The 57,671-nt window shown below is 38.7% G+C and carries 46 protein-coding genes and 1 pseudogene (1 of these 47 only partly in view); 21 read left to right on the top strand and 26 right to left on the bottom strand.

Going from position 1 to position 57,671, the window contains the following annotated elements; genetic code table 11:
• A protein-coding gene (locus GWI58_RS07705; RefSeq protein ID WP_049198917.1) for an anion permease crosses the window boundary here: on the bottom strand, positions 1-1,419 show its 5' portion. It extends 54 nt beyond the left edge of the window; the window shows 1,419 of its 1,473 coding nt (coding positions 1-1,419); it begins with the start codon at positions 1,417-1,419; its stop codon lies beyond the left edge, outside the window.
• Positions 1,420-1,929: 510 nt separating this feature from the next.
• On the opposite strand from GWI58_RS07705, the gene GWI58_RS07710 reads away from it, so the two are divergent.
• Entirely contained in the window at positions 1,930-2,835 is a 906-nt protein-coding gene (locus GWI58_RS07710; RefSeq protein WP_004248666.1) for a LysR substrate-binding domain-containing protein, read from the top strand.
• 73 nt (positions 2,836-2,908) lie between these two features.
• Here the strand turns inward: GWI58_RS07710 and GWI58_RS07715 are convergent, their stop codons facing one another.
• Complete coding sequence (locus tag GWI58_RS07715) at positions 2,909-3,784, bottom strand: pirin family protein (RefSeq protein ID WP_004244304.1); 876 nt, start codon at positions 3,782-3,784, stop codon at positions 2,909-2,911.
• A 279-nt stretch (positions 3,785-4,063) separates the two neighbouring features.
• Between GWI58_RS07715 and GWI58_RS07720 the strand changes: the two genes are divergently transcribed.
• From GWI58_RS07720 to GWI58_RS07745, 6 genes are all read left to right on the top strand, one after another.
• Positions 4,064-4,741 (top strand): hydrolase, encoded by a 678-nt coding sequence (locus GWI58_RS07720; protein WP_161769056.1) that lies wholly within the window; start codon positions 4,064-4,066, stop codon positions 4,739-4,741.
• Between the two features lie 597 nt (positions 4,742-5,338).
• The gene (locus GWI58_RS07725; RefSeq protein WP_012368281.1) at positions 5,339-7,006 is read left to right on the top strand and encodes an acyl-CoA synthetase FdrA; all 1,668 of its coding nucleotides are present in this window, start codon (positions 5,339-5,341) and stop codon (positions 7,004-7,006) included.
• A 12-nt stretch (positions 7,007-7,018) separates the two neighbouring features.
• Positions 7,019-8,284: a DUF1116 domain-containing protein gene (locus tag GWI58_RS07730; protein ID WP_004244300.1), complete on the top strand. Its 1,266-nt coding sequence runs from the start codon at positions 7,019-7,021 to the stop codon at positions 8,282-8,284.
• A 36-nt stretch (positions 8,285-8,320) separates the two neighbouring features.
• Entirely contained in the window at positions 8,321-9,145 is an 825-nt protein-coding gene (locus GWI58_RS07735) for a DUF2877 domain-containing protein (RefSeq protein WP_094959899.1), read from the top strand.
• Positions 9,146-9,191: 46 nt separating this feature from the next.
• Positions 9,192-10,097, top strand: a complete 906-nt coding sequence (locus GWI58_RS07740) for a carbamate kinase (protein ID WP_036905094.1) — start codon at positions 9,192-9,194, stop codon at positions 10,095-10,097.
• A 24-nt stretch (positions 10,098-10,121) separates the two neighbouring features.
• Entirely contained in the window at positions 10,122-11,366 is a 1,245-nt protein-coding gene (locus GWI58_RS07745; protein WP_004250283.1) for an MFS transporter, read from the top strand.
• 49 nt (positions 11,367-11,415) lie between these two features.
• On the opposite strand, the gene allS is transcribed toward GWI58_RS07745, so the two are convergent.
• The 6 genes from allS to GWI58_RS07775 form a co-directional block, all read right to left on the bottom strand.
• Positions 11,416-12,330 carry an HTH-type transcriptional activator AllS gene (gene allS, locus GWI58_RS07750; RefSeq protein WP_004244295.1) on the bottom strand — a complete coding sequence of 305 codons (915 nt, stop codon included), beginning with the start codon at positions 12,328-12,330 and terminating at the stop codon, positions 11,416-11,418.
• A 357-nt stretch (positions 12,331-12,687) separates the two neighbouring features.
• Positions 12,688-13,509 carry a CPBP family intramembrane glutamic endopeptidase gene (locus GWI58_RS07755; protein ID WP_161769057.1) on the bottom strand — a complete coding sequence of 274 codons (822 nt, stop codon included), beginning with the start codon at positions 13,507-13,509 and terminating at the stop codon, positions 12,688-12,690.
• A 272-nt stretch (positions 13,510-13,781) separates the two neighbouring features.
• The gene (locus GWI58_RS07760) at positions 13,782-14,717 is read right to left on the bottom strand and encodes a phosphatidate cytidylyltransferase (protein ID WP_004244293.1); all 936 of its coding nucleotides are present in this window, start codon (positions 14,715-14,717) and stop codon (positions 13,782-13,784) included.
• A complete protein-coding gene (locus tag GWI58_RS07765; RefSeq protein WP_161769058.1) occupies positions 14,710-15,390 on the bottom strand; it encodes a lysophospholipid acyltransferase family protein in 681 nt (226 codons plus the stop codon). Before GWI58_RS07765 ends, GWI58_RS07760 begins: the two co-directional genes overlap by 8 nt.
• Positions 15,387-16,055 carry a CDP-alcohol phosphatidyltransferase family protein gene (locus GWI58_RS07770; RefSeq protein WP_004244291.1) on the bottom strand — a complete coding sequence of 223 codons (669 nt, stop codon included), beginning with the start codon at positions 16,053-16,055 and terminating at the stop codon, positions 15,387-15,389. The genes GWI58_RS07765 and GWI58_RS07770 overlap by 4 nt, the downstream gene beginning before the upstream one ends.
• 951 nt (positions 16,056-17,006) lie before the next feature.
• Entirely contained in the window at positions 17,007-17,642 is a 636-nt protein-coding gene (locus GWI58_RS07775) for a response regulator transcription factor (protein ID WP_094959895.1), read from the bottom strand.
• A 473-nt stretch (positions 17,643-18,115) separates the two neighbouring features.
• On the opposite strand from GWI58_RS07775, the gene GWI58_RS07780 reads away from it, so the two are divergent.
• Positions 18,116-19,111, top strand: a complete 996-nt coding sequence (locus GWI58_RS07780) for a LacI family DNA-binding transcriptional regulator (RefSeq protein WP_046334471.1) — start codon at positions 18,116-18,118, stop codon at positions 19,109-19,111.
• 44 nt (positions 19,112-19,155) lie between these two features.
• On the opposite strand, the gene GWI58_RS07785 is transcribed toward GWI58_RS07780, so the two are convergent.
• On the bottom strand, positions 19,156-20,622 hold the full coding sequence (locus tag GWI58_RS07785) for a glycoside hydrolase family 32 protein (RefSeq protein WP_161769059.1): 1,467 nt from the start codon (positions 20,620-20,622) through the stop codon (positions 19,156-19,158).
• A 229-nt stretch (positions 20,623-20,851) separates the two neighbouring features.
• Here GWI58_RS07785 and GWI58_RS07790 point away from each other — a divergent pair, with 229 nt between their 5' ends.
• The 8 genes and pseudogenes from GWI58_RS07790 to GWI58_RS07825 all read left to right on the top strand — a co-directional run bounded on the left by GWI58_RS07790 (position 20,852) and on the right by GWI58_RS07825 (position 30,982).
• Positions 20,852-21,799, top strand: coding sequence for an aminoimidazole riboside kinase (locus GWI58_RS07790; RefSeq protein WP_004244286.1), 948 nt, complete (start codon positions 20,852-20,854; stop codon positions 21,797-21,799).
• Positions 21,800-22,039: 240 nt separating this feature from the next.
• Positions 22,040-22,951 (top strand): EamA family transporter RarD, encoded by a 912-nt coding sequence (gene rarD, locus GWI58_RS07795; protein WP_049219564.1) that lies wholly within the window; start codon positions 22,040-22,042, stop codon positions 22,949-22,951.
• Between the two features lie 111 nt (positions 22,952-23,062).
• Positions 23,063-24,245, top strand: a pseudogene (gene purT, locus GWI58_RS07800) (formate-dependent phosphoribosylglycinamide formyltransferase).
• Between the two features lie 203 nt (positions 24,246-24,448).
• Positions 24,449-26,332, top strand: a complete 1,884-nt coding sequence (gene htpG / locus GWI58_RS07805) for a molecular chaperone HtpG (protein WP_004244279.1) — start codon at positions 24,449-24,451, stop codon at positions 26,330-26,332.
• Between the two features lie 182 nt (positions 26,333-26,514).
• The gene (adk, locus tag GWI58_RS07810) at positions 26,515-27,159 is read left to right on the top strand and encodes an adenylate kinase (protein ID WP_036895518.1); all 645 of its coding nucleotides are present in this window, start codon (positions 26,515-26,517) and stop codon (positions 27,157-27,159) included.
• Positions 27,160-27,318: 159 nt separating this feature from the next.
• On the top strand, positions 27,319-28,287 hold the full coding sequence (gene hemH / locus GWI58_RS07815) for a ferrochelatase (protein WP_004244277.1): 969 nt from the start codon (positions 27,319-27,321) through the stop codon (positions 28,285-28,287).
• A 163-nt stretch (positions 28,288-28,450) separates the two neighbouring features.
• Positions 28,451-29,569 carry an LPS O-antigen length regulator Wzz(fepE) gene (gene wzz(fepE), locus GWI58_RS07820; protein WP_004248652.1) on the top strand — a complete coding sequence of 373 codons (1,119 nt, stop codon included), beginning with the start codon at positions 28,451-28,453 and terminating at the stop codon, positions 29,567-29,569.
• A 102-nt stretch (positions 29,570-29,671) separates the two neighbouring features.
• Entirely contained in the window at positions 29,672-30,982 is a 1,311-nt protein-coding gene (locus GWI58_RS07825) for an inosine/guanosine kinase (protein WP_094959891.1), read from the top strand.
• Positions 30,983-31,092: 110 nt separating this feature from the next.
• Here GWI58_RS07825 and ybaL read toward each other — a convergent pair whose 3' ends face one another.
• Positions 31,093-32,853, bottom strand: a complete 1,761-nt coding sequence (gene ybaL, locus GWI58_RS07830) for a YbaL family putative K(+) efflux transporter (RefSeq protein ID WP_161769060.1) — start codon at positions 32,851-32,853, stop codon at positions 31,093-31,095.
• An 888-nt stretch (positions 32,854-33,741) separates the two neighbouring features.
• Here ybaL and ushA point away from each other — a divergent pair.
• On the top strand, positions 33,742-35,406 hold the full coding sequence (ushA, locus tag GWI58_RS07835; RefSeq protein ID WP_036895513.1) for a bifunctional UDP-sugar hydrolase/5'-nucleotidase UshA: 1,665 nt from the start codon (positions 33,742-33,744) through the stop codon (positions 35,404-35,406).
• Between the two features lie 121 nt (positions 35,407-35,527).
• Here ushA and ybaK read toward each other — a convergent pair whose 3' ends face one another.
• The 4 genes from ybaK to copA form a co-directional block, all read right to left on the bottom strand.
• Positions 35,528-36,007, bottom strand: coding sequence for a Cys-tRNA(Pro)/Cys-tRNA(Cys) deacylase YbaK (gene ybaK, locus GWI58_RS07840; RefSeq protein ID WP_036895511.1), 480 nt, complete (start codon positions 36,005-36,007; stop codon positions 35,528-35,530).
• 47 nt (positions 36,008-36,054) lie between these two features.
• Positions 36,055-36,864, bottom strand: a complete 810-nt coding sequence (locus GWI58_RS07845) for a TraB/GumN family protein (RefSeq protein ID WP_036895510.1) — start codon at positions 36,862-36,864, stop codon at positions 36,055-36,057.
• 125 nt (positions 36,865-36,989) lie between these two features.
• Complete coding sequence (locus GWI58_RS17830) at positions 36,990-38,258, bottom strand: YadA C-terminal domain-containing protein (protein WP_237611673.1); 1,269 nt, start codon at positions 38,256-38,258, stop codon at positions 36,990-36,992.
• 335 nt (positions 38,259-38,593) lie between these two features.
• A complete protein-coding gene (gene copA, locus GWI58_RS07855; protein WP_161769061.1) occupies positions 38,594-41,548 on the bottom strand; it encodes a copper-exporting P-type ATPase CopA in 2,955 nt (984 codons plus the stop codon).
• Between the two features lie 134 nt (positions 41,549-41,682).
• On the opposite strand from copA, the gene cueR reads away from it, so the two are divergent.
• On the top strand, positions 41,683-42,084 hold the full coding sequence (cueR, locus tag GWI58_RS07860; protein ID WP_004244266.1) for a Cu(I)-responsive transcriptional regulator: 402 nt from the start codon (positions 41,683-41,685) through the stop codon (positions 42,082-42,084).
• On the opposite strand, the gene GWI58_RS07865 is transcribed toward cueR, so the two are convergent.
• The 5 genes from GWI58_RS07865 to tesA all read right to left on the bottom strand — a co-directional run bounded on the left by GWI58_RS07865 (position 42,050) and on the right by tesA (position 45,945).
• Positions 42,050-42,571, bottom strand: a complete 522-nt coding sequence (locus GWI58_RS07865) for an NfeD family protein (RefSeq protein ID WP_004250295.1) — start codon at positions 42,569-42,571, stop codon at positions 42,050-42,052. The genes cueR and GWI58_RS07865 overlap by 35 nt on opposite strands.
• Positions 42,572-42,573: 2 nt before the next feature.
• Positions 42,574-43,497 (bottom strand): SPFH domain-containing protein, encoded by a 924-nt coding sequence (locus tag GWI58_RS07870; protein WP_004244263.1) that lies wholly within the window; start codon positions 43,495-43,497, stop codon positions 42,574-42,576.
• A gap of 39 nt (positions 43,498-43,536) precedes the next feature.
• A complete protein-coding gene (locus GWI58_RS07875; RefSeq protein WP_161769062.1) occupies positions 43,537-44,394 on the bottom strand; it encodes a co-chaperone YbbN in 858 nt (285 codons plus the stop codon).
• Between the two features lie 85 nt (positions 44,395-44,479).
• The gene (locus GWI58_RS07880; RefSeq protein WP_161769063.1) at positions 44,480-45,265 is read right to left on the bottom strand and encodes an SDR family oxidoreductase; all 786 of its coding nucleotides are present in this window, start codon (positions 45,263-45,265) and stop codon (positions 44,480-44,482) included.
• 50 nt (positions 45,266-45,315) lie between these two features.
• Positions 45,316-45,945, bottom strand: a complete 630-nt coding sequence (tesA, locus tag GWI58_RS07885) for a multifunctional acyl-CoA thioesterase I/protease I/lysophospholipase L1 (protein WP_012368271.1) — start codon at positions 45,943-45,945, stop codon at positions 45,316-45,318.
• Here tesA and ybbA point away from each other — a divergent pair.
• The gene (ybbA, locus tag GWI58_RS07890; RefSeq protein WP_004250296.1) at positions 45,916-46,602 is read left to right on the top strand and encodes a putative ABC transporter ATP-binding protein YbbA; all 687 of its coding nucleotides are present in this window, start codon (positions 45,916-45,918) and stop codon (positions 46,600-46,602) included. The two genes, tesA and ybbA, sit on opposite strands and share 30 nt — an antisense overlap.
• Positions 46,599-49,040 carry a putative ABC transporter permease subunit YbbP gene (gene ybbP, locus GWI58_RS07895; RefSeq protein ID WP_012368270.1) on the top strand — a complete coding sequence of 814 codons (2,442 nt, stop codon included), beginning with the start codon at positions 46,599-46,601 and terminating at the stop codon, positions 49,038-49,040. Before ybbA ends, ybbP begins: the two co-directional genes overlap by 4 nt.
• Positions 49,041-49,140: 100 nt before the next feature.
• On the opposite strand, the gene GWI58_RS07900 is transcribed toward ybbP, so the two are convergent.
• The 6 genes from GWI58_RS07900 to ppiB form a co-directional block, all read right to left on the bottom strand.
• The gene (locus tag GWI58_RS07900) at positions 49,141-50,166 is read right to left on the bottom strand and encodes a mechanosensitive ion channel family protein (protein WP_004244256.1); all 1,026 of its coding nucleotides are present in this window, start codon (positions 50,164-50,166) and stop codon (positions 49,141-49,143) included.
• Between the two features lie 77 nt (positions 50,167-50,243).
• Positions 50,244-51,512 (bottom strand): MFS transporter, encoded by a 1,269-nt coding sequence (locus GWI58_RS07905; RefSeq protein WP_004250299.1) that lies wholly within the window; start codon positions 51,510-51,512, stop codon positions 50,244-50,246.
• A 123-nt stretch (positions 51,513-51,635) separates the two neighbouring features.
• Entirely contained in the window at positions 51,636-52,703 is a 1,068-nt protein-coding gene (gene purK, locus GWI58_RS07910; RefSeq protein ID WP_161769064.1) for a 5-(carboxyamino)imidazole ribonucleotide synthase, read from the bottom strand.
• Positions 52,700-53,221: a 5-(carboxyamino)imidazole ribonucleotide mutase gene (purE, locus tag GWI58_RS07915; RefSeq protein WP_012368268.1), complete on the bottom strand. Its 522-nt coding sequence runs from the start codon at positions 53,219-53,221 to the stop codon at positions 52,700-52,702. Before purE ends, purK begins: the two co-directional genes overlap by 4 nt.
• Positions 53,222-53,353: 132 nt before the next feature.
• The gene (locus tag GWI58_RS07920; RefSeq protein ID WP_004244250.1) at positions 53,354-54,076 is read right to left on the bottom strand and encodes a UDP-2,3-diacylglucosamine diphosphatase; all 723 of its coding nucleotides are present in this window, start codon (positions 54,074-54,076) and stop codon (positions 53,354-53,356) included.
• A gap of 12 nt (positions 54,077-54,088) precedes the next feature.
• Positions 54,089-54,583, bottom strand: a complete 495-nt coding sequence (gene ppiB / locus GWI58_RS07925; protein ID WP_004244249.1) for a peptidylprolyl isomerase B — start codon at positions 54,581-54,583, stop codon at positions 54,089-54,091.
• A gap of 391 nt (positions 54,584-54,974) precedes the next feature.
• Between ppiB and cysS the strand changes: the two genes are divergently transcribed.
• Positions 54,975-56,366, top strand: coding sequence for a cysteine--tRNA ligase (gene cysS / locus GWI58_RS07930; RefSeq protein WP_004244247.1), 1,392 nt, complete (start codon positions 54,975-54,977; stop codon positions 56,364-56,366).
• A gap of 65 nt (positions 56,367-56,431) precedes the next feature.
• Here cysS and fruK read toward each other — a convergent pair whose 3' ends face one another.
• Positions 56,432-57,373: a 1-phosphofructokinase gene (fruK, locus tag GWI58_RS07935; RefSeq protein ID WP_161769065.1), complete on the bottom strand. Its 942-nt coding sequence runs from the start codon at positions 57,371-57,373 to the stop codon at positions 56,432-56,434.
• Positions 57,374-57,671 lie beyond the last annotated feature (298 nt).

The raw sequence follows: 57,671 nt of genomic DNA on the forward strand, positions 1-57,671 counted from the left end.
GAGGTTAACAATGCTCATAACAAAACCTGCTTTCCACCACTCACCTAAGGTCGCATAGCCTGAGCCGAAAATAATCGGTGCAGTACCTGTGCCGTAATGAGTTAAAGACATCATTAATGAAGAAGAGAAAGCTAAAATAAGTCCTAATAACATTGGTGGCGCGCCAAGAGCTAAACCTGCGGCATAGAATGCAGCAAACATGGCGGTAATATGAGCTGTGGTGCTAGCAAAGAAATAGTGAGAATAGACATAAATAAGCACAAGTAATATCATACCACTTACCCAGCTTATCCCCATACTATCAATACCGGCACCAACACTTAATGAGAGCCATTTAATTAGACCTAATTTTCCTAAAAAAGAGGCCATCATTACTAATGCGGAAAACCAAACCACGGTATCCCATGCACCTTTGTTTTTTAAAATATCATCCCAATTTAATACGCCAGTACATAATAAGATTGATAAACCAATAAAAGCCGCAGTAGTCGCATTAATACTAAAAGCATCACCAAATAATAGTGCGGGTATTCCTGCCCACATAATTAATAACAGTGCAAATACTCCCAAAGTGATTTTTTCTGGTAATGAAATAGGGCCTAATTGAGCTAAACGCTCTTTGGCAAAGTGGGGAGCATTCGGCGTATGGGTTATCTCTGGTTTATATAAAAAGTAGATCACAATCGGCATTAAAAATAATGAAACAATGGCGGGAACAAAAGCCGCTATTGCCCACATTGACCAAGTTAACTCATTTTCAGGCCCTGTTTCACCGATAATCAAGCTTACAATAAGAGGATTAGGCGCGGTTGCGGTAATAAACATCGCTGAGGTGATAGGATTGATATTATAATTGACTAGCGATAAATAACGACCAATCTTACCACTAGTACCCTCTTCGGGTTTTGAATTAAAGCTATCGGCAATAGATCGCATTATTGGGTGAATAATCCCGCCACCTCGAGCTGTATTACTTGGCGTAACAGGGGCGAGGATCGTTTCTGCAATAGCTAGGGAATAAGCGATACCAATGGTTTTTTTACCAAATAACGAAATAAAATAGTAGCCAATTCTAGCACCTAATCCGGTTTTATTAAGACTCATTGAAACCATAATAGAAATACCGATTAACCAGATAAGATTGTTGGAAAAGCCACTTAATGCATCATTAATCGCGCCTTTAGTTGAGTCTGGGTTAGTGACGCCTGTTGCGGCAACAAGCGCAATAGCAATAATGGATACTGCCCCTATAGGTAAGGCTTTGCCGATAATAGCCGCAATAGTACCAACAAACAGCGCTAACAAGTGCCAAGCATTGGGATCTACCCCTTGAGGAACAGGGATAACAAACCAAATGATAAGGGTAATAACAACAGCAATTAAGGTAGGTATAGGTCGTAATGGAGTTAATTTATTCATCAGGTTATTCCATTAAAAACAGGTGTAAGAAATAATTGTAAGTGACAGATTATGTAAATAAGTATTTTTATTAATTATAATCTTATTAACATATTTTTAAATATACATTGATTAATATCATAAAAATAAAATTAAATCTTAACATCTTGGTTTGTAATTAAGTTTTTAAGTAACTATTTGTTTTATAGTCATTATTGTTTAGGTGATTTATTGTTTACTCAGACTAGTTGTTTTGTGTTAAATTAATTTAAATAGTAATAATCTTTTTAATTACCCCTGTTTTTTTATTCTTTATTGTGTTATGTAATTAAAAATAAGCATCACAGAATTAAAATAATTTCCATTTTTATTTATATTATATTGCTATAATTAATGGTTATTTTTATTTTACTAAAATATCAGCCTATAATATATTATTAGCGTGAAAATAGATCATAATATATGTATCATAATTTCCGAAGCTGAAACAATTCAGTTTTTATATAATGACAATTAAATAGGTAATAGGCGATGAAGTATGATCTAAATGACCTCTATTATTTTGTTAAAGTGGTGGAGTTTGGCGGTTTTTCACAAGCGGCCGAAACGTTAGGTATTCCTAAATCAAAACTTAGTCGTCGTATTGCTGATTTAGAAGAGAGACTAAAGGTCTCGCTGATCTATCGTTCAACTCGTCAATTTCATGTCACTAAGATAGGGCAAACTTTTTACCAACAGTGTAAAAATGTCGTTGAACAAGCGGAGATTGCTCAAGAGGTTATTTGTTCAGCACAAGGGCACCCTCACGGCACGATCAAACTCTCTTGCCCAGTTGCATTACTGCAAATTTATATTCAAGATATTTTGGTGGATTTTATGGCAAAATATCCTGATATCAATATACAAATTTTAGCGATTAACCGCCCTGTGGATGTGATCAGTGAAGGTCTTGACTTAGCTTTACGAGTTAGAGCATTACCTTTGGATGATTCTGGCTTAACGATGAAAATATTAGGTTATTCTCGCCGTGTTTTAGTGGCTAATCCGCTATTATTTGCAACCAACAGTGCGCCTGATTCTCCAGAGCAACTTGCTGATTATCCTATTTTAGCTAATAGCGAACATTCGCAGCAGTATACGCTAACGCTTACCCATAATGATGGTACCGTTTCAACGCAACATGTTACACCTAAATTAGCGACAACGGATGTGATGACCTTATATAAAGCAACATTAAAGGGACTTGGGATCACGCGTTTACCATTGAGTGTCGTAGAGAAAGAGTTAGCAGATGGCTCTTTGGTGGAAGTCTTACCACAGTGGCGTTTTCCTAAAGATGTTATTCATGCCGTGTATCCGTCACGAAAAGGTTTATTACCCGCTATTCAAGTGTTATTAGATTATTTAGCGCAGAATATGGCTCCATATAAAGAGTAAAAAATAGATACAAACGACTGCTCTAAGTGAGCAGCCGTTTGTTATAAAAGTTATAGAGCAAGGAGAGTATTAATCATATTTCGTTTGGGATACGACCAAATTTACCTTGGTTAAAGTCATCAATAGCTTGCCTAATTTCATCTTTGCTGTTCATCACAAATGGACCATAACCAACTACAGGCTCATTAATTGGCTCTCCGCTAAGATATAACACAACCGCATCTTCAATGGCTTCAAGATTAATTGAGCCACCTTGATTATCTAAAATAACCAAATCGCCCGTATTTAATTGAGTTTGGCTATCAAGATAGGCGCTACCATGGAGTATCACTAATCCCACATAGCGATCTTTTTTACTTGGTAAGGTCGTAGATTTACCACTTTTCAATTGAATATCCCAAACGTCAACAGGTGAAAAGGTTTTTGCCGCCCCTTGAGTTTGATGATATTCCCCCGCAATCACGCGCAGTTGTCCGGCATCATTCGCTAATGGAAGCACTGGAATAGCACTCTCTTTGAGTAACTGATAGCCAGCAGGCGCTGATTTAGCATGAGATGGGAGGTTTACCCATAACTGCACCATATCAAGTATGCCTCCCGCTTGGTTAAAGGCATCAGAGTGATACTCTTGATGTAATATACCTGATGCTGCGGTCATCCATTGTACATCTCCAGGGCCAATCACTCCTCCTTCACCTGTAGAATCGTGATGTGCCACTTCCCCTTTATAGACAATAGTCACAGTCTCAAACCCACGGTGAGGGTGTTCGCCTACACCACGGTTATGGCCTTGAGAGGCTGGAAAATCAGTCGGGCCAGCTCTGTCTAATAATAAAAATGGATTTAAATATTTACCATGATCACCATAACTAAATAGTGAGCGTACATGGAAGCCATCACCGACCCAATGTTGACGAGGCGCTTTATAAACACCAATAACTTTTTTCATAATGATATTCCTATAAAATTTCTATAGGTGGTATTCTAATGAGCTATATTGATTTGAGTAGAGGGGAAAATAGGTTTCATTATTCTAAAAATAGAACAATGACAAAAGTGTTTCAGTGTTCTATTTTTAGAATAGTGTTTATCATTATTGCTACTACCGACTTTTTAATTAATTGACTATTGTTAATTATATCGAGAGCGAGGAGATAATTAACGCTATTTCCTTATATCTTCTTCATATTGTTAATAATCGTTTTTGTTAATTAGAAGGAATAAATAAATGAGTACTCCTGCAAATTTCAATGGTCAACGTCCAGTTATTAATCCAGATGATGCTGTTATGTTATTGATCGATCACCAAAGTGGTTTATTCCAAACCGTTGGTGATATGCCAATGACGGAATTACGCGCTCGTGCTGCAGTATTAGCAAAAATGGCAACATTAGCGAAGATACCAGTTATTACAACGGCTTCTGTCCCTCAAGGTCCTAATGGCCCATTAATTCCAGAAATTCATCAAAATGCACCACATGCTAAATATGTTGCCCGTAAAGGTGAAATTAACGCATGGGATAACCCTGAGTTTGTTGAAGCAGTGAAAGCAACGGGTAAAAAGCAATTAATTATTGCTGGTACTATTACGAGTGTTTGCATGGCGTTCCCAGCAATTAGTGCTGTTGCAGAAGGTTATCAAGTTTTTGCTGTGATTGATGCATCAGGAACGTATAGCAAAATGGCAGAAGAAATTACCTTAGCACGTATTGTTCAAGCCGGTGTTGTGCCTATGGATACGGCAGCAGTGGCTTCTGAAATGCAAAAAACTTGGAACCGTGCAGATGCCGCTGAATGGGCTCAAGCTTATACCCAAATATTCCCTGCTTATCAGTTATTAATTGAAAGTTATAGTAAAGCTCAAGATGTTATAAAGAATAATGAAACTTTAGATTCACAACGTTAATTTGTTCTTGAATTTATTTAAAACTTATTAATTTAAAAATGCCTATAAATATTATTTTTATAGGCATTATTTTTGCTTTTTTTCAATAATATTATTTTTAGCAAGGGTGTAAAAGTAAAGTGTAGACTTATGTTTATTTATATGAAAATTATTTAAGGTACTTTATTTATTAATAAAGTGCTTTTTATTTGTTGATAATATCGGCTAACTGCGTTATGTTACTTGTTTGTTAAATTCCTTATAAATCCCTTGATTTGTCATACCATTTGGTATGGATAATTATATGATTAATTTATTTTATATAAATTAATTTACTCAATATGGTGTTTTTATTTTTACTCATTCCACTCATTATAATTTATTTAATAAATAGCGACTGATTAAATAAAAATTTTTTACAATAAATAACTGTGACTTTAATCACTCTACTTTTTGATATTTATTCAGTATGTTTGTATACAGAGTTTCAAACATGTCTATCTCGAATTTTATTTATATTACTTAAGCTATTAAGTAAATAGGCTTCTTATTATCAAAAAAACGAAATGCAACTAGATATGTGCAGTTACATATATTAAATGCGTTAAGGATATTATAATGATCCATGCTTTTATTAAAAAAGGGAGCTTTCAGGATTCCGTCAGCCTGATGATAATTTCCCGAAAATTAAGTGAAGCCCCTGAGGTGGAAGAAATTTCCGTCATGATGGGAACACCAGCGAATAAATCTCTCCTTGATGTCACCGGTTTTTGGCATGACATTTTTAACGAAGCGACACCGAATGATATCTGTGTTTCGATTAAAGCTGAATCAGACGATCCCGCTATTATCGAGACTATCTCCAGTGCGTTAGAAGAAGCCTTAGCTGATATTGCTAATGGTCAAAAAAGTGGTAATAAATTAACCACTGTACGTAGCTGGCGTACGGCTAAACAAAAAAGTCCTAACGCTAATATGTTGCTTATTTCTATTGCCGGTGAGTATGCGGCAGAATTAGCTGATACGGGATTAGAAGATGGCTGTAATGTGATGCTATTTTCCGATAACGTCTCTATTGCTGATGAAAAAGCATTAAAAGAAAAAGCCGCCGCTAACGGATTGATAGTCATGGGGCCTGACTGTGGTACGGCAAATATTGCTGGCGCACCTTTAGCCTTTGCTAACATTGCACCGAAAGGCTCTATTGGTATCGTTGGTGCATCAGGGACAGGAATTCAAGAGATCACCTCACAAATTGTATTACAACGCCAAGGGGTTTCTCATGCAATAGGCCTAGGGGGACGAGATCTCAGCGAGCAAATTGGTGGTATTAGTGCTATCACGGCTATCAATATGCTGGCGGCAGATCCTCAAACCCGTGTGATTGCTTTTGTTTCTAAACCTCCCGCCCCGGCAGTACGTGAAAAAATTATTGCAGAAATGAAGCGTCATAATAAACCGATAGTGGCGCAATTCTTAGGAACAACACCAGAGAAATATCAAGACGATAATATCTATTTTACTCGCACCTTAGACGAAACGGCGCGTATTGCGGCTACGTTAGCACGTGTTGAAGATAGTGCTGCTCAGTTACCCAAAGTGGCAGGTAAAAAGATTATTGGATTATATGCGGGTGGAACATTAGCGGCAGAATGCGCGATGTTGTTATCTGAGCAACTCAATGTGGCGGTAGATAACGAACATAAGCAAGGTACGATGCTCGATGCACAAGGGCATAAAATTATTGATATGGGCGATGATTTTTATACCCAAGGCAAACCCCATCCAATGATAGATCCTTCTACTCGCAATAAATTTATTAGTGAATTAAGTAATAAGCATGATATTGGCGTATTACTGGTCGACTTTGTGATTGGTTATGGTGCAACGTCAGATCCAGCAGGCGCATTAATTCAAGAAATTAAAAAACTAAATGAAAAACGTGGTGAAGCTAATCCACTGATCACTATCGCCACTATTACCGGTACGCAGGAAGATCCTCAAAACCGTAGTGAGCAACAAAAACAGCTACAAGATGCAGGTATTATTGTGATGGATACCTTGCCAGAAGTCGTACTGTTAGCCAAAGAATTAATCCAGCCACATCCAGTAGAAGCCGCTGCTGAAATTTCACCACTTTTAAATGGGATCTCCGTGATCAACGCCGGATTACGCAGTTTTGCTGACGATCTGCAATCCAGTGGTACGCCTGTTGTTCATTATCAATGGGCACCTGTCGCAGGTGGTAATAAAAAACTGGCTGAAATATTAAAGAAATTGAAATAAGGAATTGCAGATATGTACTCAACTATCGAACAAGCGAATGAAGCAGTTATCGAACGTATCCGTGAAGCCCGTCCTCACTGGTGTGATGTGAGTTTAGCAAAAGAAGTAGTGCCAACTTTAGCAACAGGAAAAAAATTACTGCATGCAGGACCTCCTGTAACTTGGCAAGAAATGAGTGGCCCTGTCCGTGGCGCCTGTATTGGTGCTAGCTTATTTGAAGGTTGGGCTGAAAATGAAGCGCAAGCCTTGGCTATGTTAGAGGCGGGAGAGATTGAGTTTATTCCTTGCCATAATGTCAATGCCGTAGGGCCGATGGGCGGTATTACTTCTGCTCATATGCCAATGCTAGTGATTAAAAACCATGTTCACGGTAACTATGCTTACTGCAATATGAACGAAGGTATTGGTAAAGTGATGCGTTTTGGTGCTTATGGTCCTGATGTACAAGAACGTTTGCATTGGATGCGTAATAGCTTAGCTCCAGTATTAAAAGCAGCTTTAGCCACCATTGAGAATGGGATAGACCTTACGGCAATTATGGGTCAAGCCATTACGATGGGGGATGAATTCCACCAACGTAATATTGCAGCTTCTGCACTATTGTTACGAGAGCTGGCGCCAATTCTTAGCACATTGGATTTAGATGCGGCTGAGATAACCAAAGTGACCAAATTCCTCAGTATTACTGACCAATTCTTCCTTAATTTAGCCATGGCTTATTGTAAAGCTGCGATGGACGCAGGAGCACAAATTAAGCAAGGTACGATTGTGACGGTAATGACGCGTAATGGTAGTAATTTTGGCATCAAAATAAGTGGTATGGGTGATCAATGGTTTACAGCACCTGTTAATACGCCACAAGGATTATTCTTCTCTGGTTTTAGCCAAGCAGATGCCAACCCTGATATTGGTGATAGTGCTATTACTGAAACTTTCGGTATTGGTGGTGCGGCAATGGTTGCAGCTCCGGGAGTAACCCGCTTTGTCGGGGCATCGGGTGGTATGGATGCAGCACGTGAAGTGACAGAAGAGATGGCTGAAATCTACCTTGCTCGTAATATGATGCTACAAATACCGACTTGGGATTTCCAAGGTGCGTGTTTAGGTTTAGATGCTCGTCGAGTTGTTGAAACGGGTATTACACCGCTAATTAATACGGGTATTGCTCATAAAGAGCCGGGGGTTGGGCAAATTGGCGCAGGAACGGTACGTGCACCTTTAGGCTGTTTTGAAAAAGCGATAGTGGCACTGGCAGAAGAATTAGGCATTGAAGCTTAATCACGTTTTGTAATAACACGGTCGTCAGGGGGCAATATGCAAATTCAAGCACTTCAAACCAGTCAGCATATCTTTGCTTTTGAAGGTGAGTTTAAATGTGTCGGCATTTATGAACATGCTTTGAATTTTATTTGCCCTCAGCAACGCTTAATCACTTTTCATCGTCAAGGAAGAGGATTAAGCCCGATGGGGTGGCTACTGAAACAAGCCGATTTTGATTCTCTGGCTAAGCAGTGTCATCCCACTTTGAAAATGCGGATGAAAAACAATCAAATCGCAATCGCAGATAATATGACATTGATTGCCGGTGATAGTGAAAATTTGCGTTTACAAGATAAAGCGACATTAGATTTACGATGGTTAGAGAGTTTTTTTTCTCTATTATCTCCGGTGATAGCGACTGGACTCTATGGGCCATTAAAAAACTATCGTCAAATCGCCCGACTTGATGAAATTAAGTTATTAACAAAGTTATTTTATCATCAATTGTCTGGAAAAGCGGTTAATTGGGCGATGTTTATTGGTAAAGGTCCAGGGTTAACACCGAGTTCAGATGATATGCTGGTGGGAATGTTATTTGCGCATTATTTAGCACAGCCAGAAAAATCGATTGAACATTTTTTTAATGAAACACCACCATTATCGTCATTAACTACGATCGTGAGTCAACATTATTTGGAATACGCCACACGGGGAATATTTTCTACCTATCTTATTCAACTAGGTAAAAAAATAAAAAATAAAGAGATTATTTTTAAAGATATGTTGGAAATACTCTCTATCGGTCATCATTCCGGTGCAGATACTTTACTGGGATTATGGATTGGTTATCAAATTAAACAACAACAGCGTATAGATTAATCTTTTTTATTAAAAAGAAATTATAAACGTTCGGAAACGGATAATTATGAAAACAATTGTTATTGCTTTAGGCGGAAATGCATTATTACAGCGTGGCGAAATTTTATCTGCTGAAAATCAATATAAAAATATTGAATTAATGTCAGAGACAATTAATAAATTAGCGCAAGAGTACCGTGTTGTTTTAGTACATGGTAATGGGCCTCAGGTTGGGTTGTTAGCATTACAAAATCTTGCTTATCAAGCGGTTCCAGCCTATCCGTTGGATATCTTGGTCGCTGAAAGCCAGGGGATGATTGGTTATATGATGATGCAGAAAATCAACCAAAATAATCCTACGCAAGCAATTACTACAGTAATGACTCGTGTTTCTGTTGATATTAATGATGAGGCTTTTAGAGAACCGAGTAAATTTATTGGCCCTATTTATGAGGAAGCAGAAAAAGAAGAATTAATAAATAAATATCAATGGACATTTAAAAAAGATGGGCAATATTATCGCCGTGTCGTACCTTCACCAGCACCTCAAAAAATAATTGATATAGAGGCAGTAAAGCTTTTATTAGATAAAGGTCATATTGTTATTTGTGGCGGTGGAGGAGGTATTCCAGTTAATAATATAAATAATGAATTTATTGGTAGTGAAGCCGTTATAGATAAAGATTTAACAGCAGCTTTAATTTCTCGTGAGTTAAATGCAGAGCACTTTGTTATTTTAACAGAGGCTGATGCCATTTATAAAAATTGGGGAACACCAGAACAAGCTGCTATTCGTGAAGCAACACCAGAAGAACTTGCACCAATGGCAGTCGCTGATGGCGCAATGGGACCAAAAATCATGGCTGTCAGTGATTTTGTAAATGCCACAGGACAACAAGCTCATATTGGCGCATTACAAAACATTCAACAGGTTATTGAAGGTCAGTCTGGCACTTTAATTTATAAGTCTTAATAACATTCTGTCAGGAGCGTCATTATGAACGATGCACAAGTGAATGAGAGTAAAGGCAAAGTCCCTTATTGGGTCAAGCTGACGATTATTTTCTTTTTTGGTTGGATTGCACTGTATGGTAGCCGTGCCATTGTCGGTCCTTTAATGGTGAATATTGGTGCTGAGTTTGATCTTACCAAAGCGCAACTTGGCTCAATTATGAGTATTTTCTTTATTGGTTATACAGCACTGAACATTCCATCAGGCATAATTGGTGACTATTTAGGTAAGAAAAAAGTCTTAGTCACGGGGGTTGTGCTCTTTGGTGGATTTACCATTATCGCAGGGATGATGCCAACTTATGTCACCTTTATGTTTGCATGGGTGATGGTCGGGGTATTCCAAGGATTCTATTATGGTCCACAATATGGTTTATCTTCAGAAGCTATTCCAAAACATCGTATTACGCTAGGTAGTGCCATTATCAATAGTGGTATGGCGTTTGGTTTATCCATCGGTTACTACATCTCTAGTATTTCTGTCGGTGAGATGGGGATGAGCTGGCGTGCACCATTCTATATTATTGGGGTGCCTATTATTATCATTGGTTTGATGATGTTATGGATAATAAAAGATAAACCTAAAACGAAAGCTACGGATACGGCTCCTGATGCACCAAAACAGAAAACAAAACTGACATTTAAAGATTTATTTGGTAACCGTAATATTAACCTTGCTTATATTACTATCTTCTGTTCAATCTATGGGTTCTTTGTTTTAGTCACTTGGTTACCCTATTATCTTGAAACCGAGCGTGGTATTACAGGAACACAGATTTCTACCATTGCATCACTCATGCCTTGGTTTGCTATTCCTGGCTCACTCTTATTTAGCTGGTTCTCTGATAAATTAGGCCGTCGTAAGCCTGTGCTATTAATTATGTTACCGTTATCTTTAGTGGCTATTCTTGCTGTACCTATGTCAGATTCTATGCCGGTACTGATTGGTGCACTGATCTTATACGGGATCGTAGGGAAAATTAGTACTAATCCAGTATTAGTGGCGGTAGTGGCAGATAATTCACCACGCCATGCATTAGGGACATCTTTTGGTGTGTATAACTGTATTGGTATGCTAGGTTCAGTATTTGCCCCTACATTAACGGGTTTTTTATCAGATAAAACAGGAAGTATGGATTCCGGCTTCTATTTTGCTGCTATCCTGATTTGCATAGGTATTGTGGCAAGCTTATTTATTAAAGAAAATCCTGACGCCACAGCGACCAACTAACGCATTAAGTTTAATGTTATCAACAAGGGCAAACTTCGGTTTGCCTTTTTTAGTTAAGGGGATCGTAAAAAGATTGCACACTGGGATGCCCTTGTCGGAACAAATCAACCAGATAGCTGACAACGGCACCTTTTTTATCTTCGCACCAAGCTAGTGATAGAGGAGAATTATGGCGACGATTTTTCACTTCCTTTGCAATAAGTTGTCCACTATCAATCAGTGGTTTACATAGACTTAATGGTAAAAAACCGATCCCGACTCCTTTTAAATGACATGCTAGTTTAGTATGTAAATCAGGCACTTTAATTTCATGTTGTCCAGATAGACGCCAAGCGGTGCGTTTGGAAAGATGGCGTGAAGTATCTTCAACATTGACGGCAGAGTATATCCGCATTTGATCATCACTTAATACCCCACTAACATTGGCTAATGGATGATTTGGTGCTACGACAAATTGCCATTGAATTTCCCCCATAGCACAAATATTAATATTATTTTTCAGTGATTCATTACCTGTGACACCAATGGCAAAATGGTAATCTTCATTAATTAACGCGTCCCATACTCCCATATAAACTTGTCGAGTAATATGAAATTGGGTAGAAGGAAAACGCTGGTGCAGGCAGGCTAACATACTGGCCACGGCGGTACGATCATAGAGTAAGTTATTAATAACAATATTAACTTGGTGCTCAACTCCCGCATTCATCTGCTGTAGCTCGATAGGCATTGATTCAAGCCAAACAATCCACTGGCGACATTTCTCTAATAAATATTCACCTGCCGGCGTTAATGTGACGGTTCTTGTCGTACGATTAAACAACTGTGTACCAATATTCTCTTCTAGGGTTTTGATCCGATAACTGATGGCCGCAGATGTTTTGTGTAACATCTCCGCCGCTTTAGTAAAGCTTTGGCAATCTGCTACTTGAATAAAAGTACGGATCATCTCTTGGTCTAACATATTCTTTTTCCTGATGTGAAAGAGGTAAAAGTCACATAATGTGTATGGTAAAAATAATCTATTTTTGTGTGATGGATACCTATCACAATGCAATAGTGGGTATTTTTTATGCTGTTAATCGCTGTTATTTTGGCTTATTTGTTATTTTATGTTGTATAAAATTTTTGTTATTTATAGATAAGCGATAAAGGGCATACTAACAAAAAATTTCAGCTAATGATGGGAAAATTAAGATGATCGATAAGTTAATAGTGTGACTGCTTTCACGTTTCACCTATCCTCTTTACTCGTATCAGTATTAAACGAGTAAAGAGGCTGGAATACTAAAACTTAAAATACAGCAGAATAATATAGCACTTACGCGATTTTAAAAGGATAAGTGAAAAAGAGCAGGTGAGTGAGATTCAATGCAAAATGAAAGAGTGTAGCAACCCAAAGTCTACCGCTCCACATCCACGCTAAGCCATAAATAATACCTGCCAATGAGGCGAAGATAATGAGTAATATCCCCCCGGCAAAATGGACTAAACCAAATAAAATAGCGGTAATAAATAGCGCAAGATAGGGAGACAAATAGCGAGATAGACTTTGCTGTATGGCTCCTCTAAATAGTGCTTCTTCAGCAAGAGAGACAAAGAAAATATTTGCTAACATAAAGGCGGGTAGCCATTGTGGCAAATGTAATTCAATAGCGAGTCCACCCAATGCCATTGCGAATAATAACAGTGCGGGGATCGCCATAGCCAGTAAAAACCATTGATATTTATTGGCTTTTTTTACTGGTTCTGTTTTAAATAATGTAGGAATAAAAATCATTAAAATAAAAGGGATTACTGCTTTATCGGCATTGAAATAAAAAGAGAAAGGGGGGCTATATTGCCCTAATGGAACATGTTTAATGTAGCGTAAGTTATTAAAACCAGGAATAAAATGAAAAGTTAACCCAACAATAATGGCGATAAATGCAAGAATAACAATAGTGGCAATAAGACGATTTGTTTTGTAATGGCGATATGCATAAGAGAGTAAAATTAAGCTCAATATAACCGGAAGTACATACCAAGTGATAACACCTGTTATAAATGCGCTAATGGTGGTTATAGCTAAAGTAGTAAGTGCAAGTTTGCGATGGAACCCTAATAACAATAAAGATAAAGCAAGAAGTAACCAAGTGATCATAATTATCTACAAAAAAATAAAAAGGAAACGCTAGATTAAAAGATAGTAATAATGTGATCTATGACTATAAGTTAAAAAAAGAAGTGGTCGGATTTCGAGTATGGGATTATTCTTATTTAATATGTTGATTTATAAAAATAAAGCTTAAATATAGGTATTTTTAATTGAGTTAAAACAAGCGATTAATTACATTGACGATAATAACTTGATGATTTATTTATAGAAATGCTGGTAATAATTTTGCAGATCACCAGCATTTATTCAAAAGGAAATTACACGTAGAAATAGCGAATAACGTGGAAGAAAATAGGGGCGGCAAAGCACAGAGAATCCATTCTATCCATCATACCGCCGTGGCCTTCAATCATAGTACCGAAATCTTTTACGCCACTATCTCTTTTTATGGCTGACATACATAAACCGCCAGCAAAGCCTGCGAGTGTGATGACTAAAGAGAGTAAAAAAGCAGCCCACCATGTGAAAGGCGTTGCCCACCATAACATCATCCCTATAAGGCTTGCTGAAATAATGCCGCCAAAGAAACCTTCGATGGTTTTATTAGGACTTAATTTCGGTACGATAGGATGTTTGCCAAATAGTTTACCAAACACATATTGTAAAACATCAGAAGTCTGTACCACGATCATCAAAAACAGTAATAAGTTAATATTACGTCCTTCAAAGCCTTCTATCGGTAACATTAATAATGCTGGAGCATAGCTAAGGCAATAGATAGCTATCATGACACTCCATTGCACTTTTGCCATGCGTTCGAGAAAGTGATGAGTATCTCCGGAAAGCGCCATACGTGTTGGAATTAATAAGAAGGCATAAACCGGAATAAAGATGGCTAGCAAATTATACCATTGCACACCGACGAGAATATATTGGATAGGCAGCACGACAAAGAAACACCAAAAAAGTGCTTCGTGATCACCTCGATGAGTCGGGGTTAATGTAACCAATTCACGTAATGCAAGCCATGAAATTAAGGCGAAGAGGATAACTGAGCCTATTGTTCCAATACTAATAGCGACGGCAGAAATGATACACATGATCCACCAAGCTTTAATTCGAGAATTAAGATTGGTAATGGTTGAGGTAGGACCTTTGAGTGCCGCAAGGATCGCACCAATAATACTGGCAATAATTAAAAAGGAGAATAGCCCGATAAAGATCCAGAGAATTTCATTGTTGATACTATCCATGATGTAACTCCTCTAACGCACTTTTGGCTCTTAATAGAAATTCAGTCTTATCTTCATTTTCATGTGTCGGCTCAATAGGCGGGCCAAATGTGGCACTACAAATGATAGGAACGACAAGCCGAGAGCCTTTAGGAAGTACGCGGTTTAAGTTTTCAAGATAGATAGGGACTAATTGAACCTGTGGATTGTTACGGGACAAATGCCAAAGACCGGCTTTAAAATCCTGAATAGACTCACCGTTACCTCTTGTTCCTTCAGGAAAAATAATTAGCGATTCACCTTTATCTAAAACAGCCTGCATCAGTGTAAGAGCATTTACTTTCTGAGGTGCAGTTGTTGTTTCACCATTTCCTTCAGTAACATTTGTTTTATTCGCGTGGCGAGGGATCAAAACTGCACGAAAGATACAACGAGAAAGATAACGACGTAAACGGTTTTTATTCCAATAATCTTCTGCAGCAACAGGGTGCACAAATGGGCGAATATGGGGGGCAAGTGAAGACCAAATAACTAAACCATCTAGATGACTGGAGTGATTTGCGTAATAAATACAAGGTTTATCTTTCTCAATCGGAGATATTTGTTTGGCTCTGATCCCGGTTAAAAAACGGCAGATAGAGACTAAGACTGATGATATGATTTTTGCATCGAAAGAGAGTTTGCCATTTTTCATTCATCAACTCCTTGTGTTAAATCGCGTAAAATTTGGCGAGTTCTCAAAATGGTAGTAAGTACAGAGCCGAAGATAATGATCCACAGGGAGACTAAACAGAGCCATGCTCCCCATTCAGCGGGAATAAATGCAGAGATAATGGCAATACCGGTTAATAATGCCATTCTATGTTGCTTGGCCATTGGCCCCGTAAAACGCTGTTCTAACCCACAACTACCACCTAATACACGGATATAAGCTGTCATTACCGCAAAGAAAGCAGCTACCCAGCCTAAGGTAATAGCGATAGGAAAAGTGATGGATAAACCATAACCTACACCAATAATAATCAATGTATCAGCTATTCGGTCTGGTAGTTCGTTATAAACGGCACCAGCAGGACTTTTTAATCCACCTTCAACTGCGACCATACCATCGAGTAGGTTACAGATAAGTCTACCCTGGATAGCTAATGCACCTAAAATAAGAAGGATTGATTGAAGTAGGCCTTGGGAGTGAGCGAGAGCAAAGTAGAGAAACAAACCGGAGATAGCAGCGAATAGGATACTAAATAAAGAGATCCCATTGGGGGTAGCGCCTTTGCTTTGCAGCCAGCGACTACAGCGAGTTGCCCAGTTGGTTTGTCTTGCTTTTATAGGACGACGATTTTTTTCTTCATTATTCATTTTTTTTACAAAAAAATATTAGTGAGTACACAAGGTATTAGCATAATACGTTTAAGTAAAAAGAAAATGAAGATCAAATTATAAGATTATCTAATAAATTTTATAAGTGAATAAAAAAGTAGGCTAATTGATTAAGCTAGGATAAATATTCAATCGACAAAAAATACTTATTCTTTAGGTGTTAATACTTATTTTCGTTTAGTTGTTTTTACGTAATCATTTTTTCCTAAAATGATATTCTTATTATGATGTAGGTGAGTAGAAAAAATTTGTTATATATTAAAATAGCTCAACAATAAAGAGAATTAATTTCTAAATAATAGACTAAAAAGAACCAGAGTTATGATATCCATCAGCTATTTTATGAGGTTGTTTATGATTTTTTTGTTATTTTAATTATTTTTTCTATAAGGTAAATATAGATTAATTTAAAGTCACTAGACAATTACTGTACTTTATCTAGACATAAAAAAAGAGACAGCGATTCCTTTTTTGTTCTTTTTTAATCAGCAATATTTTTAGTTAAAAAATAAGAAAATAAATCAGAAATTGATTGTCAATAGTAGTTATGTCTGTAAGAGGTGAAAAATGATTTATGTCAAATTAAATAGTATTTATTTTATCGTTTCGCCATTATTAACAATGAATAGGGAGTGCGTTATTAATAATAGCGATTATAAAAATAAAATATACTAATTGTTCAGGTTAGAGATTGGAGTGTTTGTATGACTTATGAAAGGGAGGCGTCAAAATAGGATAGCCTTCCCTTCTGTTGCAGAATGGAGCTTAGTATATTTATTATTTCCATATTCAATACTTATTCATCAAAAATAGAATATTTTTACAATACAGTTTACTCTCATTAATAAATAATAATGAAACGAAAGTCGATTAAGCTGTTATACAAGCGCTGGATATCATCTAATGATAAAGAAGATATACGGGCTAAATCTAATTGGTTCTTAAGTCATATTTTTTAAAGAAATCATATTCTTGCACTAGTTGTGGTAGTGATCTTATTTTTAGTTTTGTATACATGTTCGAACGATGAACTTCCACTGTTCTTGGTGATAAAGAGAGCTTTTCGGCTGCCTCTTTACTGGTGTTACCTTCAAGGATCATCTCCATTACCTCTTTTTCTCTATTTGATAGTTTACTAAACTTATCTTTTAAAGAAATATAGGTTCTGAATTGCTCAACCTCACTTTCATAGTGTAAAAAAGATTCTGACACAATATTAAGAAGCTCATTGACGTTTAAAGGGCGAGTTAAATATTCGAAAGCCCCTGCTTTAAATGCGTTACGGCAACTTTCTATCGATGCATCTCCCGAAATAATTATAACAGGAATGATATTCTTTAATTTGTTTAACTCTTTTACCAACGCAATTGATGGCGATGCACTACTTTTAGTGTTAATTATGATGCACTCTTTATGAGTCCCTTTAGTTGATGAAAAATAGTACTTTAAAAACGCCTGTTCATTTGAATAGGTTTTCACATTTGCCGCTAAAGAAGAAAGCACTGCTTTAAGTTGAACTTTAGTGCTGTCATCTTCGAAAGTGATCAGATGGATTATCGATTCCATATGTTGCTCCCAGTTTTATTCCTCTCTTAATCAAGAGTAAATGAGTAACGAAATTTGACTAATTTATAAATTTTCTGTGTAGAGTAGTATTCACGTAACGGAGCCATAATAAGGATATATTAAATAAAAAGGCATTAATTTTTTTCATTATATTATAGATAAAATATCAGAACTTTGTTTTGTTTCAATATTTCTATTTTATCGTTAAAGATATTTTTCTTCTATAAACGAAGTTCATATAACTGTTATTAATTGTAACTAAGTTTTTTATCGTAAGTGTTTTTAACTATATTAAACATCTAGTGTGAGTATAATTAATATTGATAATTGTTTTTTGATTAGTTTATTAACTAAAATAATTTGTCATACTTATATTTGTATGGTCTTGAGAATGTGGATTTCTCTCTTTACTTATTGTAAAATAGGGCATTATTTATAATTGCCTTACTTAACAACCCAATCGAGCCAATATTATGGCGTCACTGAAAGATGTTGCTCGACTTGCATCTGTTTCTTTGATGACAGTCTCAAGAGCGATTAATAACCCTGAGTTATTAAAACCAGATACGTTGAAACAAGTCCAACGTGCAATCGAAGAACTGAATTATGTGCCCGATTTTTCAGCGCGAAAAATTCGAGGTCAAGGGACTAAGGTCTCATCGATCGGTGTGCTTGGTATTGATACCGCAACGACCCCTTTTTCCGTGGAAATGATTTTATCCATCGAGCGTACCGCTCGTCAGTTTGGCTGGAGCTCATTTGTTGTAAACCTCACTGAACAAGAGGGGTATGATCAAGCCATTTGGCAACTGTTAGCTCAACGTCCAGATGGTATCATCTATACCACAATGGGATTGCGAGAAATCACGGTACATGAAAAGTTACGTGATAAAAATGTGGTACTTGCCAACTGCCTAGCTAAAGATCAAACTTTTCCAACCTATATTCCTGATGATTATCACGGACAATATTTTGCGATAAAACACGTGATTGAAAAAGGTTATCGGCATCCGTTATGTTTTTATCTACCCGAAGATACCGTTGCAGGTCCTATTCGCCGTAAAGCGGTCGAAGATGCTTGGCAAGATGCCGGCTTACCTTTGTCATCATTGCGTCAATACACGATGTTATTTGGCGATGAACATTACCGTGATGTGATTGGATTGTTACAACAACACTGTCGTCAGCAAAAAGCAGATTTTGATATTTTAATCTGTGGTAATGATCGTATCGCATTTTTAGCTTATCAAGTTTTACTGTCAATGGGATTACGTATCCCTGAGCAAGTGGCTGTATTAGGCTATGACAATATGATAGGAACGGGGGAGTTATTCTATCCGCCACTCACCACAGTACAGTTGCCACATTATGACTTAGGCAAAGAAGCAACATTACATATTATTCAAGAGCGTAATCATAATGAAACAGTACAAGTCCCCTGTCAGTTAATTGAACGAGAGTCTCTGTAACGAGACTCTCTTTTCCGTTAGAGAGTATAGAAACATCACAACGCTTAACTTATCGTTGATAGTGTCCAATATTCGCCAGCGATTAATGTGGCACTGCCATCTGTGGCAAATAGCGATAAATCGCGATCATTTTCATCTGCATAATAACGGCTACTAAAGGTCAGCTCTCCGTGATTGATAAAAACCTCTATTGATGAGCGATCAATAAATATACGTAAGTTAATTTCGCTCCCTACTGGTAACGGTGTACTACGTGAGCCACTGATATTATATTGTGGATAATGGCGGCGGATCACAAAGCGATTTGATTGATTATCAACAAATATCTCTAAACCTTTTCCTAGCCATAATCCAAATTTTTCCGCTTGACTATCTAATGACCAGGTTAAATTTAACTCAATAGCCGGTGTCTTATCGAGTAATTTAAGCGCTTGGTTATTGAGAGTGGTCATCTCTATCGTATTTCTTGTTTGCCTTAGACTTTCAACTTCTTTTATCGGGGTCATACGTAAACGGTTTGCCCTTTTATCAAAGTTAATTTCACGAGGAAGCGTGAAACAACCAGCCCAAAACTCCTGTTGTGAAGGCATAGGGGAGTTCCACATATCCATCCATCCCATAGAAACACGGCGACCATCAGCAGTAACAAAAGATTGTGGAGCATAATAGTCATGACCATTATCAAGCTCAGTAAAATGACCATGTATGATAAAAGGTTGTTTTGGTGACCACTGACCGATCAGTGCACCGGTTTGAAACAGATTACGGTATTGATAACCTTCAGCGCGTTTTCCTTGTGGTGAAAAAACAAGAGCAAATTCGTTATCATCACTGATAGGAAAAAAGTCAGGGCATTCCCACATGTAGACGTTTTTATCATCGGTTTTGCCTAATACCTTGTACTCCGAACGCCATTGTTTCCCTTCTTCAAATAGGGTGTCATTGGAGAAAAGTAACACTTGGCCTTGGTCTTTTTCATCGCGGGCACCGACTACCATCCACCATTTTCCTTCTTGAAACCAAACCTTCGGATCACGAAAGTGCATATATCCTTGTGGTGGTGGTAAAATAATGCCTTTCTTTTCAAAATGGATCCCATCTTCACTGACTGCCACACATTGTGCTTGGTAAATTTGGCTGTCATCGCCTTCTTCTGCTAACCAGTTATGGCCGGTATAAAAGAGGTATAATTTACCTTCATGACTTACCGCAGATCCGGAAAAACAACCACTTTTATCATACTCATTACCCGGAGCAAGGGCGATTGGCTGATGTTGCCAGTGGATCATATCTTTGCTGGTAGCATGTCCCCAATGCATCGGCCCCCAAAGTTCAGAAAAAGGATGATGTTGATAAAATGCATGATATAAGCCGTTATGATAAACAAGGCCATTAGGATCATTAAGCCATCCCGCAGGAGCGGCTAAATGGAATTGAGGATAAAATTGCTCTCCACGTTTTTTTTGTAAGGCATTTAGGGCAGTTGTCGATTGTTCTAAACGTTGCTTCATCTCATTATCCTGATTTTATCAGTTATTCTGTAAGCTATATGTCACCCTTATTAGCGATAACATTTAGGGTGAAAAAGCGTGTTGTTTGAATTTATCTTTATTATTGTACACCATTATGTTAACGTTATCAGGATGTTTTTTCGAGCAATATCTTTATTTTTTTAGTTATTAATACTGATAAAAATACAATATAGTGAATAAAAATAGTGGCTTATCTTCAGGAGAGATTATGAAAGTCTGGTCTTTAGGTGATGCGGTTGTTGACCTAATTCCACTGCAAAATATGCAATATGAAGCATGTGCTGGTGGAGCACCAGTGAATGTCGCTGCAGGTGTTGCAAAATTAGGACAGCAAAGTGGCTTTATTGGTCGGGTCGGTGAAGATGCATTCGGTCACTTTATGCAAAAAACCTTATTTGATCTCGGTGTAGACACCAGCACAATGGAATTTGATGAGTTACATCGTACCAGTACAGTCTTAGTTTCGTTGCAAGAAAATGGCGAACGAGATTTTACTTTTTTAGTTGCGGACTCTGCTGATCAATTTCTTACCAATAAATCACTGCCTGTATTTGAAAAAGACATTTTACATTTTTGTTCACTTGCTTTAGTTAACCCAATTTGTCGCTCGACGCTAGATAGTGCTATTAGTAAAGTAAAAAATAGCGACTCTTTATTGAGTTTCGATATTAATTTACGCCCCCAAATGTGGCGTGATCATGAAGAAATGCGTGCGATCATCGATGAATATGCTCATAAAGCAGATATTTTGAAATTATCTGAAGATGAGCTGACTTGGATGACTCAGGAAATTACCTTAGAAAATGCATTAAAAAAATTAGCTGATTATCCTGCTCGTTTAAAAGTGATCACCCAAGGCTCTAAAGGATGTTTAGTGTTGACGCCTACAACACAAGTTGCCTTGAGTGCCTTTACCGTCAATTGTGTTGATACCACAGGGGCAGGTGATGCCTTTATGTCTGGATTATTAGCCGCAGTTGCAGAATATGGTTTTGCTGATGATGAACAATATTTATTAAAAATTATTACGCAAGCCGCGGCCTGTGGCGCATTAGCAACCACTAAAAAGGGCGCTATTGCTGCAGCACCGAGCCGAAAAGTATTGCGTGAATTTGTCAGTAAACAACCGCCGTTACATGTACGAGATATTTTTTAATGAATTATTTGTTTATTTGCTTGTAAGTCCTATTTTCCCCTTTGCTCTGGTCTTTTTGTGATCTCTATAAATAAGGTTTATACAACTTTATTTATAGAGATTTTTTTTATGTTTAACTCAGTGGTTTATTTTGATAATCGCTTACTTTGATGCTGATAAGTAGCGGATATGATCATATTGTTTGATTCGTTTTCGGCGTATGATAGTAAGGTCTCTTTAACGCTATTGGTGGAAAGTCATATGTGGGCTCAGTCAGGTGTCTTATTAGCCATTTGCTCTTATATTTTATGGGGAATAACCCCTCTTTTTTATCGGCTATTACCCGGTGCTCAACCATTAGAGTTACTTGCACAACGTCTTATTTGGTCTATTCCCCTGTTATTACTGGTTCGATTATTTATTAAAAATAGAACTCGCTGGCGTGCTGTTCTCCAAGATAGACGCTCTATTTTTATGTGTTTATTTAGTTCATTAGCAATGGCAGTCTCTTGGTGCACCTTTACTTATGCACTTACGCATCAACAAGTCTTAGCCGCCAGTCTGGGGTATTTTATTAATCCACTTTTTTCTATTGTATTGGGCGTTATCTTTCTTAAAGAGAAATTAAATCCTGCTGAAAAATGGGCGGTAATATTAATTTGTGCAGGAGTGGGATATCAATTATGGATGTATGGTCAATTACCCATACTGGCACTCGTGATGGGAGGAGCATTTGCGATTTATGGACTCATTCGTAAATTTATTCGTTTTGATGTCATAACTTCATTATTTATTGAAACTTTGTGGCTAATTCCGGTCGCTATAGGGGCGATGATTTGGCTGATTATGCGAGATGAAAGTACGTTTTCTTCTGCAGACAATTTAACTCGTTTCTATTATATTTTAACCGCGCCAGTGACTATTCTCCCTTTACTGTTTTTTACCGCAGCAATCAAAAGAACTACCTTAACCGTTATTGGTTTAGCACAGTATATTGAACCGACAATGCAGTTTTTACTGGCCGTATTCCTATTCCATGAAGCATTTGATGCTGTGAAAGGAGTAAGTTTTTCATTGATTTGGTTAGGGCTATTGTGTTGTATTTTTGCGCTGATTAGAAAGCGCCTTAATGCCTTAAAAATTCATAAAGGTCAGCATAGCCAAAAAATATAAAGTATTTAAATTTTACTATGGCTATTTTTCTCTTTGTTAAATTCCGTTATGCTACCACTAAATACAAACGTTTGCGTAATGCGTATTATCTGACTGAGATAAGGATCGAAAATGACCATTTTGGGAACGGCTCTGACCACTAATGCCACAAAAGTGATGTTATTAGGTGCAGGCGAATTAGGTAAAGAGGTGATCATTGAATGCCAACGTCTTGGCATTGAGACTATTGCGGTTGATCGCAATGCATGTTGCTCATCGCCATTATGTCGTCAATATGCTTGATAGCGAGGCATTAAAACAGATTATAACTCAAGAAAAACCCGATTTTTTGGTGCCTGAAATTGAAGCTATTGCTACTTCATTATTAGTCGAATTAGAAAATAATGATCAAAAAGTTGTACCTTGTGCCCGTGCAGTAAAACTCACTATGGATAGGGAAGGAATACGCCGTCTCGCTGCAGAAACATTACACTTACTGACTTCTCCTTATCAATTTGTTGATGATGAAGCGGCTTTTAGAAAAGCGGCGGTTGAGATTGGTTTTCCTTGCATTGTAAAACCGGTGATGAGCTCATCTGGAAAAGGACAAAGTGTTATTCGTTCAGAGCAAGATCTCACTAGTGCATGGACTTATTCTCAAGAAGGGGGAAGAGCAGGGCAAGGGCGAGTGATTGTTGAAAAGATGATCCCGTTTGATTTTGAGATAACATTACTCACGATTCGTGCTGTTGATGGTATTCATTTTTGCGAGCCTATTGGTCATCGGCAAGAAAAAGGCGATTATCGTGCGTCATGGCAACCACAAAAAATGAGTGATATTGCCCTTGCCAAAGCACAACATATCGCTAGTAAAGTAGTGGAGAATTTGGGCGGTTATGGGTTATTTGGTGTGGAACTATTTATCCAAGGTGATGAGGTGTTTTTTAATGAAGTATCACCGCGTCCTCATGATACAGGGCTTGTTACCTTAATTTCACAAGATTTATCAGAATTTGCGCTCCATGTGCGTGCTTTTTTAGGCTATCCCATCGGTGGTATTCGCCAATTAGGTGCTTGTGCTTCCGCGGTGATTTTACCTGAGTTGTCTAGTACTAATATTGTCTATACGGGGTTAGAAAAAGCGCTTAAGGCAAATCGACAAATTCGTTTATTTGCTAAACCTGAAATCGCAGGACATCGTCGTTTAGGCGTGGTGCTTGCTCATGCCGATTCCATAAAACATGCTATTGAAGAGGCGAATTTAGGCGCACAAGCGATTTTAGCCGATGATGGTGATAACCATTTATCGCGGTGATCTAAATACCGCCAATGGCTTTATATCATGCTTGCCTTGGCGGTTATTTCTAGAGGTTATGTGATTGAATTTTCCTCTTTATATAGCGTTTGAGTATTTTTATTAATGTTATTAAGCTCTACTCCCTTGAAACTTGCTTAACTATCCCCACCTTTTAAGTCATATCGATTTTTTTCGCCAAATTAGGATAAATTGAGGTAAAAATGAGTATGAAAGATCAGGAAACGAGAGGATTTCAGTCTGAAGTTAAGCAACTTCTACAATTAATGATCCATTCTCTTTACTCTAATAAAGAAATTTTCCTTCGCGAATTGATTTCTAATGCATCGGATGCGGCGGATAAGTTACGTTTTCGTGCATTATCCGATGCAGCTCTTTATGAAAATGAGGGTGAACTTCATGTCCGCATTGCCACTGATAAAGAAAAAAGAACACTGACTATCAGTGATAACGGCATAGGTATGACCCGCGATGAAGTGATTGATAATTTAGGGACTATTGCGAAATCAGGGACTAAAGCATTTTTAGAGTCTATTGGACAAGACCAAGCGAAAGATAGCCAATTAATTGGTCAGTTTGGTGTCGGTTTTTATTCCGCATTTATTGTGGCAGACAAAGTGACGGTACGTACCCGTGCCGCGGGGCAACCTGCTGATAAAGGTGTTTTCTGGGAGTCACAAGGTGAAGGTGATTATACGGTTGCTGATATTGAAAAAGCGGATCGTGGTACCGAAATTACCCTGCATCTACGTGAAGGTGAAGACGAATATTTAGATGATTGGCGTCTGCGTAGTATTATCAGCAAATACTCTGATCATATTTCCCTACCTGTCGAAATAGAAACTAAAAATGAAGAAGACGGCACTGTTACATGGGAAAAAATAAATAAAGCTCAAGCGTTATGGACGCGTAATAAGTCAGAAATCAGTGATGATGAATATAAAGAATTTTATAAGCATCTTTCTCATGATTTTGCTGATCCGCTGTGCTGGGCACATAACCGGGTTGAAGGTAAACAAGAGTACACCAGCCTGCTGTATGTTCCTTCTAAAGCACCTTGGGATTTATGGAACCGTGAACATCAACATGGTTTAAAACTGTATGTACAGCGCGTCTTTATTATGGACGAAGCTGAACAGTTTATGCCTAACTATTTGCGTTTTATCCGCGGATTAGTCGATTCTAACGATTTACCGTTGAACGTTTCTCGTGAGATCTTACAAGATAGCTCTGTGACACGTAATTTACGTAGCGCATTAACTAAACGTGCATTACAAATGTTACAGAAACTGGCTGACAATAATCCTGAAGAGTATCAAACTTTCTGGAAAGAGTTCGGTTTAGTGTTAAAAGAAGGTCCTGCAGAAGATCACGCTAATATTGAAGCCATTGCTAAATTACTGCGCTTTGCTTCTACTCATAATGACAGCGATGCACAAACTGTTTCATTGGCAGATTACGTGAGTCGTATGGTTGAAGGTCAGGATAAAATCTATTATATCACTGCTGATAGCTATGCTGCGGCCAAAAATAGCCCTCATCTAGAATTATTCCGTAAAAAAGGTATTGAAGTTCTACTGCTATCCGATCGTATTGATGAGTGGATGATGAACTATCTCACTGAGTTCGATGGTAAATCATTCCAATCTGTAAGCAAAGCAGATGAATCTTTAGATAAACTGGCTGATGAAGAGAAACAAGCGCAGCAGGAGGAGACAGATAAACAACTGGCGCCTTTTGTTGAGCGTGTAAAAACCTTACTAGGTGATAAAGTTAAAGAGGTGAAATTAACTCATCGTTTAACAGACACGCCTGCTATTGTTACTACTGGTGCGGATGAAATGAGTACGCAAATGGCAAAACTTTTTGCGGCTGCAGGTCAACAAGTACCCGAAGTTAAATACAACTTTGAGTTAAACCCTAACCATCCATTAGTCAAACAAACGGCTGAGTTGACTGATGAAACACAGTTCGCGGATTGGATCAATTTATTACTCGATCAAGCGCTATTTGCTGAAAGAGGAACTTTAGAAGATCCAAACCAGTTTATTCGTTTAGTGAATCAACTATTAGCTAAAAACGCGTAACCATATTCGTTTTCAATCATTTAAACCACGTTCTTTGCGCAAGAGAGCGTGGTTTTTTTCTTTTGCGATAAAAATAAAGTGCAATCGATAACGTGATTTCTTGAGCGATGACCTCACAAAATGGTATGGTAATGCGTTTTCGAGTTTAACTATAAAAAATTAAATGCAAGGGGATTTACGCGATGCGTATCATTCTACTAGGCGCTCCAGGCGCTGGTAAAGGCACTCAGGCTCAATTCATTAAAGAAAACTATGGTATCCCACAGATTTCAACTGGTGATATGTTACGTGCTGCGGTTAGCGCAGGTACGGAATTAGGACTGAAAGCAAAAGCATTGATGGATAACGGTCAATTAGTGACTGATGAATTAGTAATAGCATTAGTGAAAGAGCGTATCAAACAAGACGATTGCCGTAATGGTTTCTTGTTGGATGGGTTCCCAAGAACAATTCCACAAGCTGATGCAATGAAAGAAGCGGGTATCAATGTTGATTTCGTACTGGAATTTGCTGTACCTGATGAAATTATTGTTGAACGTATTGTTGGCCGTCGAGTGCATGCGCCATCAGGTCGTGTTTATCACATTAAATTTAATCCACCTAAAGTTGAAAACCGTGACGATGTGACAGGTGAAGAGTTAACAACTCGTAAAGATGACCAAGAAGAAACAGTGCGTAAACGTTTAGTCGAATATCATTCTCAAACAGCACCTTTAGTTTCTTATTACCAAAATGAAGCTAAAGCGGGTAACGCGCAGTACCACAAAATTGATGGTACACAGAAAGTAAGCGAAATTAATGCTGAACTGAAAAACATCCTCGGTTAATCTATAGCACCGAAGAGCAATCCCGGTTAGACCGGGATTTTTTTTACAAAATATTTATAAAAAGAATACAATCCGATTAATTGACAAACAGAGTTCACTATTTTCCTTTACTCTTTTACTTTTGGTTATGTTAATAAAACAGCTCTAAGGAGTCTTGGTATGAATGATGCTAAATACGGCGTTCTTTTGGTCAATCTTGGCACCCCTGATGCACCTCAACCAGATGCAGTGAAGCGCTATTTAGCTCAGTTTCTTAGCGATCCTCGCGTTGTTGATGTTTCCCCGTGGATTTGGAAACCCATTCTTCATGGGGTTATTTTGCCATTTCGCTCACCTAAAGTAGCCAAATTATACCAACAAATTTGGTTGCCAGACGGCTCTCCTCTTTTAGTCTATAGCCGTGCACAGCAAAAAGCGTTAGCACAACGTTTTGCGCATATACCTGTTGAATTAGGTATGTGTTACGGCAATCCTTCCCTCAACGAAGGACTGACGCGATTATTGGCACAGGGCGTTGAAAAGCTAATTGTATTACCTCTTTATCCACAATACTCTTGTTCGACATCGGGGGCGGTATTTGATGGTATTAGCCAACTGTTTAAAACGATGCGAACTATTCCTTCACTGCATTTTGTTCGTAGTTATGCTCAACATCCACTTTATATTAAAGCGCTGGTAAATAGCATTGACGAGAGTTTCAAGCAACATGGTAAGCCGGATCGTTTAGTACTTTCATTTCATGGCATTCCAGAACGATTTATTAAAACTGGGGATATCTATTTTGATGAATGTTGCCTTACAGTAGAAAAATTAAAACAGCAACTTGATTATCCAGCAGAAAAAGTGATGATGACTTTCCAGTCACGTTTTGGCCGTGAGCCTTGGTTATCACCTTATACTGATAAAACGATGGAAAAACTGGGTAGTGAAGGGGTTGAACATGTACAGGTTATTTGTCCCGGATTTTCATCAGACTGTTTAGAAACATTAGAAGAAATTAATGAACAAAATCGTGAGTTCTTTATACATGGTGGTGGAAAACAGTATGAATACATTCCTGCTTTGAATGATAAAGTTGAGCATATTGACTTACTTGAAGCTATAATCCGCGACATATGTGAAAAATAATAGATAAGCTCACTAAATACGATTATCGGATTAGGTGATATATTCATTTGATCATATTTCAGTTATATATAAACTTATCTTTTCTCATTTTTTAACCATTTTAGTCTTGTGCACTAAAATGGCTGATAAACGGACGCTGCATTACACAAATTTAGGCAGGAAAATGAATAGTAAGCTTTCAAAACCACAATCTTCAGAAGTTGATAAAGGGCATTTCGACGATTTTTATCTAAAACAGAACGATGAAATCGATCTGTTTGAGTTATTCTCTGTTCTTTATAAATCAAAATTTGTCATTATTGGGATCACACTTTTATTTGCTATCGTAGGTTTTACTGTTGCGAGCTTTCTGCCCCAGAAATGGACAAGCCAAGCTGCTATTACAAAACCAATGTTAGATGAGATGAAGCAGTTAAGAGCTACCTTAAATGATTTAAGCTTGGTTGATGTTGATACTGGCGTAAATGCTTCTTCTGTTTACCAAAAATTTATCAATAACTACAATTCACGTGTATTACGTGAAGAATATTTAGTCAATACGGATTACTATAAAAACTTATTGGCTAAGATGGACGATCCTACGCCATTGGATAAACGTAAATTAATCGAAACTATTGTTACTAAAGATATTAATTTAAAAGCGTCAGACAGTAAAAATAGTGATGAAGAATTTAGTGGCGAAATTAACTTAAGCTTTACTGCGCCAACCTCTGAAGAAGCTTACGATTTACTATCAGGTTATATTCGCTTTATTTCTACTAAAGTACGGGTAGAAGTGAAAGACGAAATTGATGATCAAATTGAGCGTAAATTAAATCATGCGCAAAAAGCGTATCAAATGGATTTAGAACGTATTGCTAATGCGCGTAATGTTAATGTTCAGCGCTTAAAATATGCACTAGAAATTGCCAATGCTGCGGGAGTTAAAAAACCTATTTCTAGTGAAGGTGCGCAAATTAAAGATGATCCTGATTACTCCATTGCCATGGGGGCTGATGCACTTAGTAGCAAATTAGCGATAACAGAAGCGATTACTGATCCCACAACGGTCAGTTCTGAATTAAAAAACCGCTTATATAATATCCAGCAGTTAGAACAAATAAAATTGGGTGATCTGCAATTTGTACCTTTCAAATATATGCTAAAACCTTATGAACCAACTAAGAAAGATGCGCCTAAACGTGCATTAATCTTAGTCGGTGCCGCATTTGTTGGTTTTATCCTTTCTGTAATGGGTGTTTTACTGGGCTATATGGCAAGAAATCGCCGTAAAACAGCGTAAATATCCACAAATAAAAGTAGGTGTACAGACGTACACCTACTGTCTCTCCACTAATATTGTGTTAACATTGCGCATCTTTTTTAGCTTGTAGCATCGTTCACAATGAAATTCCCTGGCAAAAGAAAATCCAAACACTATTTTCCCGTTAGTTTACGAGATCCATTATTAAAACCTATCATCAATATGGCTGAGAGCGAATCTTCTCGGGCTTATATTGTTGGCATCGACCAAACATTAGTTGATATTGAAGCTAAGGTAGATGAAGCGTTTATCAATCGCTATAACTTGAGTCAGGGACACTCTCTGGTTATTGAAGATGATGTAGCGGAAGCCCTTTATCGCGAATTAACGGTTAATAATCTTATTACCCATGAATTTGCGGGTGGCACTATTGGTAACACACTACATAACTACTCCGTATTAGCGGATGATCGTTCTGTTTTATTGGGGACTATGTGCAACAATATTCAGATTGGTAGTTATGCTTATCGCTACTTATGTAATACCTCAAGCCGTACTGATTTAAACTATTTACAAGGTGTTGATGGTGCAATAGGGCGTTGCTTTACCCTCATTACTGAAAATGGTGAACGTACTTTTGCTATCAGTCCTGGCCAAATGAATCAGCTTCAGCCCGAAAGTATTCCTGAGGATGTGATTGCAGATGCATCGGCATTAGTTTTAACTGCTTATCTCGTCCGTTGCAAACCGGGAGAGCCAATGCCGTTGGCAACTATGAAAGCGATAGAATATGCCAAAAAGCATGATGTACCGGTTGTCTTAACGTTGGGTACTAAATACGTGATTGCCGACGATCCTCAGTGGTGGAGAGATTTCTTAAAAGAGCATGTCTCTGTAGTGGCAATGAATGAAGATGAAGCCTTAGAGCTAACAGGTCATGCTGATCCATTGTTAGCATCAGATGCGGCTTTAGAGTGGGTTGATTTAGTCTTATGTACCGCAGGCCCTGCAGGATTGTATATGGCAGGCTTTACAGAGAGTGATTTTAAACGCCAAACCACTCATCCGTTACTTCCTGGTGCAATTGCTGAATTTAATCGTTACGAGTTTAGTCGTGCTATGCGTTTTAAAGATTGCCAAACGCCGGAAAAAGTCTATTCGCATATAGAGCCTTATATGGGAGGGCCGGAAAAAATCATGAATACCAATGGTGCTGGCGATGCGGCATTATCTGCACTATTACATGATATTACGGCAAATAGTTATCATCGCATTAATGTACCTAATTCGAGTAAACACCCACGTAGTTATTTGACTTACTCTTCATTGGCGCAAGTGTGTAAATATGCTAACCGTGTAAGCTATCAAGTATTAAGCCAACACTCACCACGTTTGACTCGCGGTTTGCCGGAGAAAGAAGATAGCTTAGAAGAAGCTTACTGGGAACGTTAAGTTAAGTCGTCGCGCTCTTTTTTTGTGAAAGAGAGAAAATAAAAAGCAACACGCGATAAAGGTGTTGCTTTTTTAGTTTGTTAATCCTTTATTTTAAACATAAATCTCTATTATTGCGCTGCATTGGGCGCAATAATTTGTTGACCCTCTTCAGGTGTGTCATCAATGGCACAACCAAACTCGACTTCTTTTATTAGCATCTCAGCCATTGCAGAGGCGGTCTGATCTTCATCGATAACCACATGGTTTGCCCCTTTCTCAAGAATAAAGGAAGCTTCTTCATCATAGTTAGCACGAACAATAATATCGTCAAAATGAGCACGAACGATAATATTGAGATCAGGATTCATTTTTCTTGCCGTTTCTGCGATATCTGCCGCTTCATAACCGTTAGGAATGGTCAGTAGTAGCGATTTAGCACAATCAACACGCGCTAATGCCAGTGATTCTTTGGTCATAGCATTACCGAGCACGGCGTTTAAGCCTTTTTCTTTTAACTCAGCAAATTTATTACGGCTATTTTCAATAATGACCAATGGGATAGCTTGCGGTTGTAGCTTTTCAGCTAGCATACTACCTGCACGACCATAACCGACGATAATCGCATGCCCACAAATATCGACAGGCACTGGCATCTCTTCTTCCATCTCTTCTTGTTGAAGTTGCTCTTGCTCTTCTTTGGTTTCTGTTTTTGCTAGATAACGGTCTAACAAAGAGAAGAGAACAGGATTAAGCATTATAGAAACTAAGGCGCCCGCAAGAACCAAGTTACGTGCATCTGGCTCTAAAACATTTAGTGCAACCCCCATTCCCGCTAAAATAAAGGCAAATTCACCAATTTGCGCAAGACTGGCTGAAATGGTTAATGCGGTTCTGCGTGAATGCCCAAACATACGAACGAGCACTAGGGCTGCTAAGGATTTACCTATAATAATGATCGCAAGTGTGGCTAAAATGCCTAGAGGATGCTCAATTAATACCATAGGATCAAATAGCATGCCGACAGAGACAAAGAACAGAACGGCGAAGGCATCACGTAGAGGTAAAGTATCTTGTGCTGCTCGGTGGCTGAGATCAGACTCATTAAGTACCATTCCGGCAAAGAAAGCGCCTAATGCGAAAGAAGCATCAAATAGCGTCACTGCTGCGTAAGCGATACCTAAAGCTAGTGCTAACACACATAGGGTAAAAAGCTCACGAGAGCCAGTGGCAGCCGTTTTAGCTAAGATCCACGGAATAAGCTTACGACCGACAATCATCATAATTAAAATAAAGGCAACCACTTTACCAATAGTGATACCTAAGTTAATTAATAACTGTGAAATACTTGTTTGGTCACTACTTTCAAGCATATTGGCAATAGCAGGTAGTAATACTAAGGCTAATACCATAGCGAGATCTTCGACAATTAACCAACCAATAGCGATTTGACCGCGCTGGCTATCAATTAAACCTCTTTCTTCGAGTGCGCGTAACAATACCACAGTACTTGCCGTTGAAAGGCATAATCCAAAGACAATGCCACTAAATAGACCCCAGCCAAAGAAAGTGGATAACCCTAACCCTAATAAGGTGGCAACGGTAATCTGTGCTATGGCACCGGGGATCGCGATAGCTTTTACAGCCATTAGATCTTTTAAAGAAAAATGTAAACCTACGCCAAACATCAGTAAGATAACACCGATTTCAGCAAGCTCAGGCGCCAAAGAGGTATCAGCAACAAAGCCGGGGGTAAATGGGCCAGCGAGCACACCCGCAGCAAGATATCCTACTAAAGGTGAGATTTTTAGCCGTTGAGCAATCATGCCTAAGATGTAAGCAAGTGCTAATCCACCAACAATGGTGGTAATGAGGGGGGTTGAATGCGGCATCAATTCTCCTTCTTGTTATTAAACTACATGTATCGGGGGGCGAGTGGTACAGCTGGGTATTAGTTTAACGTATCTAAGCGCTAAATTCGCTAAAATTTATTGAATTTTTATAAAAATAGCAATTTGATTTAGTTTTATAATGTAACTGAGTGTTTCTGTGTTATTTTTGGTAGTTATTCTTTGTATAAGCTTGATATAGAGTATTTAGATTGGTTGTGAGTTGTAAAAATAAATACAACTTATTTAGCTTTATTGGTCATAATCTGGTGAAGAAAAAGCATGGAAATAATCAATAAAGATAGATAAGTGTCATTAGGCTCAACATGTTCAATGTTTTTTAAATTAGAGAGCAATCGCTAAGACGAGTATCCCTCATATTGACCCAAGTAAAACTCAGATAAAATAAAAAATGCTAACTATGGTTATTTCAGTAGTGAATAACTATTGAGCACCATGCTACACAGTAGAAAATGCTGTGATTAACATAGTATCAATAAGCAGACTTTGTTTTTGCGATAGGGGAACGGGTAACATTGTCCCCGAGATGTTCATAACTGAAATTTATTTTTTAAGTTAAATTATAGTCGTTCTTACCTATAATGGAGTAAAAATAGCCAAAAATTTGTTATCACAACTTAATGTATGCTTTTTTGTTAATAAGTTATTGCTATTGTTATTAGTGTCGTCCATATCTATTTTACGTCAAGTCCATTTATAGCAAATAGAGTTTGACTGATGTCTCAAAAAAACTATTGGAACAATGAAATAATAATAAAAATATATAACCTACGTCATAAAACACAGTAAAACTATTTACTTCTTTCTGCTTTTTCTACTGTGAATACAGGGCAGAGCCTTCTCAATAAATAATATACATGGGGATAGACCATGAGCTTATCGTTTAAATTATCTGCATGCGCACTGACAGTGACTTTAGCAATGGCGCCTGTGATGTCTCAGGCATGGGAAAAAGATAAAACTTACCAAATTACCATCCTACATACTAATGATCATCACGGTCACTTTTGGCACAATGATCATGGCGAGTACGGTTTAGCTGCTCAAAAAACCGTCGTTGACAATATTCGTGATGAAGTCGCTAAAAATGGCGGTAGCGTATTGCTTCTGTCTGGAGGTGATATTAATACGGGGGTTCCTGAATCTGATTTACAAGATGCAGAGCCTGATTTTAAAGGGATGAATCTTGTGGGTTATGACGCTATGGCGCTGGGTAATCATGAGTTTGATAATCCACTCGAAGTGCTGCGCCAACAAGAAAAATGGGCTACTTTCCCTTTCCTTTCTGCGAATATTTATCAAAAAAGTACCGGTGAACGTTTATTTAAACCTTATACTATTTTTGATAAACAAGGAGTGAAAATCGCGGTATTAGGTTTAACTACCGATGATACTGTGCGTATTGGTAATCCTGCTAACTTCCCTGATACTGAGTTCCGTAAACCGGCAGATGAAGCGAAAAAAGTCGTTGAAGAATTACGTATCACAGAAAAACCCGATATTATTATCGCTGCTACCCATATGGGGCATTATGACGATGGTAATCATGGCTCTAATGCACCGGGTGATGTTGAAATGGCGCGTGCTTTGCCGAAAGGCTATTTAGATATGATTGTTGGTGGACACTCACAAGATCCGGTGTGTATGTCTCAAGAGAATAAAAACTACAAACAAGCAGATTATGTTCCCGGCACGCCTTGCGCTCCAGATAATCAAAATGGCACATGGATTGTTCAAGCCCATGAATGGGGTAAATATGTAGGTCGCGCTGATTTTGAGTTCCGTAATGGTGAGTTCACATTAAAACACTATCAGTTAATTCCAATTAACTTAAATAAGAAAGTGAAAAAAGAAGATGGAACCACTGAGCGAGTTTACTACACAGAGGAGATCCCTCATAACCCTGAAATGATGAAATTACTGACCCCTTATCAAGAGAAAGGTGGTGAGCAATTGAATGTGAAAGTCGGGGAAGTTGTTGGTAAATTAGAAGGCGATCGTAGCAAAGTTCGTTTTGAACAAACGAATATGGCGCGTTTACTGTTATCCGCTCAGGCGGAGCGTGCAAATGCTGATTTTGCCATTATGAGTGGTGGTGGTGTACGTGATTCGATTGAATCTGGCGATATTACTTATAAAGATGTATTAAAAGTACAACCCTTTGCTAACGAACTCGTCTATGTTGATTTCAAAGGTGAAGAAGTTGAACCTTACCTATCCGCAGTTGCTTGCATGAAAGTAGATTCAGGCGCTTATGCACAATTTTACAATGTAAGTTTAACCGTAGATGCAGATTGTAAAGTGAGTGATGTAAAAATTGCGGGCAAACCATTAGATAAAACTAAAAATTATCGTATGGCGACATTAAACTTTAACGGTATTGGTGGTGATGGTTATCCTAAGATTGATTCACACCCAGGATATGTAAATACCGGCTTTGTTGATGCAGAAGTGCTAAAAGGTTATATCGAAAAACATTCACCACTAAAAGCGGCTGATTTTGAACCGCAAGGCGAGATTGTGTATAAAAAATAGTAATTATTGAAAATATACAATAGATAATTCCCAAAAGGCGGCAGGATGTCGCCTTTTGTTATTTAATTTCTTATTGGCAGCTTGGTTGATATAAAAGCCTAAAATAAGCAATCAGTTACTCTTAATCTTCTTTACGGATCAAGGCAAATTGTGCACCTAATACTGAACATAAATCTTCAGCCGTTAGTTCAATATCCAGCCCTCGCTTACCTCCTGAGACATAGATAGTGTCAAACTTAAGTGCTTGCTCATCAATCACCGTGGGAAGGCGCTTTTTTTGTCCTAATGGGCTTATACCGCCGACTAAATAACCTGTTACTTTTTGTGCTATTTGTGGATTGGCCATTTCTGCTTTTTTAGCTTTAAGGCATTTGGCGACTCGTTTTAAGTCAAGTTGACTTGATACTGGTGTTACCGCAACGGCTAGGTTTTTAGCATCACCATTTAACGCAACGAGAAGCGTTTTAAACACTTGACGGTTATCTAGTCCTAACTTTTCAACGGCTTCATCACCAAAGTTATGTACATTCGCATCATGTTCATAAGGGTGAAGAGTAAATTTAATTTTTTGTTTTTCCAGTAAATTCACTGCGGGAGTCATAATTATTCCTACTCAATAAGGTGAGAGCAATGGTGAACGTGATCTTGTTATGCTTGATAAGTTAATCGATCAACTAAATTATCTTCACCAAATAAGTGAAGAGCACCGACGGTGACAACATAGTGGCCTGCTGGAAGATTAGAAAGCGTTGTTGCCCAGACTTGATTGCGCTTTTCCATTAAAATATCAAATACCGCTTTGCTAAAAGTATTTGGCAAAGGAGAAGGGTGCTTTTCACTGGTATAATTTAACCACCAATTGATCATAATTTGCAATGCCCGGGCGTTTTCATGCCAATTTTTTAGCGTATCTTCGAGTAATTGTGCACCATCTTGTGGAAAATCTAATAATAATGCGACCTGACGCTCAATACCTTCTAGCTCTATAATCGCTTTTTGTTGTTTATTGGCTTGTTGGATAACTTGATAATCAATGCCGTGTTGTGGTTGTAATCCAAGTTGCATCGCTTGGGTTGATTGTAATATCAGCGCGATTTGCCACAGTGGTTTATCATCAATTTGGTAATGTGGAATAGAAAGAAGATCACAATGGCTGATGATAGTTGCAAGTTGTGCTTCATTTACTCGCTTTTCTAATGGCTCTCGCAATAACGATAGTTGATCAAAGGGCTGAGTTTCGGTTGAAATATCCGCTTCGACAATAACCGCATCCGCTGTTGCTATTTTATTAATCAGCACATTGGATAATGGTGACATCGTTGGCACGCCCATATGGATACTACCAACAAGATGTAAAGAGACATGATTAGGGAGTGAAATATCAATAGCAGGATAGGGGTAATAAGATGTTTTCTGTATGCCGATCCATTGCTTGATTTTCTGTATTATATCCTTCATTTGATACGCTCCTCATGGGATAAACCACAAGGTTGTAGCATAACGGATTTTGTATTGAATAAAACAAGGAAAACTGAGTTTTACTTAGCTTTCCTTATCTTTACCGCTATATTTATAAATTTATATTACCAACTAATACCGATCCCCCCCGCAGAGACCCAATTGTTAGCGTCATTCCAAGCGGTTGAGGCTTTAACTTTAACATTTTCGTTGATACGGTATTGCATTCCCCATGCAAATGCTGTGGCATTACGATAATTACCGATACCCATTGCGGTGCTAAAGGTTGCTGCATCATTAAAAGGTAAATTACTCATCGCTGCAACAGAGGCAATCCCTTGATTAGCGCGCTTTTCAACTTTATAGAAACGATTATTGGTTTCATTTTTAAAATGGCTAAGATCATTTCTAATGGCATTAATATTATCTGTGTTTGACTTATTTCCTGCATATAAAGAGCCAAGATGACCAACTAAACTTTTAGATTGCTCATTAACATCGAAATCATTAACTAGGTATTTATCTACGTATATTTTGTTTGTGCCAGCAGTTTGTTTAACTTGAGTAATTTCTTTTCCTTGTTCTTCTACATCCTCTCTATGTTTTTTTACTGTTTTGTCTAATTCACTAAGTTCTGTTCTTGTGTTAGTTAAGTCTGTTCTTGTGTCAGCTAACTCTGTACTAGTTTGATTTAATGTAGAATCTAGCCTTAATAAGCTATCATCAAAGGACATTTTCATATCAGTTAACTCATGTAAGCTTGCTATATTTTTTTTGAGAAAGAGTTCATTTAATGGTTCTTTGATTGAATCATTCCTTGTAATAATAATTTCACCGCTTTCGTTTCCTCTATTTATATTGTTTTCAATATGTTGTATAAAATAATCTATATTAGAATTTAAGACTTCTAAAGACTGTCTATGTTGATTGTTTGCTCTTTTTGATAAATCAATAATTTTTGATTTTTTATCCTTTAAATAACGCAACATCTCTTTTTTTTGTTCAATTGTAGCCCCTGAGATATTTAATCCAACAGAAGCTTGTGGAGGATGAACTGTAGAATCACTATTTTTAGTTAATGAGGCTATAATTTCATCGAAAATGGGGGCGGCAACAATATAGTCCATATCAGCTGAATTTCTTGTTCTGTGAATAGGGGTAATATAACTGTTAAATTCTATAGGCTGTTGCGCATGTTCATATTGCGGTAAAGAAGATACTACTCTTTCTACATATTCTTTCCTTTTAGAATTAAAATTATTATTTGGATCCTGTATTTCTTGATTTGATTCAACTGAATTACCCACATTTGGTGATGGGCTATCCGTATTAGAAAAAACATTTGCAGAATAAATTAAAGATAAAGAAATAAGAAATAATTTATTATAATTCATTAAAAAGTCCTTATAAAAATATAAAGTATAAAAATAAGTGGCTTATTTTATAAAATGTTTTTTAAATCACTATAAATAAAACGCCTTTTAATTTTTATTAATGAATATATTTATAAATAATAAAATATAATGAATTATTGATAATAAATTGCTATTCTACCGTTAAGAGGGCGGAGTGATGACTCTCTTGTATAATGAAAAATTCCTCTTTGACTGGCCGATAGTAATATCGGCTTTTTTTTAACTTATTGAAATGATGATAATTCTCTCTGGATAATAAAAAAGCCTCTGGTATCTAAAGATAGAAGAGGCTGTATTTGACTGATTAATTGCGACTATTTTTTCGGTTTAAAACGTAATAATCGGTTGGCATTACTGACGACAGTGATTGATGATAAGGCCATGGCAGCCCCTGCAACCACAGGGTTTAATAATGTACCGGTAAAAGGATATAAGATACCGGCAGCAATAGGAATGCCTAAACTGTTATATATAAATGCACCAAACAAGTTTTGTTTCATATTGCGCAGTGTGCCTTTTGAGATCTCAACCGCATCAGCAACACCATGTAAGCTATGGCGCATTAAGGTAATGGCCGCGGTTTCAATGGCGATATCACTGCCCCCTCCCATCGCAATACCAACGTCTGCTTTAGCCAGTGCTGGGGCATCGTTAATACCATCCCCAATCATTGCTACGCGACGACCTTCTGCCTGTAGTTGACTAATCGCTTGCGCTTTACCTTCTGGCATAACGCCTGCAATCACTTGATCAATACCCGCTTCTTTAGCTATCGCATTGGCTGTAATAGGGTTATCTCCAGTTAACATGACCAAACGATAACCTTGATGATGTAGACGCTGTAATGCACTGACGGTATCTTCTCGTAGTGGATCACGAATAGAAAGTAGGGCCGCTATTTTCCCATTTTGCGCCAATAAGACAGGGGTTACCCCTTTCGCTGATTGGTTTTCTATTAAGGCGTTTATCTCACTTATATCAATGCCAGATTCTTTCATTAGTTTAGGATTACCTAACAGCACAATATTGCCGTCAATTTCACCACTTAATCCCATACCTGCAAGAGTTCTAAATTGGCTTATTTGCGGTAATTTAATACCTTCAGCTTTGGTTAAAATCGCTTTTGCTAATGGATGATTAGAGCCACTTTCTAGTGCGCCTGCTAATGCTAGCGCTTGAGCTTCACTTATCTGATTGAATGTGTGGATCTCAGTCACTTGTGGCATGCCTTCTGTTAAGGTACCTGTTTTATCAAAAACTAAGGTATCTAATTGGCTTGCTTGTTGTAAAGCATCCGCATCACGCACTAATACGCCATATTCTGCGGCACGTCCCACACCTGAAATAATCGACATGGGGGTCGCTAATCCTAGAGCACAAGGGCAAGCGATAATTAATACCGTTGTAATAATAACGAGTGCATAAGTAATTTGTGGTGAAGGACCAAAAAAGTACCAAATTGCCCCTGCTATTAACGCGATAACGACGACGATAGGAACAAATACACTGGAAATTTTATCCGCTAATTGGCCAATTTCGGGTTTACTGCTTTGTGCTTGACGTACCAGTTTGATAATTCGGGCAAGGGTAGTTTGACTGCCTACTGCTGCAGCTTTAAACAGCACTGAGCCATCTTGCACGGTAGTACCTGCATGAATGGTATCACCAAGGCTTTTTTGTTGTGGAATAGGCTCACCGGTGAGCATTGCCTCATCCATCCACACTTCACCTTGGGTGATTTCACCATCAACGGGAACTTTATCACCGGTTGCTAAACGCAAGATCATACCTTGTTTCACATCCGCTAATGGCATTTCAACTTCGCCATTATCCGTTACTACTCTTGCTGTTGGTGGTGTTAAGTCTAATAGACGCTCTAATGCTTTAGAAGAGCGCTGACGGGCTCTTTGTTCAAGCATATGACCAAGGTTTATCAAACCAATGATCATCGCACTGGCTTCGTAATAGAGATGTCTTGCTTGGGCAGGAAACACCTCAGGCCATAAGTTAACACTAATTGAATAGAGCCAAGCAGCCCCTGTACCTAACGCAACGAGCGTGTCCATGGTGGCACTGCCGTTTTTTAGGCTTTGCCACGCATTACGATAAAAGTGCCCACCTGCAGCTATCATCACAACAAGCGTAATAATACCGATAGTTAACCAGATATTATGATTAGCTTCCGTTAACATCATATTATCGCCGATCATTCCCCATACCATTACAGGAATACCAACGACTAAGGCTAAGGCTGCTTGCCAGCGAAAACGCTTCATATTAGCGACAGCAACTTCTTGTTGACGCTCTCTGCGTTTTACATCATCTTGAATAATTTCTGCCCCATAGCCCGCTTTTTCGACCGCATTAATCAGGTCATCATGATTAACATGACCGGTTACAAGTGCGCTACGTTCAGCCAAATTAACACGTGCATTTTCAACACCGGAAACACTTTGTAAGGCTTTTTGTACTTTGCTAACACAGCTTGCACAAGTCATACCGTCGATTAATAACTGCGTGCTATCATCATCGATACTGATATCAGCATCATTATTATCAAGGATGGCTTCTTCTACTGGAATATCACAAACCGCCGCTGACGATGCTTCCAGTTGTGCATCCGTTTGCGTCAGCGGCTCAGTTTTTGGGTGGTTGGCTCCTGCTAATTTTGCATCATAACCAGCATCTTGAATGGCTGTGATCACACTCTCTGTGTTTGCCGTACCTGTTACTGTGGCATGAGTTAATTCCACTTGTGCACTTTCTACCCCATCAGTCCCTTCAAGAGCTTTCTTCACTGAATTGATACAATGACCACAATTTAAGCCTGATAAAGTCAGTTCAATAGTTTTTGGTTTATTTTCTTCTTCGTTTGCTAATGAGGCTTCAAAACCTTCAGCAACAACGGCGGCAATTAAATCTTTTGCGTTTGCTGTACCAAAAATTTCAGCCGATGTTTTGTCTACATTGACCGCAACAACACCGTCAACAGCTAACAACGCGTTTTCTGTTTTACCAACGCATTTCATACAGTTAAGCCCACTCAAACTTAGTTTTACATCAGCTTGAGTGGCTAAATGAGCTTCATATCCGGCTTCTTCAATGGTTTTGATTAAGCTTTCAACAGTTGCGTCGCTGTCAATTTTAGCGTATTGAATAGTCACCGTGGACTGTTCTATATCATTGCGGGCATCAAGTGATTTTTTTACACTGTTAACACAGTGGGAGCATGAAAGCCCTTGTAGTGCGAGTAGCGTAGTTTTTGCCATGGTCAATATCTCCAAATAAAAAGCGATTACCTCTATTATGGCGTAATATGGGATAACTTGCTTTCTTGAAAAGGTTTTTTCTTATCTGAGATAAAGGCTAAACCTTTCCGCAAGGGGAAGGTCAAGGGGGAATTTTGAATATTAGTGAAATCGCAACCAAAACCGGTTTGACGACAAAAGCAATCCGTTTTTATGAGGAAAAAGATCTGATAACCCCACCTCATCGAGGTGAAAATGGCTATCGATACTATTTACCGCAACATATCGAAGAATTAACACTGTTAAAGCAAGCTCGTGAAGTCGGGTTTAGTTTAGAAGAGTGTCGTTCATTGCTGATGTTATTACGCAATCCCTCACGTCACAGTGCTGATGTGAAAGAGGCAACCTTAAAGAAAGTGGCTGAGATAGAGAAAACCATTAACGAATTAAATGCTATTCGTCAACGGCTTCTCTTATTAGCAAATGAATGCCCTGGCGATGATGGGGCGGAATGCCCTATCATCAATCATCTTTCTGGTTGTTGTCATCATCAATAACAGCAGCATGCTGTGTTGATGATGCCGAGCGAGTGGTGGGAGAAAATGAGGTGACGTGCAAGGTGATACCATCAATAGCAATCACTTTGACTGTATCACCTGCTTTTAAGGGCGTGTCAGAATAGACTCGCCAACTCCCATCAGCAAGCTTTATACGACTAAAACCATTTTCAGTATCCGATAACAAAACTGCTTTTATACCAATAAGTTGGTGACTTTTTTGGTTTAGGTTTTCTGCTTCTTTGGATAACTTTTTGCGTTTAAGCCAGATACGCCAAAGGATCGCACTAATAACGGTGAGTAATGCAAATAGAATACCTTGAATGGGCCAACCAATAGGTAAGATCCATGCGATTAATGCAACACATAATGCGGCCATACCAGACCATAGTAAGTAGCCTGCAGTGCCTAGCATTTCGGCGATTAATAGTAAGACACCAAGGCAAAGCCAGAAAAGTGCTGGCTGAGCACTAATCCATTCAATCATCATTAATTGCTCTTGTTACCTGAGTCACTTTTTTTGGTATTTAATAATTCTGAAATACCACCAATTGCACCCATTAAGTTACTGGCTTCTAATGGCATCATCACAACTTTGCTGTTATCGGCAGAACCAATTTGTGACAGGGCATCAGTATACTTTTGTGCAATAAAGTAGTTAATGGCTTGCATATCCCCTTTAGCGATAGCTTCTGATACCATTTGCGTCGCTTTTGCTTCCGCTTCTGCTGCACGCTCACGGGCTTCGGCTTGTAAGAAAGCAGACTGACGTTCACCTTCTGCTTTTAAGATTTGCCCTTGTTTTTCACCTTCCGCTTTTAAGATTGCCGCTTGACGGATACCTTCTGCTTCTAGAATATCAGCACGCTTAGTACGCTCAGCTTTCATCTGCGCATTCATGGCAGAAATAAGCTCTTGTGGTGGGCGCACATCACGAATTTCAATACGGGTAATTTTAATACCCCAAGGGTTAGTTGCATCATCAACAATCAGTAATAAACGGCTATTGATCTGATCACGTTGTGAAAGAATTTCATCCAGTTCCATAGAGCCTAACACAGTACGGATATTGGTTAGCGTTAGATTGATGATTGCAAGCTCTAGGTTATTCACCTCATAAGCAGCTTTTACTGGATCGATAACTTGAATAAAGCAGACCGCATCAATACTGACATTGGCGTTATCACGAGAAATCACTTCCTGAGAAGGGATATCTAATACTTGTTCCATCATATTAATACGACGACCAATACGGTCAATAAATGGAATAAGGAGTTGAAGGCCTGGAGCAAGGGTACGTGTATAACGTCCAAAACGCTCGACAGTCCACTGATAACCTTGTGGAACGGTTTTTACACCACTTAAAACTAAAATAATGGCGAATAAGATAATAATACCAATAACTATTTCCATGTATCTGTCCTTAGCCTGCTTTAATAAATAAAATGAATATTAATAAAGTAAAGAATACACCATTCGGCGATATTTAGATGCTAGATTATCATTAGTCCCTAAAGCAGATAAAATATCCATCAGGGTTTTCTTAACTTGTCCTTCACCGGCATTAAGATCTTTTTTCAGAAAATTAAATAGCAATTCAAGGGCTTCATCATTGCGCGACACTTCATGCAGTTTTAACGCCAGTTGAATAGCGAGTTCAGTATTGTCGGGTTGCTGATTAAAATTATCTTGTAATTGCTGAATTTCAGGTGTGTCGGCAGCTTGTTTTTGCAGTTCAATTTGAGCTAATAAACTGTGATAGTAGCTATCTTGATCTTGCAATGGAATTGCGGCTAATAATTCTTCTGCTTCATTATGTTTATTTAATGAAATTAAAGCACCTGCGAGGGCTAAGGTAATTTCACTGTTTTTGGGATCAATTTGGTGTGCTTCTTTTAACAGTGGTAATGCCTCGTCTGTCTTACCTTCTGCTAATAGTGCTGAAGCTTGCGCTGCTTTTAATTCTTCTGGTTTAGGTAAGATATTGGCAAGGATTTGGCGAATAGCTTCTTCAGGTTGTGGGCCTTGGAACCCATCGACAGGACGACCTTCTTGCAATATATAAACAGTTGGGATCGCTCTTAGACCAAATTGCGAGGCAATCATCTGTTCAACATCACAATCTAATTTAGCTAATACAAACTGATCAGCAAATTCAGCCGCTAGTTTATCCAACGTTGCCCCAAGCTCTGCACAATGAGGACTACGCTCTGAATAGAAGTACATCATGACCGGTTTTGTCATCGATTGTTCTATAACTTGCTGAATATTCGATTCATTTACATCAACAATATGTGCAGTTGCTAACATTAACTTATCCCTTTTTGAGAGTTTTAAATATAAATGCTGTTTATTAAGCTATTTGATTAATAAATAAGGATGAATTTTGCAAAAATCAAGCCTTGTTACTTTGGCCGTTTAAGATCCTATCCATAAGTCTATCAGGGAGGAGTCGTTTTAACACTTTGACGGCATAAGTGAGTAAGGTCACAGGATAACGTAACTTAGGTCTTGGACTTTCTAAAGCATGGATTAGTTTTTTCACTACATCATCAGGTGTTAATGTGAAACGACTCGCAATCCCCGGATTTTTTACCGGTTTATCTTGTTGGGCTTGATTAACATTTTCAGTAAAGCGTGTTTTTATTGGACCCGGCTCAATTAAACTGACTTTTATCCCCGTAGAGGCAAGTTCCATTCTTAATGCATCAGACCAAGCTTCAACGGCATATTTACTCGCCGCATAAGCACCTCGGCCGGGAGTGGATATTAATCCCATTACCGAGCTCGTCTGAATAATACGTCCTTCGCCATGAGGTAACATTGCCGGCAGTAACCCCATAGTAAGCTGATGTAAGCCAAAGAAATTAGTGGAAAATTGTTTTTCCATTTGCTGGCGACTAATCGCATTTAATGAACCATAAACCCCAAAACCACCATTATTAAATAATCCATATAAACGTCCATTAGTAAGGCGAATGACTTCTAATATGGCTTTTTCGATACTTTCTGCATCATCGAGATCAAGAAAAATAGGCTCAAACCCCAATGTTTCCATATGGTTAAGATCATCTTCTTTGCGACAAGCAGCCAGTACTCGATATCCTTTTTGCTTGAGTGTTTTTGCCGCACACAGTCCAATCCCACTAGAACTTCCTGTAATCAATACCGTTTTTTGCATAATTTTACAATTAATCTCATTTAATCTAGGTTAACTACTGTCACAATAGTTTAACGTGTTAGGTAAGGGGATAGGGTTTTATCCATCCATTGAGCAATAAAAGGCTGAGCCGCTTCATTTGGGTGAATGCTGTCGTTTTGCATCCACTCAGGTTTATCTGCTATTTGCTCCATATAAAATGGGATAAGCTCAAGAGCATTGTCTTTCGCCAATTGTGGGTAAATCGCAGAAAAAGATTGCGTATAGCGTTTACCATAATTAGGCGAAATCATAATTTGCATAAAGAGTGGCGTTGCTCCCGCTTCTTTTACTTGGGTAATGATGTTTTGCAACGCTTCTTTCGTTTGGGCTACAGGGTAGCCTTGTAAGCCATCATTTGCACCCAGTTCAATCAAAACCCAACGAGGTTGGTGCTGTTTTAATAAATCAGGGAGCCTATTTTGACCTTGAAATGCGGTTTCGCCACTGATGCTTGCATTTACGACATTTATTTCAGGATAAGTTAATTTCCATTTATCCGCGAGGCGTTGTGCCCATGCGCTTTCAATAGGAAGGCGATATCCGGCACTTAGGCTGTCACCAAAGATCAAAAAGGTATCAGCAGCGATAGACTTAAAGCTAAACATCATCATGACGATAAGGAAACAAGTATGTCGACGGAAAAGGTTCTTGAAGTTCATCAGTTAACCAAACAAGTAGGAGAAGGTGATAGTCAGATCTCTATATTGCAGGGTGTTGAGTTAGTTGTCGAGTCTGCACAGACAATTGCTTTAATTGGTGAGTCAGGATCGGGCAAATCTACACTTTTAGGTATTATTGCCGGATTAGATGATGGAGGCGCTGGTCGTGTGCAATTAATGGGACACGATCTGACCAAAATGAATGAAGAAGAGCGGGCAAAATTACGTGCACAACATGTCGGATTTGTTTTTCAATCTTTTATGCTAATTCCAACGTTAAATGCCTTAGAGAATGTGCAACTTCCTGCGTTATTAAAAGGTGAGTCAGAAAAACAGAGCCATACGCGAGCCGTTGATTTACTTAAACAATTGGGTTTGGGTGAGCGCTTGTATCATATGCCCGCACAACTTTCCGGTGGTGAGCAACAACGTGTTGCATTAGCAAGAGCTTTTTGTACCCAACCGGCGATCCTGTTTGCTGATGAGCCAACAGGTAATCTTGATCGAAAAACGGGAGATAAAATTGCCGATTTACTGTTTTCCCTTAATCGTGATTATGCCACAACATTAATTTTGGTCACCCACGATAATGAGCTTGCCGCTCGTTGTCAGCGAAGATTACGTCTTGTTGATGGTCAACTTAAGGAGGAGTCATGATCTGGCGTTGGTTTTGGCGTGAGTGGCGCTCGCCGGCTTTATTAATTGTTTGGCTCTCTTTAGCGCTGGCGGTGGCTTGTGTGCTGGCGTTAGGGCGTATTGGTGATCGCATTGATAAAAGTATTTATGCTCAAAGTCGTGATCTTATCGCCGGTGATTTAGTGCTACGCGCCTCGTATCCTGTTGATGAAAATTGGCTAGCTGAAGCTAAAAGAATGGGGCTAACACTCAGTCGTCAAATGCAATTTACCACCATGTCTTATGCCCCAGAAGGTGATACTCCTCAATTGGCGTTGGTAAAAGCCGCGGATAACTTATATCCACTCTATGGTGAGCTAGAAACTCAGCCTGTAGGGCTAAAAGCGGAGAAAGGCACGGCGTTAGTGGATGCAAGGTTACTGGCGCTTTTGGGGATCAAGGTTGGTGATAATATTGATGTCGGTGATGCCACTTTTACAATTAGCGGTGTATTAGTTCAAGAGCCTGATAGTGGTTTTAATCCTTTTCAAATTGCCCCGCGTATTTTAATTAATCTTGCTGATGTTGAAGCGACTGGTGCCGTTCAGCCGGGAAGCCGCTTAACTTACCGTTATATGTTTGCGGGTAATGAAGCATTAATTGATGAATACCAACAACGCTTTGATCCCTTATTAAAACCTGACCAGCGTTGGAATAGCTTAAAACAAGATAATGGTGCTCTCTCTCAATCAATGGAGAGAGCAAAAAACTTTTTACTATTATCTGCATTATTAACACTACTATTGGCGATTTCTGCCGTTGCTGTTTCAATGACACATTATTGCCGTAGTCGACATACGCTAATTGCGGTATTAAAAACCCTAGGTGCTGATAATCATGCATTACGTAAATGGATTATAGGTCAGTGGGGTGTGATTATTGTTGCGGCTATCGTGGTCGGCTCACTGGTCGGTTGGGGCTTTGAATTAGTATTGTTGCAGATTTTAGCACCGGTATTACCAAAAAGTTTACCTGATGCGAGCTTTATGCCATGGCTATGGTCAGTTGGCTCTTTACTACTCATCGCGTTATTGACGGGTTTACGCCCTTATCACCAATTAATGTCAACGCAACCTTCCCGTGTGTTGAGAAGTGGTACTACGGCACCTAGTTGGCCACTACGTTATTATTTACCCATTGTTGCATTGATTGTTGTTGGCGCTTTAACTCTGTTTGCCGGAACGGGTGTTTTACTGTGGTCTATTTTATTAGGTATCGTCGTCATTGCTTTCTTGCTCGGCGTGATTGGTTGGCTTGGATTATGGCTTTTAAAGCAATTTAAATTTAAGCAATTGAGTGCCCGTTTAGCGGTGACACGTTTATTACGCCAGCCTTTCCAAACCATGACGCAATTAGCCGCTTTTTCATTATCCTTTATGCTATTGACGCTATTGGTTTTGCTGCAAGGGGATTTATTGGAAAAATGGCAACAGCAGTTACCTGAAGATAGTCCTAACTATTTCTTGATTAATATGTCAAAGCCTCAGGTACAGCAGATTAATACATTATTAGCCACTTATCATGTGGCACCGACAGATGCTTATCCGGTTGTGTTAGCACGTTTAACAGCGATTAATGATCACAATGCGAAAGTGTGGGCAGATGCACGGGATGCGGGGAATAATACCGTACGAAGAGAGCTTAATTTAACGTGGCACAGTGAACTTCCTAAAGATAATGTTATTGTCGAAGGCTCATGGCCTCCCGTCGGTAATGGCGTTTCAATCGATCAGGGGGTTGCACAAAAGTTAGAAATAAAGCTGGGGGATGAGCTAACTTTTGTTGGTGATACTCGCGAGTTTAAATCTGTTGTCACCAGCATTCGCCATGTTGATTGGGAAAATATGCGACCAAATTTCTTCTTTATTTTCGCAGAAGAAGGGCTAAGTAATCAGCCTGAAAAATGGATGAGCAGTTTTTATTACAATGGTGATGGAAGTTTGATCACCGCATTAAATCGACAATTTCCTACGGTCAGTGTGCTAGATACTGGTGCATTAATTCAGCAAGTTCAGCAGATCTTACAGCAAGTCAGTCGAGCATTAGAAATTATGGTTGGATTAGTTATGTTGTGTGGGGCATTGCTATTAGTGGCACAAATTCAAGTCGGTATGACACAGCGTCGTATCGAGTTGGTGGTTTATCGAACATTAGGCGCGAGTAAGTCACTATTAAGACGCACGCTTTGGGCGGAGTTTGCCTTATTAGGGTTAATGGCCGGTTTAGCTGCAGCGATAGGGGCTGAAGTTGCATTAGGGTTATTGCAAAAATCGGTATTTAATTTCCCATGGCAGCCACAATGGATGATGTGGATAGTTGTTCCCGCTCTTGCCGCCGTATTACTTTCACTTTGTGGCAGTATTTTAGGGGTTAGGCTATTACAAGATAAAGGCCAATATCGTCGTATTCAGGGAGAATAGTCGCCATTAGTTATCTAGTTATCATTAAATGAAGTGATACGTGATATTGAATTAAAAATGCTGATATTGAAACGGATATCAGCATTTTTTTATCGGATGCTTATGGTGATACAGGCGATGATTTTTCAATATATACAGTTTGTGATGGGAAGGCGAAGTCAGCGCCATGTTGATGCACAATATCAATCATTTTTAAATAAACTTCTTGCTGCGCATCTAACCATTCTGCCCATACCGTGGTTTTGGTAAAACAGTACACCATAATATTTAATGATGAATCGGCGAATTGATTAAAATAGACCAATAAAGTCTGTTTGGTGTCGATTTTGTCGTTTTGTTGTAGCATCGTGCGGATATCTTCGACAATAACCCCAACTTTGTCCGAATCTTCATAGCGTAACCCTAATTCTGTTTCAATACGTCGATTGGTCATTCTGCCGGGGTTTTCAACACTAATGGATGAAAATACTGAGTTTGGAATATATAACGGGCGATGATCAAAGGTCATTATCTTCGTGATACGCCAGCCAATCTCAACAACAGTTCCTTCGATATTGCGATCGGGTGAACGTACCCAATCACCAATGTTAAAAGGGCGATCAAAATAGAGCATAACACCTGAAAAAAGGTTACTCATGACGTCTTTACTTGCCATACCAATGGCAATACCGCCTAAGCCACCAAATGTCATTAAGCCCGATAAGCTCATGCCAAAATGCTCACCGAACAGTAAGATCATGATGACAAGAAGAGTGATTTTAAATATACGCGAAATAATACGGGCTGAGGTGGGATCACTGCCTTTTTTAATTTGTGATTTTTCTAATAAATTAATGAGTAAGAAAAATTTTCTCATTAGGATTAATGCGATAGCAAGATAGCTAAAGAAATTAATCATCTGAAAAGAGATAAAGTGTAGTTTAAAATCTACCACCGCCATTTCACAATATTGGCTTACAATAGCCACTAAACTACAAAGCAAAATAGCTTGGATGATGTGAATAATTATGTTTCTACGACGTTTTTTTTGTTTATCATGTAAAAAAGATATGGCAAGAAAGGCGATAAAACACGCCAAAGCTATGCCGATACCAATTGAGTATTTCATGATTAATTCTTCATTCATCTGCTCGATCTCTCCTCGCTAAAACCGCTTCTCTATAATATTGATTGGATTTCTAAACTAGATTTGCGGTTTTATTTTTATCTTGGCGCATTATGTTTTTCACTGGCATGTTGGAAGTTAGGATAAATTGGTGGGCGCATAAATAGTGTGATCACCAAAATAACTAAAACAGGGATAGTGAGAATTAAAAATGCAGGTGTGAAGCTGCCTGAAATATCCTTAATAGCCCCAGCAAAGAAGGGGGCTAAACAGGCCAATGTTGAGATCAGGTTCATCACCGAAAATAGTTCTAAATAAGGTGCGCGACCAAAATAGTTAGCCAGTAATACACTTGAGGCTAAGAAGGTCATACCATAACCGATCCCTACACAAAGGGTAAATAGCATTAGGTAGATCCAATTATTAGCCATACTCAGTGCTAATAGACCGATAATAATAATCGTTAAGCTGGCAATCAGTAATTTTTTAGGCTCTAACCATTCCCCAATTGCCCCACCGGCTAATCGTGAGAATGCATTGATAAAAGCCATGGTGCTCAGTAGCGTTGCAGCAATAGTTTCACTAAAACCATTTTCAATAATATGTGCAACTGCAAAACTATTTACAGTGATCCCGCACCATAGAAAAGCGGTGTAAGTGGCAGCAATGACATAAAATTGCCATGTTCGTAAAGCATGACGTGCGGTCCATATCGCTTTGGTTTGATAAATACGTTTACTACTTTGTAATTGACTGATTTTTTTCGCATGCGCTTTTTCTGCTGAGCCTTCTCGTAATACTAAAATAGTCAGCAGGGTAATAATTGATAGAATAATAGCTGAAATGAGCCAATGCATACGCCATGTGTGCCAAAGGTGTGTGGCTAAAAAATAGATCCAAGGACCTGCAACCCCTCCCAATCCACCAATAGTAAAATAGACACCAAAAGCAAAAGACTGTTTTTCAAATAGACGCGATAGCACGTAAGTGCCCGGTACGGTTGCTAATAGCGTAAAACCTACCCCAAGTAAGGCGGTACCAAGAAAGTAGCGTGTGATGGTATTGGTTTCATATAGAAAATAGAATCCACTGACAAAAATAATCAGTCCAATGAGGAGTGTGAAGCGGACGTTTAATTTACGGATAAGTAAAGTGGGTAAAAAGCTCGCAAGTCCACAGGTTAAGCCCAATAAAGTAAAACCAAGGCCAGCTTGTGTCCAGTTCCACTCTAGTTCAGCTATCATACTAGGTAGAACCACACCTAAAGAGGTAAATGTTGTTGCGGTAGCGAGAAAGTACACTAAACCTAGCAGTATCAGTATGCTCCACTGATAGATAGGACCAAAATTTTGTTGCGTGACTGGCATCCTGACTCCATAGAACGGGCGCAGTATCCTGAATGTTCAGGAAAAAATAGCGAATAACTGGCCTTGTATTCACAGGCCAGTACATTTAAAGGCTATTATTCTCTAACTTTCTGAGTCGGACTGCTAGCTTAATTTTTCTAGCGCCCATTTAATCGGATATTGGTAGGCTTCATCGAGCAGGGGACTTAATGCACTTAAGGTCTTTTGCAGAGCTTGATGGTTATTATGTACTAAGTTGAGATGCCCTACTTTGCGGGCTGGACGCACTTCTTTTTCATACCAATGTAGATGAACTAAAGGTAATGATAGCCATTTGGTGTCGATCTCCGTTCCAATAAGATTAACCATTACCGCCGATTGGCAAACATTAGGTTTGGGCATCGGTAAATCAAGAATAGCACGTAAGTGAAGTTCAAACTGGCTAATAGAAGCACCATTTTGTGTCCAGTGACCACTGTTGTGGACGCGAGGTGCGAGTTCATTAATCAGTAATTTATCACCGACAATAAAGCATTCCATGGCCATTACACCGATATAATTTAGTTTATTGAGGATCTTGCTAAGCATATCCTCTGCTAATTGTTGTAATGCCTCGGGAGGATTTGGTAGCGCAACACTCATGCGTAAAATGCCATCTTGATGAAGATTGTGAGTGAGTGGATAAAAAACACAATCCCCCTGACGATTTCTTGCACCAACTAAAGAGACTTCTCCAGAGAAAGGAATACCTTGTTCGACAATACATTCACCATATATTTCGGCTGGTAATTGTTGTTCGTCACCTGGGTGTATCCGCCATTGACCTCGTCCGTCGTAACCACCAACACGGCGTTTAACGATAATAAATTCCCCTAGCTGATTGAATAGCTCAGGCCATTGCTCAGTCGAAGTTAATGGTTGCCAAGGTGCCGTCGCTAAATGAAGCTCATCAAGGAGTTGTTTTTGTGGTAAGCGATCTGCGAGTAATGGAAAAATATCTCGGTTAATAAAGTTAGCATGGTGCTCTAACTCATTGGTTAATGCGGTTTCCGGCCAACGTTCAATTTCTGCGGTAATAATACTCTTTTGATAAGGTACCGCTTCGGGTTCAGCATCAAGCCCTACGGGATATACCGCAATACCTAATGGCTCACCCGCTTGACGTAACATTCGACCTAACTGTCCATTACCAAGAACACAAACCGGCTTCATAGCGCCTCCCTTGGATCAGGGTGATTAAGGACTTCTTGTGTCTGTGTTGCTCGCCATTGTGTTAATGCATTAAAAATATCAGCAGAGTGTAATGCTAAAATTTGTGCGGCAAGTAGCGCGGCATTAGCAGCCCCCGCTTTACCAATAGCCAGTGTGCCAACGGGAATACCTTTCGGCATTTGTACAATAGAATAAAGGCTATCAACACCACTTAATGCAGCACTTTGTACAGGAACCCCTAATACAGGAACTAAGGTTTTGGCTGCCAACATCCCCGGTAAATGTGCAGCACCGCCAGCACCCGCAATAATCACGTCAAAACCATTCTCTTTGGCCTGTTCTGCGAAACGAAATAATTTATCCGGTGTTCGGTGTGCGGAAACAATTTCAACATGGTAAGGAAGTTGTAACGTGTCTAGGACTTCTGCGGCATGACACATTGTCGCCCAGTCACTTTTCGAACCCATCACAATGGCGATACGAGGGGATGAGGTATTGAGACCAACTTGAGAAGACATTACTTAACTGCTCCTGTAAGCATAAACGGATATAGCCAGAGAAACTGAGCATGATAGTATCACGCTAATACGTCAAGGAAAACGTTTGCGTAAAGAAAAATATGCTACAATAGCCGAAAAAGTATCATCTATTTAAAATGGAAATTGGATCAGTTCGATTTTATCTGAGGTGACTTTAAACATTGAGCCTTCCGTATGCCAAGCTCCTAATACACCTCGATAATGTGGTTTCCCATCAATGTCGACAGTGTGGATCGCCGGTCGATGAGTATGACCGTGGATCATCCATTGGGTATTAAATTGTTTAAAGGTATTGATAACGGCTTGAGCATTAACGTCCATTATCGCTTCAGATTTGTATTGGTTGCTACTTTGACTACGAGAGCGCATTTTTTTAGCAATACGTAATCGAATGGTCAGAGGAAGGAGTAGGAATAAGCGTTGAATAAACTTATTGTGGACTTTTTTACGATAGCGTTGATAGGCATCATCATCGGTGCAAAGCGTATCACCATGTAAGATTAAAATGCGATGTTGCTCTATCTCAAGCACTTTTTCTTGTGGTAGCAGTGTCATTCCGCTCTCTTTTGCAAAGCGAGAGCCGATTAAGAAATCGCGGTTACCATGAATAAAATAGCAGGGCACTCCCGCATTTTTTAATGCCATTAATGCTTGGGCTATGCGCTGATGTAGTGGGTTAGGATCATCATCACCAATCCAAAAATCAAAGAAATCGCCCAAAATATAAAGTGCATTTGCGTGGATAGCTTGCTCTTGTAAAAAGCGAAGAAAACCGGCAGTAATTGCCGGTTCGTGCTCACTTAAATGCAGATCTGCAATAAACAGGGTGCACATAAAAAGCGCTACTTATTCGCTAACAGTAACACTGTTAATGATAATATCTTCACGAGGAACATCTTGGTGGAAACCACTGCGACCAGTAGAAACGGCTTTGATTTTGTCTACAACATCCATTCCTTCAACAACTTCAGCAAATACACAATATCCCCAACCATTGGCATTTTCTGCACGGAAGTTTAAGAAGTCGTTATCTGCTACGTTGATAAAGAATTGTGCTGTTGCAGAATGTGGATCGTTGGTACGAGCCATCGCTAATGTACCACGATTATTGGCAAGACCGTTGTTTGCTTCGTTTCTTACCGGGGCTTTAGTTTCTTTTTGCTTCATACCAGGTTCAAAACCACCACCTTGGATCATAAAACCATTAATAACACGGTGGAAGATAGTGTTATCGTAGAACCCTTCTTTACAGTAATCTAAAAAATTTTCTACGGTTGCAGGTGCTTTATCTGCAAATGTTTTAATCACGATATCGCCGTAATTGGTATGAAAAGTAACCATATTCAGATCCTAGTATAATTTTAGTTTTACCCAGATGTGGGCTGAAACAATAGACCGTTTTTTTATACCACAGTTACCTTATTTAGTCAGTATTCATCTTTTGTTCATGGCGACTTTCAGGCTAAAAAGCGCGAAAATAGTAATAGAAAACATTTTTCGCCAATTATTTCACCAATAAACTCAATTTGGCGCCTTACTGTTAACGATTGAACAGTGAAAATAAACGCAGAGCAGAGTAATATAAGAGGCTATTAATTGGATTACCTTTGAGTTTAGGCATTAAAACCCTTATAAAGGTAATGTTATGTGGTTATTTTTATCGCTGTAGTCGTTATTTTATATACATAAATACGTAATCAACACGTACAGTTAAAAATGGGAACGTCCTCTGATGCTAAAGATTTTTAATACTCTTACTCGACAAAAAGAAGAATTTAAACCTATCCATAAAGGGAAAATAGGTATGTACGTGTGTGGCATCACTATTTATGATTTATGTCATATTGGTCATGGACGTACATTTGTGGCATTTGATGCCATAACCCGCTATTTACGTTATTTAGGGTATGATGTGAATTATGTGCGCAATGTCACCGATGTGGATGATAAAATCATCAAGCGTGCGATTGAAAATAATGAAACTTGCGAACAATTAACGACACGTATGTTAGCGGAAATGCATAAAGATTTTGATGCATTGAATATCTTACGCCCTGATTCAGAGCCACGAGCCACACATCATATTGCAGAAATTATTGCCCTTACCGAGACATTAATTAAACGTGGTCATGCTTATGTAGCAGAAAATGGTGATGTGATGTTTGCCATTGATACCGATCCGGATTATGGCTTGCTTTCTCGCCAAGATTTAGAGCAACTACAAGCAGGGGCTCGGGTTGAAGTCGCTAACGTAAAACGCAATCCTATGGATTTTGTGCTTTGGAAAATGTCAAAACCCGGTGAACCAAGTTGGACATCACCATGGGGAGAAGGGCGACCAGGCTGGCATATTGAATGTTCAGCCATGAATGGTAAAGAATTAGGTCATCATTTTGATATTCATGGCGGTGGTTCAGATTTAATGTTCCCGCATCATGAAAATGAAATTGCACAATCAACCTGCGCTCATGATGGTCCTTATGTTAACTATTGGATGCATTCCGGTATGGTGATGGTAGACAAAGAAAAAATGTCTAAATCACTGAATAACTTTTTTACTATTCGTGATGTTCTTGCCTATTACGATGCTGAAACGGTACGTTATTTCTTATTATCAGGACACTATCGTAGCCAACTAAATTATACCGAAGAGAACTTAAAACAGGCGCGTACCGCATTAGAGCGTTTATATACTTCTTTACGTGGCACTGATGCAAATGCTCAACCTGCTGGTGGTGAAGCGTTTGAAGCGCAGTTTATTGAAGCAATGAACGATGATTTCAATACACCAGAAGCCTATTCTGTGTTATTTGATTTAGCCCGCGAAGTGAATCGCTTAAAAACCGTCAATATGGAGGCGGCTAATGGTTTAGCAGCGGTGTTGCGTAAATTGGCCAAAGTATTAGGCCTATTAGAGCAACAACCAGAACACTTCTTACAAAGTGGTGCGCAAGCAGACGATGCTGATGAAGTAGAAAAAATTGAAGCGTTAATTCAACAACGCAATGATGCTCGTAAGAATAAAGATTGGGCAGCTGCGGATGCCGCTCGTGATGCTTTAACAGCAATGGGGATTGTATTAGAAGATGGCCCACAAGGTACAACATGGCGTCGTAATAGCTAATATTGCTACCTATTGATAAAGCAATAAAGTCAAAAATATCGGGTAATCATTATCCGATATTTTTTTTAGATTTTTAGTGGCGTTAATTCAACTTCGGTCATCATTCTTGCCAATTGTTCTCGATCAGTTATTCCAACATTAGTTTGACTGACGGCAAGAGCTGAAATTGCTGTAGCAAGACGTAAGGTATGTTCACTGGTTTGCCTCATCATCAAACCATAAATCAACCCACCTACCATAGAGTCACCGGCACCTACCGTGCTGACCACATCACATTTAGGCGGTTTTGCCATCCACGCACCAGAGGCGTTAACCCACATAGCGCCTTGTTCACCTAACGAGATAACAACATGAGCAATACCTTGCTGGCGTAATTCATGGGCAGCTTGTACTACGTCAGAGAGTTCAGGTAAGGGTCTACCTGCCCAAATTTCTAGTTCATGATGATTGGGTTTTACTAACCAAGGTAACGCTTTTAACCCCGCGACAAATGCTTCTCTGCTACTATCAAAAATAAGGCACATACATTCGCTACGTAGTCGCTTCATCCAAGTAGTAAAATCATTTAAATCAATACTTGGTGGTACACTTCCACTGACACAAATCATATCAAATTGACCCGCCCAGCTGAGTGTGTCATTTACAAAACGAGTCCAATCTTGTTTAGTGATTTCAAACCCTGAAAAGTTAAAATCAGTTACTTTACCGTTGGGTTCAGTCAGTTTGACATTGATACGTGTGCGACCTTCAACCATTTGGAAGCGATTAGCAATCCCGGCTTCACTAAACTCTTTTTGAAAGCCATCTTGATTCTCTTTACCTAAAAAACCGCCAACAGTGACATCAATACCAAGGCTTTTTAATACTTTGGCTACATTGATACCTTTACCGGCAGCATGAAATCCCGCTGTTGTCACTCGGTTAACTTCACCCAATTCAATAGGGGCACTTAATCCCACAAGATCATAAGCAGGATTTAATGTAATGGTAGCAACTCGACGTCTCATGCTTGTACCTTACCTGTCGTAAAATCATAGGTATCACTTTTCTGTTGCAAGAAAAGCATAGAGACACCTTGGTTTGGTAGGTTAAACATAAGAACTCCTATTAGATTAAGGATCAAATACAACATAAAAATTAAAAATAACGCTTCATACTTTATTATTAGGCTGAATCGTTTCAAACTATAATGTCTAATTTAGTATAAACAATGTTCTTTTGCCTAATAAAACAAAGGAAAAGTTAGATCTAAATCACGTTTTAGCATATTAAAGCGATTATTAATACGTAAAAATCATCCAACGG

The organism is Proteus sp. G2674, from assembly GCF_009915195.1.
Classification (GTDB): Bacteria; Pseudomonadota; Gammaproteobacteria; order Enterobacterales; family Enterobacteriaceae; genus Proteus; species Proteus mirabilis.

What these genes read in the sequence shown, in the direction of transcription:
- hemH (WP_004244277.1), top strand. Translation starts at nt 27,319, where the DNA reads ATGAATGATGCTAAATACGGCGTTCTTTTGGTCAATCTTGGCACCCCT.
- GWI58_RS07730 (WP_004244300.1), top strand. Translation starts at nt 7,019, where the DNA reads ATGTACTCAACTATCGAACAAGCGAATGAAGCAGTTATCGAACGTATC.
- GWI58_RS07905 (WP_004250299.1), bottom strand. Translation starts at nt 51,512, where the DNA reads ATGCCAGTCACGCAACAAAATTTTGGTCCTATCTATCAGTGGAGCATA.
- GWI58_RS07720 (WP_161769056.1), top strand. Translation starts at nt 4,064, where the DNA reads ATGAGTACTCCTGCAAATTTCAATGGTCAACGTCCAGTTATTAATCCA.
- GWI58_RS07900 (WP_004244256.1), bottom strand. Translation starts at nt 50,166, where the DNA reads ATGAATGAAGAATTAATCATGAAATACTCAATTGGTATCGGCATAGCT.
- GWI58_RS07865 (WP_004250295.1), bottom strand. Translation starts at nt 42,571, where the DNA reads ATGATTGAATGGATTAGTGCTCAGCCAGCACTTTTCTGGCTTTGCCTT.
- ppiB (WP_004244249.1), bottom strand. Translation starts at nt 54,583, where the DNA reads ATGGTTACTTTTCATACCAATTACGGCGATATCGTGATTAAAACATTT.
- GWI58_RS07755 (WP_161769057.1), bottom strand. Translation starts at nt 13,509, where the DNA reads ATGATCACTTGGTTACTTCTTGCTTTATCTTTATTGTTATTAGGGTTC.
- GWI58_RS07760 (WP_004244293.1), bottom strand. Translation starts at nt 14,717, where the DNA reads ATGGATAGTATCAACAATGAAATTCTCTGGATCTTTATCGGGCTATTC.
- GWI58_RS07735 (WP_094959899.1), top strand. Translation starts at nt 8,321, where the DNA reads ATGCAAATTCAAGCACTTCAAACCAGTCAGCATATCTTTGCTTTTGAA.
- ybaK (WP_036895511.1), bottom strand. Translation starts at nt 36,007, where the DNA reads ATGACTCCCGCAGTGAATTTACTGGAAAAACAAAAAATTAAATTTACT.
- purK (WP_161769064.1), bottom strand. Translation starts at nt 52,703, where the DNA reads ATGAAGCCGGTTTGTGTTCTTGGTAATGGACAGTTAGGTCGAATGTTA.
- ybbA (WP_004250296.1), top strand. Translation starts at nt 45,916, where the DNA reads ATGTCGACGGAAAAGGTTCTTGAAGTTCATCAGTTAACCAAACAAGTA.
- cysS (WP_004244247.1), top strand. Translation starts at nt 54,975, where the DNA reads ATGCTAAAGATTTTTAATACTCTTACTCGACAAAAAGAAGAATTTAAA.
- GWI58_RS07920 (WP_004244250.1), bottom strand. Translation starts at nt 54,076, where the DNA reads ATGTGCACCCTGTTTATTGCAGATCTGCATTTAAGTGAGCACGAACCG.
- GWI58_RS07875 (WP_161769062.1), bottom strand. Translation starts at nt 44,394, where the DNA reads ATGTTAGCAACTGCACATATTGTTGATGTAAATGAATCGAATATTCAG.
- ybaL (WP_161769060.1), bottom strand. Translation starts at nt 32,853, where the DNA reads ATGCCGCATTCAACCCCCCTCATTACCACCATTGTTGGTGGATTAGCA.
- GWI58_RS07790 (WP_004244286.1), top strand. Translation starts at nt 20,852, where the DNA reads ATGAAAGTCTGGTCTTTAGGTGATGCGGTTGTTGACCTAATTCCACTG.
- GWI58_RS07880 (WP_161769063.1), bottom strand. Translation starts at nt 45,265, where the DNA reads ATGCAAAAAACGGTATTGATTACAGGAAGTTCTAGTGGGATTGGACTG.
- ybbP (WP_012368270.1), top strand. Translation starts at nt 46,599, where the DNA reads ATGATCTGGCGTTGGTTTTGGCGTGAGTGGCGCTCGCCGGCTTTATTA.
- copA (WP_161769061.1), bottom strand. Translation starts at nt 41,548, where the DNA reads ATGGCAAAAACTACGCTACTCGCACTACAAGGGCTTTCATGCTCCCAC.
- GWI58_RS07715 (WP_004244304.1), bottom strand. Translation starts at nt 3,784, where the DNA reads ATGAAAAAAGTTATTGGTGTTTATAAAGCGCCTCGTCAACATTGGGTC.
- GWI58_RS07870 (WP_004244263.1), bottom strand. Translation starts at nt 43,497, where the DNA reads ATGGAAATAGTTATTGGTATTATTATCTTATTCGCCATTATTTTAGTT.
- GWI58_RS07825 (WP_094959891.1), top strand. Translation starts at nt 29,672, where the DNA reads ATGAAATTCCCTGGCAAAAGAAAATCCAAACACTATTTTCCCGTTAGT.
- GWI58_RS07785 (WP_161769059.1), bottom strand. Translation starts at nt 20,622, where the DNA reads ATGAAGCAACGTTTAGAACAATCGACAACTGCCCTAAATGCCTTACAA.
- GWI58_RS07740 (WP_036905094.1), top strand. Translation starts at nt 9,192, where the DNA reads ATGAAAACAATTGTTATTGCTTTAGGCGGAAATGCATTATTACAGCGT.
- allS (WP_004244295.1), bottom strand. Translation starts at nt 12,330, where the DNA reads ATGTTAGACCAAGAGATGATCCGTACTTTTATTCAAGTAGCAGATTGC.
- GWI58_RS07770 (WP_004244291.1), bottom strand. Translation starts at nt 16,055, where the DNA reads ATGAATAATGAAGAAAAAAATCGTCGTCCTATAAAAGCAAGACAAACC.
- htpG (WP_004244279.1), top strand. Translation starts at nt 24,449, where the DNA reads ATGAGTATGAAAGATCAGGAAACGAGAGGATTTCAGTCTGAAGTTAAG.
- rarD (WP_049219564.1), top strand. Translation starts at nt 22,040, where the DNA reads ATGTGGGCTCAGTCAGGTGTCTTATTAGCCATTTGCTCTTATATTTTA.
- GWI58_RS07780 (WP_046334471.1), top strand. Translation starts at nt 18,116, where the DNA reads ATGGCGTCACTGAAAGATGTTGCTCGACTTGCATCTGTTTCTTTGATG.
- GWI58_RS07765 (WP_161769058.1), bottom strand. Translation starts at nt 15,390, where the DNA reads ATGAAAAATGGCAAACTCTCTTTCGATGCAAAAATCATATCATCAGTC.
- GWI58_RS07775 (WP_094959895.1), bottom strand. Translation starts at nt 17,642, where the DNA reads ATGGAATCGATAATCCATCTGATCACTTTCGAAGATGACAGCACTAAA.
- GWI58_RS07845 (WP_036895510.1), bottom strand. Translation starts at nt 36,864, where the DNA reads ATGAAGGATATAATACAGAAAATCAAGCAATGGATCGGCATACAGAAA.
- ushA (WP_036895513.1), top strand. Translation starts at nt 33,742, where the DNA reads ATGAGCTTATCGTTTAAATTATCTGCATGCGCACTGACAGTGACTTTA.
- GWI58_RS17830 (WP_237611673.1), bottom strand. Translation starts at nt 38,258, where the DNA reads ATGAATTATAATAAATTATTTCTTATTTCTTTATCTTTAATTTATTCT.
- GWI58_RS07725 (WP_012368281.1), top strand. Translation starts at nt 5,339, where the DNA reads ATGATCCATGCTTTTATTAAAAAAGGGAGCTTTCAGGATTCCGTCAGC.
- GWI58_RS07710 (WP_004248666.1), top strand. Translation starts at nt 1,930, where the DNA reads ATGAAGTATGATCTAAATGACCTCTATTATTTTGTTAAAGTGGTGGAG.
- fruK (WP_161769065.1), bottom strand. Translation starts at nt 57,373, where the DNA reads ATGAGACGTCGAGTTGCTACCATTACATTAAATCCTGCTTATGATCTT.
- GWI58_RS07745 (WP_004250283.1), top strand. Translation starts at nt 10,122, where the DNA reads ATGAACGATGCACAAGTGAATGAGAGTAAAGGCAAAGTCCCTTATTGG.
- purE (WP_012368268.1), bottom strand. Translation starts at nt 53,221, where the DNA reads ATGTCTTCTCAAGTTGGTCTCAATACCTCATCCCCTCGTATCGCCATT.
- tesA (WP_012368271.1), bottom strand. Translation starts at nt 45,945, where the DNA reads ATGAACTTCAAGAACCTTTTCCGTCGACATACTTGTTTCCTTATCGTC.
- adk (WP_036895518.1), top strand. Translation starts at nt 26,515, where the DNA reads ATGCGTATCATTCTACTAGGCGCTCCAGGCGCTGGTAAAGGCACTCAG.